The organism is Streptomyces cyaneofuscatus, assembly GCF_042718795.1.
GTDB classification, from domain to species: domain Bacteria; phylum Actinomycetota; class Actinomycetes; order Streptomycetales; family Streptomycetaceae; genus Streptomyces; species Streptomyces cyaneofuscatus_A.
This window is the reverse complement of record NZ_JBHXOX010000004.1, coordinates 1-57,671: the sequence shown is the minus strand read 5'-3', so window position 1 is coordinate 57,671 and position 57,671 is coordinate 1. Positions and strand designations below refer to the sequence as shown.

Genomic DNA, 57,671 nt, shown 5'->3' with positions numbered 1-57,671 from the left:
CACGTTGGCGGGCTTGAGGTCGCGGTGGACGACGCCGTCGGCGTGGCTGGCGGCGAGCGCGTCGGCGATCTGCGCGGTGAGCAGCGCGGCGGCGACCGGGGTGAGCGGGCCGTTCGCCCGCAGGTAGCGATGCAGATCGGGGCCGTCGATCAGGTCCATCACCAGGGCGAGGAGATCGCCCTCGACGACCAGGTCGCGGGTGCGCACGATGTTCGGGTGCGTTAGCCGGAGCAGCACGGAGCGCTCCCGCAGGAAGCGCATCACCACATCGGCGTCGTTGGCCAGCTCCTCCTTGAGGACCTTGATCGCCACGGTCTCGCCGGGCTGACCGGCGACGGCCGCCTCGGCGCCCGCGGTCTCCCGCTGACGGGCTCGCCAGACGGTGCCCGTGGCGCCGCGTCCGAGCGGCTCCTCCAGGAGGTACTTGCTGCCTACAGGCCGCACGTCTTGCACTCCCTGCTGATCGTGGTGCTTGCGGTCCCCCGGGCCCACCCGGATGTTCCGGGCCGACGCTCCGGCCCATGTTCCGGGCCACTCTAATGCCGTCGGCCACGGGGCCGGGGAGTCGCGTTTCGGGGGAAGACGCGCAGACCGGACAGATGGTTGCCGCACACGGTTGACGCTCGGGCGTCGGAGGCTCGAACGACAGTGCCGTACACCTGCGCGGGACGCGGCAGGCAAGCCCCGCCACCAGGTTCCCGGCGGCGGGAACCGGACGCAAGGCGGCACTTTTGCGCCCACAGCCGACCATTCAAGATCATTTAAAGGTGACCGCCGGGCGTGTTGTCAGTGGCAGGTGCGAGGATGCCTCCAAGGACGGATCTGACGGGTCGGGAGCCCGGGGTCCGTGACGACCTGTACGGACGACCTGTCCGTGCCGGGTGGGGGGAATCACAGGGCGTTTCCCCTGCCGGGCACCCCGCGCAGAAGGGACCGCCGACGGCGATGCAGATCCGGCTGACCGTCCTCGCGCCGCGCAGCGGCCAGACCCCGGCGCGCGCCTGCGACGTGCTCGTCACCGCACCCGCCGGGACGGCACTGGCCGCCGTCGCCTCCGGCCTGGCCCAGGCCGTCTCCGGGCCCGAGGGGTCCCAGGGCGGCGGGGCGGTGGTGCTCTTCGCCGGGCGGGAGCGGCTGGACTCCCAGCGCATCGCCCTCGGCGAGCCGCCCCTGGTGGACGGGGCGGTCCTCTCGCTCCAGGTCCCCGGCGAGGACGAGGCGACGGACGACACCGTTCCGGCCCAGCTCCACGTGGTCGCCGGGCCGGACGCGGGCGGGGTCCATCTGCTGCACGGCGGGCAGATCCGGATCGGCCGCTCCGCCGAGGCCGACGTCCCGCTGGACGACCCGGACGTGTCCCGGCTGCACTGCGCGGTGACGGTCGCCGAGGACGGCCGGGTCTCGGTCGCCGACCTGGGCTCGACGAACGGCACCTCCCTGGACGGCGCGGAGGTCCGCGACCGGCCTGTCCGCTTCCCGTCCGGCGCGCTGCTGCGGCTCGGCGAATCGACCCTCCGGCTCACGGCCGGCTCGCGTACGGTGACGCTCCCGACGGCCCCGGACGGCGAGGGCCACCTGCGGGTGAGCCGCGTCGAGCCGGAGCCGCACGCGCCGGACGCCGCGTACGGGAGCCCGTCGCCGTCCCTTGCGTCCTACGGCTCCCGCCCGGAGGCGGCGAGGCCGGAGGGGGCGGTGAGGCCGGTGGGTTACGGGGGCCAGGGTCCCGGCCACGGTCAGGGCTCCCCCGAGGCTGCCGCGCGGCAGCGCACCCACGGCGGCCGGGAGCAGTTCACGGCCGGCGGTGCGTGTGGGCGTGAGCCGTTCGATCCGGCGGGCGCGGGGGCGAGCGACCGGGAGCGATGGGGTGGCGGCGGTCAGGAGGCGTTCGGCGGCAGCGGCCAGGGGTCGTTCGGTGGCGGCGGTCAGGAGGCGTTCGGCGGCGGCGGCCAGGGGTCGTTCGGTGGGGGCGGTCAGGAGGCGTTCGGCGGCAGCGGCCAGGAGTCGATCGGTACGGGTGAAACGCCCCGGCGTGGGGGCATAGGCGCCTGGGCCCGGCGGCTCAAGGGCGGTGGCGGCAGCAGGGGCGAGCAGGCGCAGGGCGCTGAGCGGCCGGGCCGGGGCTCGTGGCCGGAGGCGGGGGCCGCCCCGTCCGGTCAGGCCCCTGCCCCGTCCGGTCGCGCCTCTGCCCCTTCCGGTCGCGCCGCCTTCCCGTCCGGTCACGTCCCGGAGGCCCCGGGCTCCGACCCGTACGCCTCCTCCTCGTCCTCCTCGTCCTCCTTCTCCTCCGCCGGTTCCTTCGGTGACTCGGGGGGCCACCTCGCCTCCCCGGCCTCGCCGCTCTCCCCCTTCTCCGCCGTGCCGTCCGCGCCCGAGGGCACCTGGCCGGACCCGGCGGCCGTGCTGCTGACCGCGCTGGGCCCGGGGCCCCGCCTGTGGGAGCGCCACGACGGGCACCCGGAGGCGCTGGTGGTGCGGCTCGGGACGACCGACCGGGCCGATGTGGAGTCGGTGCCGGTGACGGTGGGGCTGCGGGAGGCCGGTTCGCTGGGCCTCGCCGGGCCGCGCGCCCGGCTGGCGGGGCTCGCCCGCGCCACGGTAGCGCAGCTCGCCGCGCTGCACTCCCCGTTCGACCTGGAGATCGTGCTCATCTCCACGGACCGCACCCGCTCCCTGGAGGAGCGGCGGCGCGAGTGGTCCTGGCTGGGGTGGCTGCCGCATCTGCGCCCGATGCACGGGCAGGACTGCCGGCTCCTCCTCGCGTACGACCGTGAGCAGGCGGCCGCCCGCACGGCCGAGCTGGTCCGCCGCCTCGACGAGGGGCCGCTCGGTCCCGGCTGGCCCAACCTGGACCGGACCGAGGTGGCCGACGCCGCCCGCGCGCACACGGGCCCGCACACGGTGGTCGTCCTGGACGGCGACCCGGGTACGGCGGCGCTGCGCGAGACCACGGCCCGGCTGGCCGGTGCGGGGGCGGCTGCGGGCATCCATCTGATCTGCCTGGCCGAGACCCCGGCCGCCTCGCCGACCTCCCCGGTGGCCGCGACGTACGACGCCGCCTGCCGGGCCTCCATCGCCTTCCGCGAGTGCGGGGCGGTCGCGATGCTCAGCGGCGATGTGGCGACGGCGCTGCGCCTGCTGCGTACGGCGGGCGGTCAGGCGGCGGGCCACGGCACGGTGGCCGCGGTGGACGCGGTGTCGGCGGCCTGGGCCGAGCGGTTCGGGCGGGCGCTGGCGCCCCTGCGCGACGAGGGCTCGGCCGCACTGGCGGGCCGCCCGACGACGGCGGCGCTGCCCCCCTCGGCCCGGCTGCTCGACGAGCTGGGCCTGGCCCGCGCCACCCCGGCGTCGCTGATGGCCCGCTGGGCCTCCACGGCGGAGCACCAGCCGGGCGCATCGGTGCCCCGGCCCGCCGCCGCTCCCCCGTCCCGGGCGGACCGGGAGACCCCCGGCTCGGGCCGCACGCCGTACCCGTCGGTGGGCGACCGGGACTCAAGCCGCACGCTGAGCACGGGCCCGCGCGTCGGCCCCCAGCGCTCGTCGGGCGACGGCCACCGCTCCCAGGAGACCCCGGGCTCGGGTCGCACGCCGTACCCGGGCGCGGACAGCAGGGGCTCAGGCTGTACGCCGTACCCGGGGGCCGAAACCAGGGACTCCGGCCGCACCCCGTACCCGGGCACGGACACCCGCGACTCCGACCGCACCCCGCACCCCTCCCGCACCGCCCCCCGGGTCGGCCCGCCGGGTGGTGAGGCCGAGGCGGGGCGGGCGTCGCAGGCCGTGCACGCCGGGCGGCCCGTGCTCGTGCTCGGGGCCGGGCCTCGGGGCGCCCTCAGCGTCGACCTCGCCGACGAGGGCCCGCACCTCCTCATCGAGGGCCCCGCGGGCAGCGGGCGCACCGAACTGCTGCGGGCCATCGCCGCCTCGCTCGCCTCCTCCGCCCGGCCCGACCGGCTCGGCATCCTGCTGGTCGACGGCGCCGGCGGAAAGCCCGAGGAGCGCGACAGCTCAGCACCCGGGCTGCTCCCCTGTACGGAGCTGCCGCACGTGTCCACCCATCTCGTCGCCTCCGACCCGGTCCGGATGCGGGAGTTCGCCCAAGCCCTGGGCGGCGAGCTGAAGCGCCGCGCCGAGCTGCTCGGCCCGCTGGACTTCGCCGCCTGGCACGCCCGGCACGCGGAGGCCGCCGAGCAGGAGGAGTCCCGGCGCGTCGTGGGCCAGCGGCCCCCGAGCGGCGCCGAGCGCCGGGGCGACCTGGACTCCCCGGCCAGCGGCACCCTGCGGCTGCGCCAGGTCACCCCGCGGGCGTCGGACCCGGGCCCCTCGCCCCTGCCGCGCCTGGTCGTCCTCGCCGACGACTTCGACGCACTGGTCGCTCCGGGGCTCGGCAGCCCCGGCCGCCCCGCCGCCGGTTCCGTGGTGCGGGCCCTGGAGGCCGTGGCCCGGGACGGCGGCCGGCTCGGGGTGCACCTCGTCGCCACCTCGGGGCGCCCGGACCGCACGGAGGACACCGAGCTGGCCCGGGGGGCGAGGCTGCGCATCGTGCTGGACGCGCCGGTCCTGCCGCCGTCCCCGGACGAACCCGCCCCGGGCCGGGGCAGGCTGGGTCACCCGGACGGCCGGGTGACCCCGTTCCAGGGGGGCCGGGTCACGGGCCGCATCCCGCGTACGGCGACGCTGCGGCCCACCGTCGTCCCGCTGGAGTGGGAGCGGATGGGCGATCCGCCGGCCCGCCGCCCGATCCGCGAGCTGGGCAACGGGCCGACGGACCTGGCCCTGCTCGCCAGCGCCCTGGAGCGCGCGGCCCGCTCGGTCAACGCCGAACGCCTGCCCCCGCTGATCCCGTTCCCGACATGAGCCCGCGAGCCGTGGACCTGACACGACCCTGACCCCCGCCGATCCCGTTCGCGACGTGAGGCCGTGAAGCCCGACGAGCCCCCGATCCGACCCCCTCGGCCAGGCGTCCGACCTGTCACTCCTGCCCCTGCCCGCCCGCCCCTCACCTCATTCCGCCACATCCGCGCCGGATCCGCTGACGCGACGTCACGAGGCCATCACGATCACCGTGTTGGGCCGGACGGCGGTATTGCGGGGCCCGTGTGCCGGGCGTAGGACTGTGCGCACGGACGACGCAGCCCGGGCGACGACAGCGAGGTCGGGCGCGTACGGAAGAGACGGGGCAGGAATGCGTACAACCCTTTCCATACGCAGGGCCGCACTCGTCTTCACGGCGGTCGGCGCGCTGGCGCTGACCGGCTGTGGGGACGGCGGCGGGTCCAAGGAGTCGGGGTCGGGCGGCGGGACGGACAAGGGCACGGACAGTGCCTCCACCGTCACCCTGCCGAAGCTGGACGGGGAGAACATCTCCGTCGCCGCGGTCTGGACGGGACCCGAGCAGGCCAACTTCACCAAGGTGCTGGGCGAGTTCGAGAAGCGTACGGGCGCGAAAGTCACCTTCGTCCCGGCCCAGGACCCGATCGTCAACTTCCTCGGTACGAAGATCGCGGGCGGCGAGCCCCCGGACGTCGCGATGATCCCGCAGGTCGGCGCCATCCAGCAGGCGGTGGCCAAGAAGTGGGCCAAGCCGGTCGGCCCGGAGGCCAGGGCCCAGCTCGGTCAGAACTACGCCGAGGTCTGGCAGGACCTCGGCGCGGTCGACGGCACCCAGTACGGCGTGTACTTCAAGGCCGCCAACAAGTCCCTGATCTGGTACAACGCGGCGGCCTTCGACAACGCGGGCGCGGCCGAGCCGAAGACCTGGAAGGACTTCATCACCACCGCGGAGACCATCTCCGCCTCCGGTGTCACCCCGGTCTCCGTGGCGGGCGCCGACGGCTGGACGCTCACCGACTGGTTCGAGAACGTCTACCTCTCCCAGGCGGGCCCGGAGAAGTACGACCAGCTCGCGCAGCACGAGATCCCGTGGACCGACCCGTCCGTCAAGGACGCGCTGACCACCCTCGCCGAACTGTTCGGCAAGCCGGAGCTGATCGCGGGCGGCGCCGACGGGGCGCTCCAGACGGAGTTCCCGACCTCGGTGACCCAGACGTTCACCGGCGGCGACCAGCCCAAGGGCGCCATGGTCTTCGAGGGCGACTTCGTCTCCATCAACATCGCGCAGACCGAGGCGAAGATCGGTACGGACGCGAAGGTCTTCCCGTTCCCGGCGGTCGGCGCGGACTCCCCCGTGGTGACCGGTGGCGACGCGGCCGTGGCGCTGAAGGACAGCAAGGGCGCCCAGGCGCTGCTGACCTGGCTGGCCTCGGCGGACGCGGCGAAGATCTGGGCCGAGGCGGGCGGGTTCATCTCGCCGAACAAGTCCCTGGACACCGCCGCGTACCCCAACGACGTGCAGCGCAGGATGGCCGAGGCGCTCGTCGAGGCCGGTGACGACGTCCGCTTCGACATGTCGGACCAGGCCCCGCAGTCGTTCGGCGGGACGCCGGGGAAGGGTGAGTGGAAGATCCTCCAGGACTTCCTGAAGAACCCGAAGGACGTCGCGGGGGCCCAGCAGAAGCTGGAGTCCGAGGCGGCCAAGGCGTACAAGAGCTGACGCGGTGGCCACCACGAACGCGGAGGGCGCCGACCCGGCGCCCTCCGCCTCCCCTTCCCCCTCCGCCTCCCCAGCCCCGGACCCGCGCCCGGCACCGAAGGCCAAGCCCAAGCCCGGCGGCACGAGCGTGACCGGCACCCGCAAAGCCATCGCGGCGGCGTTCCTGCTGCCCGCGCTGGTGCTGCTCGGCGCCCTGGTGCTCTATCCGATCGGCTACTCGGTCTACCGGTCGTTCTTCGACCAGGCGGGCACGAGCTTCGCCGGCATCGACAACTACAAGGCGCTCTTCACCGACGACACCATCCTCACCGCGGTGAGGAACAACGCGATCTGGGTGGTGTTCGCCCCGACCGTCGCCACCGCGCTCGGCCTGATCTTCGCCGTCCTGACCGAACGCATCCGCTGGGGCACGGCGTTCAAGCTGATCGTCTTCATGCCGATGGCGATCTCGATGCTGGCGGCGGGCATCATCTTCCGCCTCGTCTACGACCAGGCGCCCGAGCGCGGGGTGGCCAACGCCGTCGCGGTGAGCGTGCACGACACGTTCAACGAGTCGGCCGGCTTCCCCAAGGCGCGCCCGCTGCCCGTGCACCCGCTGGAGAAGGGTGAGGGCGGGTCGTACGTCTCCAAGGAGCCGATACGGGCCGGCGAGGCCGTCCAGGTGCCGCTGGTCGGCGTCGCCCCGGCGAAGATGCCCGGTGACGCCCGCCCGGCGAAGGCGGCCCCGGCGGCGGACGGTGACCGGATCACCGGCACGGCCTGGCTGGACTTCACCCGGGGCGGCGGCGGGAAGCCCAATGTCGTCGACCCCAAGGAGCTGGGCCTGAAAGGCCTGAAGGTCGAGGCGGTCAGGGACGGCGAGGTCGTCGCCACCGCGACCGCCGGGGCCGACGGGGTGTTCACCTTGCCCGCGTCGGCGGACGGGGCACAACTCCGCCTGCCGGCAGACAACTTCCGCGAGCCCTACAACGGCGTCGACTGGCTCGGCCCGAGCCTCGTGACACCCGGGATCATCGGGAGTTACGTGTGGATGTGGGCCGGGTTCGCGATGGTGCTGATCGCGGCCGGTCTGGCCGGTCTGCCGCGTGAGCTCCTGGAGGCGGCCCGGGTGGACGGCGCCAACGAGTGGCAGGTGTTCCGCCGGATCACGGTGCCGATGCTGGCCCCGGTCCTGGCGGTGGTGCTGGTGACGCTGATGATCAACGTGCTGAAGGTCTTCGACCTGGTCTTCATCATCGCGCCCGGCTCCAGCCAGGACGACGCCAACGTCCTGGCCCTCCAGCTGTACCGCTCCTCGTTCGGCACGGACGCCGACCTGGGCATCGGCAGCGCGATCGCGGTGCTCCTGCTGCTGCTGGTGCTGCCGGTGATGCTCTTCAATGTCCGCCGGCTGCGGAAGGAGACACGGCGATGACGGACCTGGCCCACACCGTGCCGCCTCCCGGCCGGGGGTCCGGGGGTCGCCCCCCGGGAAGACACAGCAATGTCCGCCGGCTGCGGAAGGAGACACGGCGATGACCACGACACCCGAGGCCCGCACAGCCAAGCAGTCCCTCGGCGCCCGGATCGCCACGCGTCTCGGCGGCGGGGCGATGCGGGTCTTCCTGATCCTGGTCGCCCTGTTCTGGATCATGCCGACCATCGGCCTGTTCCTCTCCTCGCTCCGCGGACCCGAGGACATCGCGGCCACCGGCTGGTGGAAGATCTTCACCGCCCCCTCCGAGCTGACCTTCGACAACTACCAGCGCCTGCTGGACAATTCGACGATCACCGGATCCCTCCTCTCCACCGTCATGATCACCGTGCCGTCCACCGTCCTGGTGGTGGTGATCGGCTCGCTCGCCGGATACGCCTTCGCCTGGATGGACTTCCCCGGCCGGGACTGGTGGTTCCTGCTGGTCGTCGGGTTGCTGGTGGTCCCCGTCCAGGTCGCGCTGATCCCGGTCTCCGAACTCTTCGGCACCATCGGCATCTTCGAGACGACGCTCGGGGTGGTCCTCTTCCACACGGCCTTCGGGCTGCCGTTCGCGATCTTCCTGCTGCGGAACTTCTTCGCGGAGATCCCGCGCGAACTGCTGGAGGCCGCACGGCTCGACGGGGCGGGCGAGATCCGTCTCTTCACCCGGGTCGTGATGCCGCTGGGCGGTCCGGCGATCGCCTCGCTCGGGATCTTCCAGTTCCTGTGGGTGTGGAACGACATGCTGGTGGCGCTGATCTTCGCGGGCTCCGACTCGCCGCCGATCACCGTGGCGCTCCAGCAGCAGGTACGCCAGTTCGGCAACAACATCGACGTCCTGGCACCCGGCGCCTTCGTGTCGATGATCATCCCGCTGGTGGTGTTCTTCGCCTTCCAGCGGCAGTTCGTCTCGGGCGTCATGGCGGGAGCGGTCAAGTAGCACCCGTAGCAACGCCCTCACGTACGAGGACACGTACGACGACACGCACATGCGTACGTCAACCCGAAACGGCCCGGTTCCCCGGAACCGGGCCGTTTCGGCGTGCACATCGCCCGAATGCCACGCCCGGCGTAACCCTGTCATTCCATCCGACGTTTGCGGGCCACCTGGTTCCCGCGAACGACCCATGGATGTGTAGTGCCCCGGTTCACCGTCATCGTGCCCGCATTCCGGGTCCAGGCGTATCTGCACGCGTGTCTGGATTCCGTGCTGAGCCAGTCCTTCAAGGACTTCGAGATCGTCGTCGTCGATGACGGCTCCCCCGACGCCTGCGGCCCGATCGCCGACGAGTACTCCCGCCGCGACCCCCGCGTCACCGCGCTCCACCTCCCCGACAACGCCGGCCTCGGACCGGCCCGCAACGCGGGGATGGAACGCGCGACCGGCGACTACCTGATCTTCCTGGACGGCGACGACACCCTCCTCCCGGAGTCCCTCCAGGCCATCGCCGACCGGATCGGGGCGACCGGCGAGCCGGATGTCCTGATGTACGACTACGCCCGGACGTACTGGTCGGGCCGGAGCGTACGCAACGTGCTCGCGGACCGGCTGGCGGAGCACGGCCCCGCCTCCTTCCGGCTGGCCGACCGCCCCGAGCTGCTCCACCTCCTCATGGTGGTCTGGAACAAGGCGTACCGCCGTTCCTTCGTCGAGGCCGAGGGGTTCACCTTCCCGCCCGGCTACTACGAGGACACCCCCTGGACCTACCCGGTGCTGATGTCCGCCGGGTCGATCGCGGTCCTGGACGCGGTCTGTGTCTCCTACCGGCAGCGGCGGCGCGGCAACATCCTCTCCACCACCAGCGAGAAGCACTTCGACATCTTCGACCAGTACGACCGGGTCTTCGCCTTCCTCGACGCGCGCCCCGAACTCGACGTCTGGCGGCCCGTGTTGTACCGCCGGATGCTCGACCACTTCTGCGCCGTCCACGCCTCCCCCGACCGGCTGCCCCGCCCCAGCCGCGCCGCCTTCTTCCGCCGGGCCACCGCCTCCTGCCGCCGCTACCGCACCCCCGGCGCCCCGGCCCCCCACCGCGCCCGGCTCCGCCACGGCCTGCTGCGCCTCGGCGCGCGCCGCACCTACCGGGCTCTGGCGGCGACCCGGCGGATCGGCGACGGGCTGCGGCGGGGCGTGGCCGCCCTGCGCCGGGCGGTGCGGGGTGCGGCGCTCCAGGCGCACTACCGCGTCCAGCGCCGACTGCCCCTGCGCGCCCGGGACGCGGTCTTCGCCACCGGCGGGCACGGCGGGTACGAGGGCGAGCCGGCCGCCATCGAGGCCACGGCGCGCGACCTGGTCCCGGGGCTGCGGACCGCGTGGATCTGCGCCCCCCGCCACGCCCACACCGTGCCGCCCGCCACCCGCGCCCTCACGCCCGGCACCTTCGCGTACTGGAGCGCCCTCGCCCGCTCCACGTACCTCGTGAACGACGCCGCCTTTGATCGCCGACTGGTGAAGCGGCGCGGCCAGGTCGTCCTCCAGACCCACCGCGGCACCCCGCTCAGGACCGTCGGCACCGATCTCCTGGACCGGCCCGCCGCCGCCCGGTCCACCGACTTCGAGGAGGTGCTGCGCGACGTCGACCGGTGGGACTTCGCCCTCTCCGCCAACCCGCACTCCACCCTCGTACGGGAGCGGGCCTACCCGTCCGGGTACGCGACGCTGGAGTACGGCTCCCCGCGCAACGACGTCTACCACCGCGCCGGGCCCGCCGAGGTGGCCCGGCTGCGCGAGACGCTCTCCATCCCGGCGGACGCCACAGCCCTCCTGTACGCGCCGGCCCCCCGCGACTACCGCCGTGTGCAGCGGCCCGCCCTGGATCTGGAGCAGCTCATCCGGGTGCTGGGCCCGCAGTTCGTGATCCTGGACCGCGCGCCGGGCACTCCGGGCGGCAGCCGTACGCGTACGACGACGCATCCCCGGATCATCGACGTCACCGGCCACCCCTGCCTGGAGGCGGCGGCGCTCGCCTCGGACGCGCTGATCACGGACTACGCGTCGCTGATGTTCGACTACGTCAACCTGGACCGCCCGGTCGTCCTGCATCTGGACGACATCGAGGCGTACGAGGCGGCCCGGGGAACCTACTTCGACATCACGGCGTTCCCGCCCGGCGTCGTCGCGCGCAGCCAGGACGAACTGTTCGACATCTTCGCCACCGACCACTGGCGGGGCTCGCGCTCGGCCCAGTTGCGGGCGGCGTTCCGGGACCGGTTCTGTCCGTACGACGACGGGAACGCGGCCGAGCGGGTGGTGCGGCGGGTCTTCCTCGGCGAGAGCGACGGGCTGCCGCTGCCCGTCCCGCCGTCGGCCCGCCGGGCGGCTCTGCCGCCGCAACAGGACCCGTCGGGGGCACGGGTGCCCCAGGACTGAGCCCGGGACACGCGGGTGTCCCAGGGCTGAGCCCGGGACACCCCCTCACCCTCTGATCGGTCTCACCGCTCCAGGAACGCGAACAGCTCCTCCCAGCGCCGCCCCACCTCCGGCTCCGAGAACCGCTGCGCGCCCGACCGGGCCCGGGCCCCCAGCGCGTCGCGCAGCCGGGGGTTGCCGGTCAGCCGGAGCAGCCGGTCGGCGAGGGCGGCGGTGTCCCCGGCGGGGGCGAGGAGCCCGTCCTCGCCGTCCCGGACGATCTCGCGGACCCCGGGCGCGCAGTCGAACGCGGCACACGGCACCCCGCTGGCCATCGCCTCCAGCAGCGCCAGCGGGAAGCCCTCGCCCCGGGACGACTGGACGAAGACTGAGGCGCCCGCGAGGGCCGCCTCCACGTCGTCCGTGCGGCCCATCCACTCCACGGACCCGTCGAGCCCGAGCCCCGTGCACTGCGCCCTCAGCGCGGCCTCGTCCTCGCCCGTCCCGTACAGGCGCAGCCGCCAGTCGGGGCGCTGCGGGGCGACCAGGGCCCAGGTGTCGAGGAGGAGGTCGATGCCCTTCTGGTCGGTGAGGCGGCCGATGGCGGCCACGGTCCGCGCGGTGCGCGGGGAGGGGACGTGGGGCAGGCGGGCGAGGGCATTGGGCAGGAAGCCGACGTTGTCGAAGCCGTCGCCCGCCCACCGGTCGGCGTCCTCCTCGGTGAGGACGAGCCAGTGGTCGATGTCCTTGTAGTGGTTCCTGATCCAGCGGTAGCGGTGGCTCGCGCGGGAGTAGTCGTAGGACTCGTGGCTCATCCCGATGACCCGCAGCCCGCTGGTGTCGGCCTGGCCGACCCACTCCATCGCCCAGACCTGGGTGACGACGACGACCGCGCCGGGCCGGGCGGCGGCGAAGAGCTCCGAGAGCCGGGCGACCGCCCGCCGCTTCTGCTCGACCCGGGCCGCCTCCCGGCGCCGGGTGGGGATGCGGAAGCGGTCCCGGATGCCGTGGGGCGTCCAGGGGGTCGGCGGGTGGGCGGGGTAGAGGGCGGTGGCGGGGTGGCCGGGCTCGGCGGGCAGGACCATCTTCCGGTCGGAGGCGTGGATGCCGACGACGTGGACGCGGTGGCCCTGCTCGGTGAAGAGGCGGGCGGTCTGGTACGTCCAGGTGGTGACGCCGCCGAGTTCGTCGGTGCTGTTGGAGACGATGAAGATGTCGCGGCTCATCGGCCGGCCCCCTGGCGGTGGTGGTCGGTGGTGCGGGACGCGCCCTGCGGGGTGAACACCGCGGCGACGACCTGCCGGGCGGCGTCGCCCCGGTCGTAGGCGCCGAACTCATGGGCGAAGTCCGCCCGTTGGGGGGCGTGCCGGATGTCGGACTTCTTCACCTCGGCCAGTTCGGCGAAGAGTTCCTCCTGGGTCGCGGTCACCGGGCCCGGCGCCTTCTCCCGCAGGTCGAAGTAGCTGCCGCGCTCGGCGGCGTACGTGTCGAGGTCGGGGGCGTACAGGATGACGGGCCGGTCCAGCAGAGCGAAGTCGAACATGATCGAGGAGTAGTCGGTGACCAGGACGTCGGCCAGGGCGAGGACCTCGCTGACGTCGTGGTGGCGCGAGACGTCGATCACCGTGCCGGGCGGGCAGAGCGGAAGCCGGGCGGCCTCCAGGTAGTGCGCCCGGATGAGCAGGGTGTACGAGTCCCCGAAGCGCTCCGCGAACTCCCTTACGTCCAGCAGCAGTCGGCGCCTGGCCTGCTTCCCGCCCGCCCCCGGGCCGCCCCGGAACGTCGGCGCGTAGAGGACCACCTTCTTGTGGTCGTCGATGCCCAGCGCCCCGGCCAGCGGCGGGCGCGGCAGCCGGCCCTCGGTCTCGGTGCGGGTGCGCTCCGCGATGAGGGTGTCGTTGCGCGGGTAGCCGGTGCGCAACAGCCGGTCCTCGGGGAGCCGGTAGGCGCGGGCGAGGGTGGCCACATCGTGCTCGGAGCGGACGAGGAAGTGGTCGAAGCGGTGGACGGCCTGCTGGAGGCGTTCGCGCTGGGGGGCGTTCTGAAGCCGTACGCGGGTCTCGTCGAAGCCCATCCTCTTGTACGCGGACCCGTGCCAGGTCTGGAGGTAGGTGGTGCGGGCGGGCTTGCGGAGGTGCTGGGGAAAGCCCTGGTTGTCGACCCAGAACTCGGCGCGGGCCAGCGCCCAGAGGTAGCGCCAGGACCAGCGGCGTACGAGGCGGGCGTCGGCCGGGAAGTCGGCCGGGGAGGTGTCGTAGGACCAGGTGGCGTGGAGCTTCAGCCCCTGGCGGCGGATCTCCTCGTGGAGGGCGCGCGGGCTGTCGCCGTAGCAGCGGCCCATGTGGCTCTCGAAGACGACGGAGCCCTTGCGCACGGGGAGGCGGGTGAGCCAGGTGTTGTAGGCGGTCACCTTGAAGGGCCGGGAGCGGTAGCGGTCGGCGCGCTTGCGCAGGGCGCGGGCGAGGAGCTTGGCCTTGCGGGCGGGGCGGAAGTGGGTGGCGTACCGCACCAGGCGGCGGGTGGTCCGGGCGGGGCGGCGGCGGGCGGTGAGGCGGAGGGCCAGGTGGTCCTTGAGGGTGATGTAGGGCTCCCAGGTGTCCCCGGCGAGCTGCCCGAGCCGGGGACGGGCGGCGAATCGGACCGCCCCTTGCACCACGTCCTGCGGGCCGAACAGGTCGCTGACGGACCGGATCCCGTCCGCCTCCACGATCAGCCGCGCGTCCCAGGCGGTGTCGCGGATGCCCACGGGGCGCAGGAGGCGCGTGACGTCGGCGCGCGCCCCCCAGGTGACCCCGTTCCCGTCGCGGCGTACGTCGTCCACCGGGAACGCGACGGCGCGCGCCCCGCCCCGGGCCCGGAACTCCAGGGTGGCGGTGAGGGGCGCGTCGGGCGTCAGGTGCGGGGGCAGCACGAGGCGGCCCTCCAGCAGCAGCCGGCCGTCCTGGGCGGTGCAGCGGGTGAGCCGGTTCATCAGCCGGGCCCTGCCGAACTCCCGGTGCTGGTAGCCGAGTTCGGTGACGTCGACGGGGCAGTGGTCGTCCCACTCCACCCGCCCGCCCTCGCTCGCGCGGACCGGGGCGCAGACGGTGGCGGGCCGGCTCAGCGCGTACGCCGCCGCGAGGACGCCCTCCGCGTCGCCCCGGGCCAGCACGGTGGCCGCGACCCGCTCCAGCGGCGGCAGCTCACGCGGTACGGGGGCGGTCAGGACGCGGGCGGCCGTGGCGGCGGTCCGGGTGCGGCGGGCGGCGGGGAGCCGGGGGAAGGAGCGGGCCAGCGGCACCAGATGGTCCCGTACGAAGGCCCGCTCCCGCTCCTCGCGCAGAGCGGGAAGCCCGAGGGCGTCCAAGGTGGCCGCGACCCGGCGGTGGGCCTCCACCAGGGCGGCGAGGTCGCGGGCCCGGTCGGGTACGGCCCGGCCGGTCACGATGAGCCGCCGCACCAGGACGATCCGGCCGACGGCCACGGCGGCGAGGGGGCCGAAGAGGATCTCGCCGTGCGCCAGGTCCTCCTCGTACCGCAGCCCGTGGCGCCGGGCCGCCTCCCGGCGCAGACAGAAACCGGTCACCAGGGCGTCCCGGACGACGAGGTGGGGTGCGTCGGAGAACCGGGTGACGGTACGGGAGCGGGCGTACAACTCGCCCTGCCACGGCGGCTCCTGCTCCTTGCCGCCTTCCTCCGTGGTCCGGGTCCACCGCCCGGCGACCAGGTCGGCGCGGCTGCGCTCGCCCGCCTGCCAGAGGTTGCGGCAGGCGTGGCGGTGGAGGCGCTCGCCGGGGGTGAGTACCAGGACGTACCGCCCGGTCGCCGCGTCCAGGCCCGCGTTGCGCAGGGCGCCGGTGGTGCGGGCGGCCGGGTCGGGGTGGATCAGGCGGACCCGGTCGGGGGAGCTGTCGGCCAGGGCGCGGGCGGCGGTGCGGGTGGGCCCGTCGGCGCGGGCGGCGAGGACGACGACCGCCTCGGAGCCGCGCAGCGACTGGCCGAGGACGGACGCGACGGAGGCGCGCAGGGCGTCGGGGCCTTCGCCGCCACCGTTCTCCCCGCCGGCGGTGATCACACAGCTGAAGTCGGTCATGCCCGCACCTCCTTGAGCATGCGGTCGACGACCTTCACGGACGCGCTCCCGTCGTCGAGATCGCAGAACGCCTCCCGGAACCGCTCATACGCCTCCCGGTGCCCCGCGACGGCGGCCTCCGGGTCGCGCAGAGCGGCCACGATGCCCGCGGAGTCGGGGATGAGGGGCCCGGGGGCCCGGTGCTCGAAGTCGAAGCAGAAGCCGCGCAGGGTGTCCCGGTAGTGGGCCAGGTCGTAGGTGTGGAAGAGCATCGGGCGGCCGGTCTGCGCGAAGTCGAACATGATCGAGGAGTAGTCGGTGACCAACACGTCGCTGATCAGCAGGAGTTCGGAGGCGTCCGGGTGGCGCGAGACGTCCCGCACGACGTCGGTGTCGGGGACGCTGCCGCCGACGAGGTAGTGGCGGCGCACCAGGAGGACGTGGTCGTCGCCGAGCGCCTCGCGGGCCTGGTCCAGGTCGAGTTGGTGGCCGGGGTCGTACCTCCCCCCCTGCCGGGGCCGGTCCTCGCGCCAGGTGGGGGCGCACAGGACGACCCGCCGTCCCTCGGGGATCGCGAGCCGCTCCCGTACGGCGGCGGCGACCTTCGCCCGGTCGGGCGCGTACAGCAGGTCGTTGCGCGGGTAGCCGGACTCCAGCACCTCGCCCTGGTAGCCGAAGGCGCGGCGCAGGACGGGGGTGGAGAAGCTGTTCGGGGAGACGAGCACGCTCCACTGGGCGGACCGGTGCTCCATGGAGGCCATGTAGGCGGCGTCCGCGTGCGGGGTGCCGGCGAGGTCGCGGCCGATGCGCTTGAGCGGGGTGCCGTGCCAGGTCTGGACGACGCACTGCCCCTCGGCCCGCTCGAACCACTGGGGCAGGTGGGTGTTGGTGACGACCCAGCGGCTCCGGGCGAGCGCCTCGTACCACTCGGCGCTGTGCAGGGCGATGGCGCGGACCCCTTCGGGCACGGCCGCCTGCTGGTCGCGGACGACCCAGAGGTGCTCGATGTCCGGTGCGCGGGATACCAGTTCGCGGTGGATCGCGCGGGGCGAGTCGGAGACCTGCCGGCCGTCGAAGCTGGAGTAGAGGACGGCCGGGCGCAGTTCGGAGCGGTCGGCGGCGCGGAGTGCGGCGTACCGCTCGCGCTGGATCCGCTGCCCGTACGGGCCCTGCTCGGCGGTCGGCAGGGCGCTGCCCGACTCCAGGACGAGCCGGTCGTGGTAGCGCCGCTGGAGGGTGAAGGGGCGTTCCTCCAGCCTCTGCTGGAGGGGGAGCGTGGCGTGGAGCGGGGTGGCCAGGCGCAGCGGCCGGTACGCGTCGGGGTCGCGCTCGCCCGGCTCGCGGAGGAAGAGGTACCAGCGCCCCTCGGCGAGTGGCAGGAACCCGCCCGGCCCGTCGACGGCGGCGGGGCGGACGACGGCCCGGAAGTGGCCGCCCTCCGCCAACTCCACGTCCGCCGTAGCTTCTTCGTGGTGGCCACTGTGCCGTAGCACCAGCTCGCCGATGGTGCCCGACGGCTCCGGGAAGGCGCCTTCGAGGACCACCTCCCCGCCCTCGGCCCACTGCACGGAGGTGACGACGGGCTGGACGGCCCGGTCGGTGAGGACGAGGTCGCCGGACGGGTTGGGGGCCGCGTACAGCTCACGTCCGCCGGGGAGCGGGTAACGGCCGGCGTCGGTGTCGGCGTCGGTCCTGGCGGCGACGGTCAAACGCCCTCTTCCGCCGACGAGTTGTACGCCCCAGATGTCATCGCCGCCCCGGAAGGCGCTGAGCGGGATGTCGGCCGACCGTGACCCCAGCGAGCCGCGCAGGGCGAACTCCTGGGTCTCCTTGGTGCGCCACTCGGTCAGCCGCAGCGCGACGGGCCCGTCGTCGTCGAGGACCTTCACGTCCAGGCGCAGGCACTCCTCCTGGCGCAGGGGGTCCTCGACGGCCGACTGCCCGGTCAGGAGAGCCGCGATCCGTTCGGTACGCAGTTCCAGCTTGTTGCCGGAGAGGACGGGGACGACCCGGGTCCGCTCGTCGGTGTACAGGGCGGCGGGCGGGGCGGGGGTGCCGGTGAGGCGCATCGGGCCCCGGCGGAGGCGTCCGGCGCCGAACAGCGCGGCCTCCAGCTTCCAGACCGTACGCCCGTCCTCGGCCTTGGCGGCGATCGCGCGCGGGTCGACGACAGCCTCGAACCCGGCGCGCGCATACCGGTGCAGGGAGCGCCCGGACCGGGCGGTGGCCTCGTCGCCGCCGGAACCACCGGAACCGCCGGAACCGCCGGTGGGGCGCAGCCGCAGCGGGATCAGCCGTTTCCCGGACCGCAGCCAGCCGAGCCGGGGCCGCCCGCCCGGGGCGTTGCGCACGTAGGCGTACCCGGTGAGCCGCAGCAGCCCGTCCCGCCACACGGCCTCGGTGAGGTGGGCGTGGACGGGGAGGTCGGCGGGGGTGAGCGCGGTGGTGGCGGGCGGCAGCCGGTCGCGGAGGGCGGGGTGGTGGGCGCGGGGGCGGAGGAGTCCGCGGACGTGGAAGGTGTCCCGGTCGTTCTTCTCCTCGCCGAGCAGCGCGAGGAGTTCGGTGATCCGGCGCTCCCGGATGAGCTGCCACTTGACCCGCAGGTCCAGCGGCAGACCGGCGAAGACCTCCGGCTCGACGGTGGCGGCGAAGGCGCCCGCGTGGTCGAGGAAGGCCGTGTGGAACTCCTCGTCGCCATCCGGCAGGGCCTCGATGAACAGCCACAGGTCGCCGGAGAGCGCGTGCGCGTCGTAACGCCGCTTGGCCTCGGCCATCTTGTCCCGGGCGGCGAGGAAGGTGCTGACGGTGGTGACGGCGGTGACCCGGTCGCGGATGCCCTTCGGGACGGCCCGGCGGGTGGTGATCGAGCCGTCGCGGTCGCGCCAGTGGTAGACGGGCTCCTCCACGACGTCGACCGAGCGGGCCAGGAAGTGGGCGGGCAGGACGACGGCGATGTCCTCGTACAGCACGCCCGTCGGGAAGGCGAAGGCGTGCTCGTCCCAGAAGGTGCGGCGGAACACCTTGTTGCAGGCGATGCGGTCGCCCAGCAGGATCCAGTCCCGGGTGACGTGGGTGGCGGGGCGGGCCTTCTCCATCGACTTGCGGAACATCGGGGACTGTTCGAGCGCCCCGTTCGCCCGCAGCCGCAGCACGTTGCCGGTCGCGAAGTCGGAGCCGGAGCTGTCGAGTTCGGTGAGCATGCGTGCGTACGCGCCGGGGGGCACGACGTCGTCACTGTCGACGAACGTGAGGAACTCGCCCTTCGGGTCGGCCTCACGGACCCCGGCGTTACGGGCCGCGCCAAGCCCGGCGTTCTCCTGCCGGATCAGCCGGAAGCGCGGGTCGCGGTCCACGAACTCCTGTGCCAAGGCAGGCCCGTTGTCCGTGGAGCCGTCGTCGACGAGAACGATCTCCAGTTCCGCCATGGTCTGTTGGGCGAGCGAGGTCAAGCAGGCACCGAGGTACTCCTCGACGTTGTAGAGGGGGACGACGACGGTGAGACGGGGTGCCATCGCAGCGCACGATCCTTCCGGGCGGACGACATCGGGGAGATGGACCATCAAGGGGAATGAGGGGGCCACGGTGTACAACCCGCGCCACCGGGACCGGTCACCCGAGGGGAGCCATTCGAGTGACAGGGAGGGCGGGTTCAGGCGCCCGGGGGCGCGCCCGTGACGCGGTCGAGCCCCGTACCGGGGGGAGGGCACGGGGCTCGGGTCGGGTCGGATCGGGTCCGGCGGCTCGGGTCGGATCGGGTCCGGCGGCTCGGGTCCGGCGGATCAGGGCTTGACGGCGATCCGGCCCTCGTCCATGCGGAGCAGCAGCAGCCGCTCACCGGTCTTGTCGAGGAACTCGTCGACGGCCTGCCGCGACCCCTGCCAGTACCCGTAGTCGTCGATCAGCAGCACCCCGCCGCTGACCAGCCGGGAGTACAGGTGCTCCAACTCGTGCTTGGTGGAGGCGTACCAGTCGGTGTCGAGCCGCAGGATCGCGATCTGCTCGGGCGCCCGGCCGGGAACCGTGTCCTCGACCCGCCCCTGCACGTAGTGGACGCGCTCCTTCGGGTACGGCACGTTGTCGAACCCGGCCTGTACGTCCTCCAGCGAGGCGACCGCCCAGATCGGCCGGTCCTTGCCCTGGGCGTCCAGCAGCTCCTGCGCCGGGCGGCCGTCGCGCCGCAGGTCCTCGGCGGTGGGTGGGGTCATGCCCTCGTACGTGTCGAAGAGGTACAGCTCGCGCTCGTCCTCTCCGACGGAGAGCAGGGTCCTGGCGCAGGCCTGCATGGAGCCGCCGCGCCAGACGCCGCACTCGACGATGTCGCCCGGGATGTTGTGCCGGGCGATGTAACGGGTGGCGAGGATGAAGGCGTTGAGCCGCTCCGGCGAGGTCATCGAGTACGGCTTGACCGCCCGGATGATGTCCCTGGCCTCGTCGTCGTAGTCCTCCGGGAAGGCGAGGGCGGACTTCTTCGCGGCGGCCTTCTTCGCGGTGGGCTTCGGGGCCGGCGCCGCCACAGGAGCAGGGGCAGGAGCGGGGGCAGGGGCTGGAGTCGAGGCCGCGAAGGATTCGGCCGGGGCCGTGCGGGCGGCGGGCACCGTCACGCGCCTGAGCTGGTATCCGGTGAGCTGCTGAAGGACGCCGTTGACGGCGTTGCGCCAAGCCATGGACCGGGACAGTACGCGCGCTTTGTGGCGCATGTCACCTTTCGTCAACCTGTCATTGATCGGCCTGATTCCTGTTCGAGTGAGGGTGCCTGTACGGGCACGGTCTTCGGACGCCCGCAGTGCTCGCGCCCGGCGACGGGCTCGGGCAGCGGGACGGAGTCGACCCCGCCGACCCGGTTGGCCCACCAGACCGCCAACTCCCTCACGGCGAACATCGTCAGCCGGGGATAGCCCTGCGGCTTGCGGAACACCCCCACCGAGTCGCCCCAGTAGGCGGCCTTCTTGTCGATGGCCCGGTAGTCGTGCCAGATGCCCTTCCGCGGCGGGAAGTCGGTATAGGCCTCGCGGAGTTCGAGCCGCGCGTGGGCGGCGAGCGCGCGGAACCCGTCCGGGTAGTAGCGCCAGCAGTCCTGGGCATCGTGGACATGGCCGCGCGAGGGCGCGGTGATGAAGGCGTGGCCGCCCGGCTTCAGAACACGCGCGATCTCCAGCATCGAGGCCCAGAAGAACGGGATGTGCTCGAACGCCTGCCCGGAGAGCACGACATCGGCGCTGTTGGAGCGGGCCGGGATGCGGTACGGCTTCTTCATGACGGCGTCCACGTTGGGCCCGTCCTGCACGTCGACCCCGAAGTAGTCGATGGTGTGCCCGGCGAGGAGCGCCCGGTGGGTCCGGGTCTGCTTGCCGGAGATACGGGAGCCGAGGTCGACGACCCGGTAGGTGCCGACGGACCTTCCGGCAGGCCCTTCGACGGGCAGGTACTCCTTGATGCAGAGTTCCATCTGCTCGTAGGCGGACCGGTGCATGGACGTCTCCCAACCTGGCGGTGTGCGTGAGCTGTCGGAATCAACGACTGGGCGGGGCAAAGGGGACGGCGAAGAACCGCCGCACGACCCGTTCCGCCGCGTTCCCGTCGTCGTACGGGCAGAACCGCTCCCGGAACGCGGTGCGCAGCGCGGCCGACGCGGGCGAGCGCCACTCCCCCGTACGGAACACCTCGACCAGCTCGTCGGAGGTGGCGGTGACGGCGCCCGGAGTGTCGCCGGGCCGGCCGGAGAGCGGGTCGAAGTACGTGCCGCGCGTGGTCCGGTAGGTGTCCCAGTCGGAGGCGTGGACGACGATCGGGCGGTCCAGGCAGGCGTAGTCGAACACCAGCGACGAGTAGTCGGTGATCAACGCGTCGGCGGCCAGGCAGAGTTCTTCGACCCGGGGGTGTGCGGTGACGTCCCGGACGCGGCCGGTGGGCGTGCTTCCGCCGCCGACCTCGGCGGACCGGCCGTAGAAGTAGTGGGCGCGCACCAACACCACGTACTCCGGGCCCAGTTCGCGGGCCAGGCGCTCGGGGTCGAGATCGGGGACGAAGCCCTCGCGGTAGTCGCGGTGGGTCGGGGCGTGGAGGAGCGCGATCTGGCCCTCGTGGATGCCGAGTTCGGCGCGGATCTTCGCGATGTCCTCGGCGGTGGCGGTGAAGTAGGCGTCGTTACGGGGGTAGCCGAGGTCGAGCCGCTGGTAGGAGCCCGGGTAGACGCGGTCCCAGACCTCGGTGCTGTGCGGGTTGGCGGAGAGGCTGAAGTCCCACTGGCCCACGTGGGCGAGGATCTTGCCGAAGTCCGCTTTCCGGGCCAGCTCGGGGTAGGCCCGCTGGTCCAGGCCCATCGTCTTGAGCGGGGTGCCGTGGTGGGTCTGGAGGTAGCGCTGACCGGGGCGTTTGGTGAAGCCGCCGGGGAAGCTGGAGTTGTTGACCAGGTACGTGGCGGTGGCCATCGCCCGCCAGTAGGGCCGCGAGCCCTCGATGACGTACGGCACGCCCGGGGGCATCCGGTCGCGGTGCCGGGAGGAGACGGCCCACACGCCCCGGATGTGCGGGGCGAGTTCGCGGGCCTTGGCGTGGATGGCGGCCGGGTTGCAGGCGACGCCCCGGTTCCAGTACGCGCCGTAGACGGCGAGGTCCGGGTCGAGCGGGCGGTGGAGGTCGGTGCGGTAGGCGGCCCGCATGACCTGCCTGCGGACGTACCGCTTCACGGAAGCTCGGGTGGGCAGGGAGGGCACGGCGGGTGCGCGGCGGGGCATGGCAGCCGAGCGTAATCCCGGAGGCGGGGAACGGACGGCCCGCGTTCACCCGTTCGGGTCAGCGGTGGTGACCCCGGGCCCCGGCCTCTGTTGACCAGGACATGAAGCCACCGCTCCTCAGCGTCGTCATCCCCGTCCACAACATCGAGGACTACCTGGAGGACTGCCTGCGCTCGGTGGCGGAGCAGAGTCTCGACGCGATCGAGGTGGTGATGGTCGACGACGGTTCGACGGACGGCAGCGCGGCGATCGCCGAGGACTTCGCCGCCCGGGACCACCGCTTCCGGCTGGTGCGGCAGGAGAACGCCGGACTGAGCGCGGCCCGCAACGCCGGTGTCCGGCACACCACCCCGACCGTGCCCTACCTGGCGTTCGCGGACAGCGACGACTTCGTCGTCCACGACGCGTACGAGCGGATGGTGGCCTCGCTGGAGTCGACCGGCTCCGATCTGGTGACCGGCAACGTGTGGCGGCTGACCGGGCAGGGGCGGCAGCAGGCGTGGCAGTACCGCTGGCTGACCGCCACGCGCCCCCGCACCCACATCACCCGGGATCCGCGCCTGCTCGCCGACCGGGTGGCGTGGAACAAGGTGTTCCGGCGCTCCTTCTGGGACCGGCACGCCTTCGCGTTCCCCGAGGGGAAGCTGTACGAGGACACCCCCGTGATGATCCCCGCGCACTACCTGGCGGACTCGGTCGACGTCCTCGCCGAGCACGTCTACTACTGGCGGGTGCGGGAGGGTTCGATCACCCGGCGGCGTACGGACGTCACCGGCGTACGGGACCGGATCGCCGCGTGCGAGCAGGTCAGCGCGTTCCTGGGCGAGGCTGAGCACGGGGGCGCGGCACGGCGGCGGGCGTACGACGCGTCCTGTCTGCGCGACGACTTCGGGTACTTCCTGGACGGGCTGCCGATGGGCGGTGACGCGTACCGGGCGGCGTTCCTGGAGGGTGCGGGGGCGTTCGTCGAGCGGGCGGGGGACGGGGTGCTGGAGGGGCTCCCGGTGGAGCTGCGCATCAAGTGGCGGCTGGTGCGGGAGCGGCGGCTGGAGGAGCTGCTGGCCGTCCTCGCCTTCGAACGGGCCAACGGGGCGGGGACGTTCGCGGTGGAGGGGCTGCCGGGGCGGCGGCGGGCGGCCTACCCCGGCGTGCGCGGCGCGAGCGCCCGGCTCGCGCGCGCCGACGTACCGGCGGTCGCACGGCTCGTGGAGGCGCGGTGGGGCGCGGACGGGAAGCTGCGGCTGCGCGGGTACGCCTATCTGCGCAACCTTCCGGCCGGGTCGGCGCGACGGCAGCTCACGGTGGGGGTGCTCCGGGTGGAGGCGGGCCGCCGGATGCGGGCGGTTCCGGTGCGGTCCGTGAGCGCGCCCGAGGCGACGGTGAACTCCGGTCAGGAGCTGCACGGTTACGACCACGCCGGCTTCGAGATGGTCCTCGACCCGGACCGGCTGCCCGTGACGGGTGACGGCGGCGGGAGCGGGGGCGGAGCCGGGGACGGGGGCTGGCTGGTCGGGCTGGTCGTCGCGGCGCGCGGGGCGGTCCGGCGGGTGGCGGTGCGCGCCCTGGACGCGGGCGCGGACCAGCCGCTCGTCCACGACCTGGGCGACGGACGGCGGGCGGTGCTCGACCACCGGGGCGGGCGGCTGCGGGTGCGGGTGGAGCGGCTGGGTGCGGTGGTGGAGAGCAGCGGCGGTGGGGAGGGGAGCGGCGACGGTGGGGAGGGGGGGCCGCTGGAGCTGAGGGGGCGGTGCTTCGGGGGGCGGCCGGAGCCGACGGCCCTCCTTCTGACGCGCGACGGGGAGGAGGGGCGGGCCGAGGAGCGTTCGTTCCCTGTGGCGTGCGAGTCCGGCGGGGCGTTCACGGTACGCGTGCCGCTCGACGGCCTCGCCGCCGTGCCGCCCGCCCCGCACCGGGCCCCCCGTGAGGTCGAGGCGGCGACCGGCGCGCGCTGGCGGGCCCGGCTGCTGCTCGCCGACGGGACCCGCGCCCCGCTGCCCGCCGCTCCGGACCTGCCGCCGCCGGCGTGTGCGGACGCGGCGGGGAACCTGGTCGTGGAGCTGGGAGGGCTGCCGGTCGTGGACCGGGCGGAGCGGGCGCCGGACGGGTCGCTGCGGATCTCGGGGACGTACGCTCCGGCGCAGCCCTCGGGAACGTACGCTCTGGCCTCCCCAGCCCTCGGGGCGGCGCCCTGCGCGGGCGCCCGTCTCGTCCTCCGTCACGAGACCCTGCACGAGACGGTCCCGGTCACGGAGACCACCGTCACGGAGGCCACCATCACGGAGACCACCGTCGAGGCCCGCCCCACCGGCCGCTTCTCCGCCCGGATCGCCCCGCCCCTCCCCGAAGGCCGCTGGGGCCTCCACCTGGACGGCCACCCCCTCCGCGTCCTCACCTCCCTCGCCGGGCACCTCCCCTGCGGCGACTCCGCCCTCACCCTGGAGCGGCGCAACGGCGACCGGCTGACCGTCACGGCGGCTCCGGCGCTCCCGGTCGCCGAGCGGAGCGCGTACAGCAGACGGCTCCTGCGCGACGCGCACCACCCCGCGCGGCGCACCACCGCGCGTCCTCCGCTCCTGGACACCGTCCTCTACGCGGGCGGCGACTCCCCGCGCGCCGTACACGCCGAGCTCATGCGCCGGGGCACGGAGACCGAGCACCTGTGGGTCACCGGTACCGCCCCCGGCCGTACGACGCACGTACCGCCCGGCGCGCGGGCCGTCCCCGTGCACAGCGCCGCCTGGTACGAGGCACTGGCCCGCTCCCGCCGGATCGTCACGGACGAACAGCTTCCGGCCTGGTTCGAGCGGCGCCCCGGGCAGGTGGTCGTCCAGACCTGGCACGGCACCCCGCTCGGCCGCTTCGGCACCGGCCTGACCGATACCCTCTACGCCGACCACCAGCATCTCGCCACCCTGGCTCACCGATCGGCCCAATGGTCGGTACTGGTCTCCCCGAGCCGCTTCGCCACCCCCTTGCTGCGCAGGTCACTGGCGTACGGGGGCGAGGTGCTGGAGGCCGGATCGCCGGCCGCCGACGTGCTGTGCGCCCCCGACCGGGACAAGGCCGCCGAAGAGATCCGGCGCACGCTCGGCGTACCGGAGGACCACCGCGTCGTCCTGTACGCGCCCACCTACCGCGACCATCTGGCCCACCCCCCGTCCGCATCCCGCGACTCCGCCGACCGCACGGCCCCCGGCCCGTACCGCTGGGATCCGGCCCTCGACCTGCCCGCCCTCGCCCGCTCGCTGGGCCCCGGCCACACCGTGCTGGTGCGCCGGCACCCCCGGGTCACGGGCGGGATCCAGGGCGGACCCGGCGTCCTCGACGTCTCGGGCCATCCGGGCGCGGCCGGGCTGCTGCTGATCGCGGACGTCCTGGTCACGGACTACGCGGGGCTGATGTTCGACTTCGCGCTGACGGGCCGCCCGATGCTCTTCCACACGTACGACCTGGAGCACTACCGCGACACCGTGCGCGGCTTCTGCCTGGACTTCGAGACCCGGGCGCCCGGTCCGCTGCTGGTCACGACGGACGAGGTGGCGCAGGCGCTGCACGGCCTCGGGACGGTGGCGGCCCGGCACGCCGACGCGTACGAGAGCTTCCGCCGCGACTACTGCGACCTGGACGACGGCGGGGCGGCGGGACGGGTGGCGGACCGGCTGCTCGCGGACGCCCCCTAGAGCTTCCCCCGGACAGAGCTTTCCCCGGACAGAGCTTTCCCCGGGCGGAGCTTCCCCCGGGCGGAGTTTCCCCCGGGCGGAGTTTCCCCCGGAAGAGTGGCGGCCGGGAGGGACGGCCCCGCGCACGGAACCCATGATCTGTGTCCCTCTCCTCTCCCACACCCGCCTCGCCCGAAACCCCTACCTCCGCCGCCCCCGCCTCTCCCCCCAGGGCGGCCGACGACGATGAACGTGTCGTAGCGCCCCGGTGGCTGCCCTCGCCCTACGTCCTGCTGGGCGGTCTGCTGTGGGCGGTGCTGTCGGCGGCGGCCTGGCGGGTGCCGATGTGCTGCGAGGCCGGGCTCAACGCGGCGGTCGTCGAACGGCTGCGGGCCAGTCTGCTGCACCCGGCGTTCCCGATGACGGACCTGCCCGCCGTGGCCAGCGCGCACTACTCCCCGTACGCCGTGCTCCAGGGCCTGACCGCGCGGGCCAGCGGGCTCTCCGGCCAGACCGTGCTCGCGCTCTCGGCCGCCGTGAACCTGGCGCTGCTGCTGACCGGGATCGGCCGGCTGGCCCGGCTGCTGACCCCGAACCGCTGGGTGCCGGTCCTCGCGCTGGTCCCCCTGGGCCTGATCCACTGGGCGGACCCGGGGCGGTGGAGCGCGCCGAGCACGTTCGCCGTCGCGGTCACGCTGAACCTGTGGGCGTGGACCGGTCACGCCGTCACCCGGCTCCCGCGCCCCCGCGCCGGGCGGCCGCCGGGCCGGACACCCCGGTGGGCGGAGGCGGCCGGGATCGGCGTGCTGCTCGGGCTCGTCCTGCTGGTCCATCCCCCGACGGCGCTGGGCGCGGCGCTGGGCGTGGTCGCGCTGGTCGCGGTGAAGCAGCGGACCCGGATCAGGCCGACGCTGCGGCGGTGGGCGCTGGCCGGGCTGTGCGCGGTGGCCGTGGCGGCGGTGTGGCCGTACTACAACGGGCTCACGGCCGCGCAGCCCCCGATGCCGGCCGCGGCCTCGGCCCGCCCGGAGTCCGGCGGGAAGCCGGTGACCGGCGAGCCGTACACCTGGGCCACCGCGCACGTCCCGCCCGGTGAGGTGGTGCTGACGGACAGCGTCCCGGCGATGTACGCGCTGGCCGGGCACGGGGCGTACCTGCTCGCGGACCAGGTGCCGGACGCGGGGCTTCCGGCGGCGGAGCGGCGGGCGCGGAGCAGGGCGGTGGCCACGTACCTGGCCGCGGCGACCGCGCAGGAGGAACGGGACCGGATCACCGGGCGGTACGGGGTGCGGTGGGTGCTGCTGACCCGGTTCCAGAAGCTGCCGGGGGACGCGTCGGTGCTGGCGTACAGCCCGCGTACGGGCGAGGTGCTGGCACGCGTACCGGAGCGGTGAGGCCTGGTACCGGAACGGTGGGGTCTCCCCGCTTCAGCCGTTGCGCAGCGCGGCGACCGCCGAGGCGGCCAGGTCGTCGAGGTACCCCTTCGGCAGCTCGCTGCGGACCACGACGAGCCGCCAGTACAGCGGCCCCACGATCAGGTCGAGGGCCCGGTCCGGATCGCTCCCCTCCGGCAGCTCCCCCCGGGCCACCGCCTCCCGCAGCACCACGGCGGCGACGCCCTGCTGCTGGTCGAGGAGGGCGGCCTTGATCGCCTCGGAGATCTCCGGGTTGCGGGCCGCCTCCACCAGCAGGTCCGGGATGACCTGTGAGGCGACCGGGTGGCGCAGGGCGTAGGCGGCGAGTTCGAGGACGGCGCGCACATCCCCGTACAGCGAACCGGTGGCCGGCGCGGGCATCCCCTGCGAGGCGACGGCCGCGACGAGATCGAGGACGAGGGCGAGCTTGGACTTCCAGCGGCGGTAGACGGCGGTCTTGCCGACCCCGGCGCGCCGCGCGATGCCCTCGATGGACATGCGGGCGAACCCGACCGCGGCCAGCTCCTCGAAGACAGCCGCGCGGATGGCGTCGGTGACGTCCTCGCGCAGGACGGCGGCGCCTGCGGGGGCGCGGCGGCGGGTTCCCCGTTCGGTGGTCATGGCCCGAATGATAGTCGGCGACGACGGAACGGTTGCGTTGCGACGTGGAGCGTCCTACTCTCGGCGTTACGACGGTACGGTCCCGTCCCAACGAGGGCGTCCCCACGGGACCGTACCGTTCTGCTCAAATTTGCCTCCCCCTCTCCTCCCCCTCACCCCTCCCCCTCCCCCTCCCGCCATCCGTCGAAGGTGATCGTTCGCCGTGAGCCAGACAACCGCCACGCCACCGCCGGTGAGCTCCCCCGGCCCGGCCGCCCCCGCCCTGGACGCCCCCGCCTACGCGCCCGGTGAGCTGGCCGCCCTAGCCGCCCGGCACGGCCTGACGGTCAGCGGCGCCCGGCCCTCGCTGCCCGCCTACATCCGGCAGCTCTGGGGGCGGCGGCACTTCATCGCCGCGTTCGCGACGGCCAAGCTGACGGCCCAGTACAGCCAGGCGAAGCTCGGCCAGGTCTGGCAGATCGCGACGCCGCTGCTGAACGCGGCGGTCTACTACTTCATCTTCGGCGTCCTGCTGGACACCAAGCGCGGGGTTGAGGACTTCGTTCCGTTCCTGGTCACCGGGGTCTTCATCTGGACCTTCACCAGCAGTTCGATCACCGCGGGAACCCGCGCCATCAGCGGCAACATCGGGCTGGTGCGGGCCCTGCACTTCCCCCGCGCCTCACTGCCGGTGGCTCTGGCGCTCCAGCAGTTGCAGCAGCTTCTGTTCTCGCTCGGCGCGCTGACTCTGATCCTGCTGGTGTTCGGCCAGTTCCCGCGCCCGTCGTGGCTGCTGGCGATCCCGGCGCTCGCGCTCCAGGCGGTGTTCAACACCGGCGTGTCGATGGCCGTGGCCCGGCTGACGGCCAAGACCCCGGACATCGCACAGCTGATGCCGTTCGTGCTGCGGACCTGGATGTACTCGTCCGGCGTGATGTGGAGCCTGGACCACCTGCTCCAGGGCGAGCGGGTGCCGCACGCGGTGCTGGTGATCCTGGAGTACAACCCGGCGGCGATCTTCATCAACCTCATGCGGTTCGCGCTCATCGACAGCTACAGCGCGGCGCAGTTGCCGCCGCACGTGTGGGCGGCGGCGGCCGGCTGGGCGCTGCTGTGCGGTGCGGCGGGATTCGTGTACTTCTGGAAGGCCGAGGAGACGTACGGACGTGGCTGATCTCAAGGATTCCCCCGACCTCCGGGTGCCGACCGTCGTCGTGGACGACGTCCACGTCACGTACACCGTCAACGGCGCCCGTACGGGCAAGGGCAGCGCGACCTCGGCGCTCAGCCGGATCACCTCGCGCCGCCGTACCCCCGGCGCACGCCAGGTGCACGCCGTGAAGGGCGTCAGCTTCGCCGCGTACAAGGGCGAGGCGATCGGCCTGATCGGCTCCAACGGCTCCGGCAAGTCGACCCTGCTCAAGGCGATCGCGGGTTTGCTCCCGCCGTCCCAGGGCCGGGTCCACACCCAGGGCCAGCCGTCGCTGCTCGGGGTGAACGCGGCTCTGATGAGCGACCTGACCGGCGAGCGCAACGTGGTGCTGGGCGGACTCGCGATGGGCATGACGCGCGAGCAGATCCGCGAACGTTACGACGACATCGTCGACTTCTCCGGCATCAACGAGAAGGGCGACTTCATCACGCTGCCGATGCGCACGTACTCCTCGGGCATGGGCGCCCGGCTCCGCTTCTCCATCGCGGCCGCCAAGAGCCACGACGTCCTCCTGATCGACGAGGCACTGTCCACGGGCGACGCGAAGTTCCAGCGCCGCAGCAAGGACCGCATCCAGGAACTGCGCGCGGAGGCGGGCACGGTCTTCCTGGTCAGCCACAGCAACAAGTCCATCACCGAGACGTGCGACCGGGCGCTGTGGCTGGAGGCGGGCACGCTGAGGATGGACGGCCCGGCGAAGGAAGTGGTGGCGGAATACGAGAAGTTCACCAAATCCAGCCCGCCCGGCGCTTGAGGCCATCCTTTCCAGCCCGCCCAGCCAACTCCAGCCCGCCCGGCGCTTGAGGGCATCTTTTCCAGCCCGTCCGGCGTTTGAGGACGGACCCACGCCGAGGGGGCCGGCGCCACCAACGGCCCCGGCCCCCTCACCCCCGTACGGCCACCGCCTACGCGTGCGTACGCAACAACGTCCGCATCGTCCGCATCGCCACCGACAGATTCGCCAGATCGAACGCGTCCGACCCCTGGATCTCCTCCAGCGTGGAGCGCGACCGAGCCAGGATCGCCGCGTTCTTCTCCTCCCACGCCCGGAACCGCTCCTCCGGCGTGGCCCCGTCGTCGCCCACGCTCAGCACGTCCGACGTGAGCGCCGCATGCGCCGCGTACAGGTCCTCGCGGATGGAGGCGCGGGCCATGGACTGCCAGCGGTCGGCCCGCGGCAGGTCGATGATCCGGTCCATCAGCTGGGTGATCCGCAGCCGGTCCGCGAGGTCGTAGTACACCTCGGCGACCTCCAGCGGGTCCTTGCCCGTCCGGTCCGCGATCGCGACGATGTCCAGCGCCGGGAAGGCGGAGGAGAACCCGGCGACCCGGCCCGCCAGCTCGCTCGGGACACCCGCCGAGGTCAGCTCGTCCAGGATCGAGTGGTACCAGTCCAGGTCGGCACCGCGCACCAGCTTGGGCAGCTCGTTCCAGACCTGCTCCACGCCGTCCCGGAACATCGCGATGGTCTCCGCGATGGCGACGGGCTGCGGCCGGTTGCCCAGCAGCCAGCGCGAACCGCGCTCCACCAGCCGCCGCGAGTGCAGCCGGATGCGGGTCTGGACATCGGCGGCGACCTCGTTGTCGAGCGCCTCGACCGCGTCCCACACCGCCGAAAGACCGAAGATCTCGCGGGCCGTGAACTGGGCCCGTACGATCTCCTCGATCGACGCCCCGGTCTCCTCCCGCAGCCGGTGCAGGAAGGTCGAACCCGCGGTGTTCACCGTGTCGTTGACCAGCACCGTCGTGATGATCTCGCGCCGCAGCGCGTGCCCGTCGACCGCCTCGGGGAACCGCTCGCGCAGCTCGCTCGGGAAGTAGGCGTGGACCAGCTTCTGGAGGTGCGGGTCGTCCGGCAGGACCGTGGAGATCAGCTCGTCCGCCGTCGTGATCTTGGTGTAGGCGATCAGCACCGCCAGCTCGGGCTGGCTGAGCCCCGTCTCGTTGCTGAGCAGCTCACGGATCTGCCGGTCGGCGGGCAGGAACTCCAGCGCCCGGTCCAGCGCCCCGTCCTTCTCCAGCCGGCGCATGAAGCGCTGCTGGGCGTGGAGCAGCGAGGGCGCCTGGGCGGAGGCGTTGGAGAGGGCGACGTTCTGCGCGTAGTTGTTGCGCAGGACGAGCGCGCCGACCTCGTCGGTCATGTCGGCGAGCAGCTTGTTGCGCTGCTTGACCGTCATGTCGCCGTCCCGGACGAGCCCGTTGAGCAGGATCTTGATGTTCACCTCGTGGTCGGAGGTGTCCACACCGGCGCTGTTGTCGATCGCGTCGGTGTTGATCCGGCCGCCGTTGCGGGCGAACTCGATGCGGCCGAGCTGGGTGGCGCCGAGGTTGCCGCCCTCGCCGACGACCTTGGCCCGCAGGTCCTCGCCGTTGACGCGGATGGCGTCGTTGGCCTTGTCGCCGACGTCGGCGTTCGACTCGGACACGGCCTTGATGTACGTGCCGATGCCGCCGTTCCACACCAGGTCGACCGGGGCCTTGAGGATGGTCTGCATCAGGTCGGCGGGCGTCATCTTGCTCACCGAAGCGTCGATGCCGAGCGCCTCACGGATGTGGTTGTTCAGCGGGATCGACTTGGCGCTGCGCGCGTGGATCCCGCCGCCCGCCGAGAGCAGCCCCGTGTCGTAGTCGGCCCAGGAGCTGCGCGGCAGGTCGAAGAGGCGGCGGCGCTCGGCGTACGAGGTCGCCGCGTCCGGGGTGGGGTCGATGAAGATGTGCCGGTGGTCGAAGGCGGCGACCAGGCGGATGTGCTCGGAGAGCAGCATCCCGTTGCCGAACACGTCACCGGACATGTCACCGACGCCGACGACGGTGAAGTCCTCGGTCTGGGTGTCGTGGCCCAGCTCCCGGAAGTGCCGCTTGACGGACTCCCAGGCGCCGCGGGCGGTGATGCCCATGCCCTTGTGGTCGTAGCCGGCCGAACCGCCGGAGGCGAACGCGTCGCCGAGCCAGAAGCCGTACGCGACGGCCACCTCGTTGGCGATGTCGGAGAAGCTCGCGGTGCCCTTGTCGGCGGCGACGACGAGGTACGTGTCGTCCTCGTCGTGGCGGACGACGTCGGCGGGCGGCACGACCTCGCCGGCCACCATGTTGTCGGTGATGTCCAGGAGCGCCGAGATGAACGTGCGGTAGGCGGCGATGCCTTCGGCGAACCAGGCGTCCCGGTCCACGGACGGGTCCGGGAGCTGCTTGGCGACGAATCCGCCCTTGGCGCCGACGGGCACGATGACGGTGTTCTTCACCATCTGCGCCTTGACCAGGCCGAGCACCTCCGTACGGAAGTCCTCGCGCCGGTCCGACCAGCGCAGCCCGCCGCGGGCGACCTTGCCGAAGCGCAGGTGGACGCCCTCCACACGCGGCGAGTAGACCCAGATCTCGAACGCCGGGCGGGGCGCCGGCAGATCCGGGATGGCCTGCGGGTCGAACTTCATCGAGACGTAGGAGTGCGGGGTGCCGTCCTCCGCGTGCTGGAAGAAGTTGGTGCGCAGGGTCGCCTTGATGACCGTGAGGAAGGACCGCAGGATCCGGTCCTCGTCCAGCGAGGCGACCTGGTCCAGGGCCCCGTCCAGCTCCTCCAGGAGCCCGTCGGTGAGTTCCGTGCCCGCGCTCTGGCGGCCGGGCGACATCCGGGCCTCGAAGAGCGAGACGAGCAGCCGGGTGGTGTGGACGTTGTTGCGGAGGGTGGACTCCATGTAGTCCTGGCTGAACGTGGATCCGGCCTGCCGCAGGTACTTCGCGTAGGCGCGCAGCACCACGGCCTGGCGCCAGTTCAGCCCGGCGCCGAGGATCAGCGCGTTGAAGCCGTCGTTCTCCGCCTCGCCCTTCCAGACGGCGGCGAACGCCTCCTGGAAGCGGGCGCGGGCGTCGTCGGCGAGGTGGCCGGTGTGCCCGTTGGCCTGCGGCATCCGCAGCCCGAAGTCGTAGATCCAGGCGTGCGTACGGTCCGCGCAGCGCAGCTCGTACGGACGCTCGTCGACGACCTCGACACCGAGCTGCTGGAGGGCGGGGAGGACGGCGGAGAGGGAGACCTGCTCGCCGGTCCGGTAGATCTTGAAGCGGCGCTCGCCGGGGCCCGCGCCGACCGGCTCGTACAGGCTGAGGGCGAAGTCCTTCTCGCCCTCCTTGAGGGTCTCCAGGTGGACCAGGTCGGCGACTGCGGCGCGCGGTGAGTGGTCGGCCTTGTATCCCTCGGGGAAGGAGTGGCCGTACTGGCGGCTGAGTTCGGCGGCGCGCTCCTCGCCCAGCTCGGCGTTGAGCGCCTCGCCGAAGCCGTCGGCCCAGGAGCGGGCGGCCTCCACGAGGCGGGCCTCGATGCGGTCGGCGTCGGCGTCGGTGAGGTGCGGCAGCTCGGTGCCCGGGGGGACCCGGACGACGAAGTGCAGCCGGGAGAGGATCGACTCGGTGTTCCAGGCGGTGAAGTCGACGTTGGTGCCGCCGAGTTCCTCCTTGAGGATGTCGATCAGCCGCAGGCGTACGCCGGTGGTGTAGCGGTCGCGCGGGAGGTAGACGATCGCCGAGTAGTAGCGCCCGTACTCGTCCTGGCGCAGGTAGAGCCGCAGCCGACGGCGCTCCTGGAGGTAGAGGACGGAGGTGACGACGTCGCGGAGCTGGTCGGCGGGGGTCTGGAACAGCTCGTCGCGCGGGTAGGTCTCCAGGATCTGGAGCAGGTCGCGGCCGTCGTGGCTGTTGTACGAGAAGCCCGCGCCCTCGATCACTTCGGCGACCTTGCGGCGGATGACGGGCACCCGGCGCACGGACTCGGTGTAGGCGGCGGAGGAGAAGAGTCCGAGGAAGCGGCGCTCGCCGACGACGTTGCCCTTGGCGTCGAACTTCTTCACGCCGACGTAGTCGAGGTAGCTGGGCCGGTGCACGGTGGCCCGGCTGTTGGCCTTCGTCAGGACGAGGAGCTTGTGCTCGCGGGCCTTGGCGCGGGCGTCGGCGGGCAGCCGGTCGAAGGACGGGCTGACCGGGTGGTCCTCGCTCTCGCTGTGCTGCGGGTCGGAGCGCAGGATGCCGAGCCCGGTGCCGGGTACGGCGGCGAGCGCGTCGCTGTCCTTGAGCTCGTACTCGCGGTAGCCGAGGAAGGTGAAGTGGTCGGCGGCCAGCCAGCGCAGCAGCTCGCGGGCCTCCTCGACCTCCTCGTCGGCGAGGTCGTCCAGCGGCTCGCCCGGCAGGTCGTCGGCGATCCGGAGGGCGGCGTCGCGCATCTTCCCCCAGTCCTCGACGGTCTCCCGTACGTCGGACAGGACGCGGCGCAGGTCGGCGGTGATCTGCTGGAGGTCGGCGCGGTCGGTCTCGCGGTCGATCTCGACGTGGATCCAGGACTCGACGAGCGCGTCGTGCGGCAGCTCGGCCTTCGCACCGCGCTTCGGGGTGCCGGGGCCGCCGGAGAGGACCTCGATGAGCTTGCCGGTGACATCACGGCGGACGGTGACCTGCGGGTGGATCACGACATGGATGCCGCGGCCCTGCCGGGACAGCTCGTTGGTGACGGAGTCCACCAGGAACGGCATGTCGTCGGTGACGACCTCGACGACGGAGTGGCTGCACGTCCAGCCGTTCTCCTCGACGGTCGGAGTGTGCACGCGGACGTTGGCGGTGCCCTGCGGGCGGTTCTCCGCCAGCCGGTAGTGCGAGGCGGCGGCGCCGTAGACATCGACCGGGTCCCGGCCGCCGAGGTCCTCGGGAGCCGTATGCAGGTAGTAGCGCTGAAGGTAGGCGAGCACCGTGTCCTGACCCGGACGGGCGTCCTCGTGGGCCCCGGAGGCGGCGACCCGCACCCGGGGGGTACCGCCCGGGCCGCCGACACCACCGCCCGGGCTGTGGTCAGCTACCTGGGCCGCCCGTGCGAGCTGCTCGGCCTTGGCTTCGTCCAGCTTGGTCTGCATGTCCTCTGGCTCCTGTCGCGCGCCGTTGCGTGACGTAGGTGAGAAAAACGACGTACCGCCACGACGCGGGGTTTCCGGTCTGGGACGACGCTATGCCGCTTCGAGAGTCACCCGGGACCACATGGGCCGTTTGTGACGGCCGGTCCGGGGTCGGGAGATCGCGGATCGCCCGGGTGCGGTGGCACTCCGGGCGGCGGCCGGGGGCTTCGCTGCCCCCGAGGCGTATCGCGCTGATCACGGCACCAGGCTATCGCCCCCGCACCCCACCCCGTCATGAGCCGCATGTGTACAAAAGAAGACATCGAACTTTGACACTTCGGACAGTGCGGCGCATCGCCTTGGCGAATGTACGCAACGGGGGCAACCTGATATCGGGGGACGAGAGCAGGCCCTGAGCGCAGGTCCCGAGAATCCCAAGGAGCGTGCCATGCCCGAGCCCGAGAAGATCCTCATCGTCACCGGCGACGCCGCCGAGTCCCTCGAAGTGCTCTACCCCTACCAGCGGCTGCTGGAGGAGGGGTACGAGGTCCACATCGCGGCCCCCGAACGCAAGACGCTGCGCTTCGTGGTCCACGACTTCGAGCCCGGCTACGACACGTACACGGAGAAGCCCGGCTACACCTTCCCCGCCGACCTGGCCTTCTCCGAGGTGGACCCCGGGGCCTACATCGCCCTGGTGATCCCCGGCGGCCGCGCCCCCGAGTACCTCCGCAACAACGCGGAGCTGCGCAAGATCATCGGCGCCTTCTTCTCCGCCGACCGTCCGGTCGCCCAAATCTGCCACGGTCCCCTCATCACCGCCGCCACCGGCAACCTGAGCGGCCGCCGCGTCACCGCGTACCCCGCGCTGGAACCGGACATGCAGAGCGCGGGCGCGACGTTCCAGGACACGGAGGCGGTGGTGGACGGCCCGCTGATCTCGTCGCGGGCATGGCCGGACCACCCGGCATGGATGAGGGAGTTCCTGAGGGTGCTGCGCACCCATTCAAGCCCGTCCGGCGCTTGAGGACATCCTTTTCAGCCCGCCGCCAACTCTGAGCCCGCGCATCCGTTCCGAGCCGCCCACATCCAGCCCGTCCGGCGTTTGAGGACGTCCTTTCAGCCCGTCCGGCGTTTGAGGACCGGGGCCCGGGGCGGAGCCCCGAATCCCACAGCACGACCCCCCGTCACGCGGAGAACGTCTCCGCCAAAGCCACCGCCTCCCCCAGGCTGTCCACCACCGGCACCCCCGCCGCCAGCAGACTGCTCCGGCTGTGCGAACCCCCCGTGTACAGCACGGCCCGCGCCCCCACATGCGCCGCCGCCACCGCGTCGTCCACCGCGTCCCCGATGACCACCGAGTTCGCCGGGGAGATCCCGGATATCCCGCCCACCCCGGCCAGCGCCTCGAAGTGCCGCTCCATGTGGAGTGCCTTGCTTCCGCCCGACGGCCCCGTCCGCCCGTCCACGCGGACGAAGTGCGACTCGATCCCGTACCCGCGCACGACCGGCACGAGGTGCTCGTGCCCGTACATGCTCAGGATCGACTGGCTGTGCCCGGCCAGCGTCCACTGCGCGAGCAGGTCCTCCGCCCCGGCGGTGAGCCCGCAGGCGACCCGGCGCTCCGCGTAGTACCGGTGGAAGATGTCGTCCATCCGCTCCCACTCGGCCTCCGTGGGCAGCCGGCCCAGCAGCCGCTCGTAGAAGCGGGGTATGGGCACGCAGTACATCTCCCGGTACTGCTCCAGCGTGAGCGGCGCCAGCTCCACCTCCGCGAACGCGGCGTTCGTCGCGTGGATGACGGCGTGGATGTCGTCGAGCAGCGTGCCGTTCCAGTCCCAGACCAGATGCGTGCGTGTCTTCCCGGGTGTCATACAGAAAACGTACCCGCCGGGTCCGACAACGCAGAGGCTCCGGCCGACGCCGAACGCCTCAGCCGATGAGCTGCGGAATCTCCTGGACCCCGAACCAGAGCAGCTCGTGGTCCTCAGCCCCGTCCACCGTGAACTGCGCGTCGTCGTCGCCGAGGTCCGCCGCGCCCAAGGCCGCCGCGGCCGCGGCCACGTCCTTCCCGGCCTCGTCGGCGTCCACGTGCACCGCCGCCGCCTTGGCCAGCGGCAGGGCGGCGGCGAGACGCACCTCACCGATCGAGGCGGCGCTCAGTCCGTGGTCGGGATCGGCGGTGGCGGCCCCGTCGGGCACGTCGACGGCGACGACGATACGGCGCCGGGCCTCGTCCGGGTCCCCGGCGATCAGGCGGAGCGAGGCGGCGGCGGCCCGGTTGAGCGCCGCGTACTCCAGCTCCTCGATGTCGTCGGAGACGTACCACTCGCGCAGCCCGGGCGTGACCGCGTAGGCCGTCAGCGGCCCCGGGCCGACCTCGCCGGACGCGTGTGCCGCTGCGAGACCGGAGAGGGTCAGGGGGACGTACACGCGCATGGCAGGCCGCTTTCGTAGTCGGAGAGGCCTTCAGGATACGTGGGGACCGTCCCCTTTCGGGTTTCGGCAACCGGGGGCCCACGTCCACCCACGACGCCCCGTCACCCCCGCGATGGCCCTTGCGCCCCAAGGCCGGCAACCCGGATAGGTGAATCGCCCCAGGCCCCTGACCGGGCACGGGAGCCCCTTGCGGTGTTGTCGGCCGTCCCCGTAGAAGATCCCCAGCACAAGTTACCGCTCGGTATTCCCGGGCCCGGTTCACGGGGGCGACGACCATGAGCATGAACAGCACGAGGCCCACCGACCGCCGCGACCAGCGCCGGCCCAGGGCCGTACCTCCGCAGCGGTCCCGGCGCCTCCAGCCGCACCGCCCGCCGCGACCCCACCAGTGGTTCGCCGAACGGCTGCTCGCGGTCCTCAGCGGCCAGCGCCCGGTGCACTGGATGCTCGGCCACACCATCGGCGACGCCTACGACCAGCTCGCCGAACTGGCCCCCAGCACCCCGCTCGGGGCCACCCGGGGCCACCGCCCGGTCCTGCGCCACTGCCACGGCGCCCAGCCCGCCACCGGGGTGGTCGAGGCGTTCGCCAGCATCGCGGCGGGCGACCGGGTGCAGGCCATGGCCTTCCGCCTGGAGCAGGGCCCCGACCAGCGCTGGCGCTGCGCGGCCGTGGAGCTGGGCGGCGAACGCCTCGTCCCGGCCGGAAACGCCGGCCCGGGTCCACGGTGACGCTCACAACGCGGCCGATCACGCCCACAAAGCAGCAGGTGACGCTCACAACGCGGCCGGGGCCGGACACCCTGCGGTGTCCGGCCCCGGCCGATGCGGCGCTGCTGGTGCTACTTCTTGCGACGGCGACCGCCGCCGCCACCGCTCTTCTGCGCCTTGCGGCGCTCGGCACGCGTCATCCCGTCCGAGGAACCGGACTGCGCACCGTCGGTGGCGAAGTCGCCCTCGACGACGCCGCCCTCGCCGTCCACCGTGGGGGCGGAGAAGTGCAGCCGGTCCGGACGCTGCGGGGCCTCCAGGCCCTTGGCGCGGATCTCCGGACGCGCGGCGGGAGCACCCTCCTTGGAGAGCGAGGTGCGCTCGGCCGCGTCCTGCACGGGAACCTCTTCGACCTGCTGCTCGACCTGGACCTCCAGGTTGAACAGGTAGCCGACGGACTCCTCCTTGATGCCCTCCATCATGGCGTTGAACATGTCGAAGCCCTCGCGCTGGTACTCGACCAGCGGGTCCTTCTGCGCCATGGCCCGCAGGCCGATGCCCTCCTGGAGATAGTCCATCTCGTAGAGGTGCTCGCGCCACTTGCGGTCCAGCACGGAGAGGACCACGCGCCGCTCCAGCTCACGCATGATGTCGGAGCCGAGGGTCTTCTCGCGCTCCTCGTACTGCTCGTGGATGTCGTTCTTGACCGACTCGGCGATGAACTCGGCGGTGACGCCCGCCAGATCCCCGGCCGCCTCCTCCAGCTCCTCGACGGTGACCTTCACCGGGTAGAGCTGCTTGAAGGCACCCCACAGCCGGTCCAGGTCCCACTCCTCGGCGAAGCCCTCGGAGGTCTCCTGCGCGATGTAGTCGTCGATCGTGTCGTCCATGAAGTGCCGGATCTGGTCCTGGAGGTCCTCGCCCTCCAGAACGCGGCGGCGCTCGCCGTAGATGACCTCGCGCTGCCGGTTGAGCACCTCGTCGTACTTCAGGACGTTCTTACGCGTCTCGAAGTTCTGCTGCTCGACCTGCGACTGGGCGGAGGCGATGGCACGGGTGACCATCTTGTTCTCGATCGGCACGTCGTCCGGGACGTTCGCCATCGACATGACGCGCTCGACCATCTGCGCCTTGAACAGGCGCATCAGGTCGTCGCCCAGCGACAGGTAGAAGCGGGACTCGCCCGGGTCGCCCTGACGGCCGGAACGACCGCGCAACTGGTTGTCGATCCGGCGCGACTCGTGCCGCTCCGTGCCGAGCACGTACAGCCCGCCGAGGTCCTTGACCTCCTCGAACTCCGCCTTCACGGCCAGCTCGGCCGACTCCAGCGCGGCGGGCAGCGCGGCCGCCCACTCCTCGACGTTCTCCACCGGGTCGAGGCCGCGCTGGCGCAGCTCCGCCTCGGCGAGGTCGTCCGGGTTGCCGCCGAGCTTGATGTCGGTGCCTCGGCCGGCCATGTTCGTGGCGACCGTGACGGCGCCCTTGCGGCCGGCCTGGGCGACGATCGTCGCCTCCCGGTCGTGCTGCTTGGCGTTGAGGACCTCGTGCTGGACGCCTCGCTTGGAGAGCTGCTGCGAGAGGTACTCGGACTTCTCGACCGAGGTGGTGCCGACCAGGATCGGCTGGCCCTTCTCGTGCTTCTCGGCGATGTCGTCGACGACCGCGGCGAACTTGGCGACCTCGGTGCGGTAGATCAGGTCCGACTGGTCGGCCCGGACCATCGGCCGGTTCGTCGGGATCGGCACCACGCCGAGCTTGTAGATCTGCTGGAACTCGGCGGCCTCGGTCATCGCCGTACCGGTCATGCCGGAGAGCTTGTCGTACAGGCGGAAGAAGTTCTGCAGGGTGATCGTGGCGAGGGTCTGGTTCTCGTCCTTGATGTCCACCCCTTCCTTCGCCTCGATCGCCTGGTGCATGCCCTCGTTGTAGCGGCGGCCGGCGAGGATACGGCCGGTGTGCTCGTCGACGATCATGACTTCGCCGTCGATGACGACGTAGTCCTTGTCCTTCTTGAACAGTTCCTTCGCCTTGATGGCGTTGTTCAGATAGCCGACGAGCGGGGTGTTGACCGACTCGTAGAGGTTGTCGATGCCGAGCCAGTCCTCGACCTTGGCGACACCGGTCTCGTGAATGGCCACGGTCCGCTTCTTCTCGTCGACCTCGTAGTCGCCGGTCTCCTCGATGCCCTTGAGCTGGTTGCCCGCCTCACCCTTGGTGAGACGCGTGACCAGCTTGGCGAAGTCGCCGTACCACTTGGTGGCCTGGTCGGCCGGGCCGGAGATGATCAGCGGCGTACGGGCCTCGTCGACGAGGATCGAGTCGACCTCGTCGACCACGGCGAAGTTGTGGCCGCGCTGGACGAGCTCGTCCTTGGACCACGCCATGTTGTCGCGGAGGTAGTCGAACCCGAACTCGTTGTTCGTGCCGTACGTGATGTCGCAGGCGTACTGCTCGCGGCGCTGCGCCGGCGTCATGTTGGAGACGATGCAGCCGATGGACAGGCCCAGGAACTGGTGGACCCGGCCCATCATCTCGGAGTCGCGCTGGGCGAGGTAGTCGTTGACCGTGATCAGGTGCACGCCCTTGCCGGAGAGCGCGTTGAGATACGAGGGCAGGGTGCCGACGAGGGTCTTGCCCTCACCGGTCTTCATCTCGGCCACATAGCCGAGGTGCAGGGCGGCTCCGCCCATGATCTGTACGTCGTAGTGGCGCTGTCCGAGGACGCGCTTCGCGGCCTCACGGACCGTGGCGAACGCCTCGGGAAGCAGGTCGTCCAGGCTCTCGCCGTCCGCGTACCGTTCCTTGTACTCGTCGGTGAGCGCCCGCAGCTCGGCGTCGGAGAGGTTGACGAAGTCCTCTTCGATGGAGCTGACCTGGTCCGCGATGCGGTGCAGTTTGCGCAGGATCTTGCCTTCGCCTGCACGCATGAGCTTGTTGAAGACGGACACTGAGGCTGGTCTCCTTGCCGGTCGGGCCTGGCACTGGGTCGTGTAATGGACTCTGGCGCGGGCACGGCAGGTGGGCCCCACCGCAACGGCCATCGTAAGCGAGGACACCGCCGCCCCGGGAGGGCTGCCGCCGCGTGGACCTCACCGCACCCTCCAAGGACAACGCCCCAGAGGCGCGGAAGGTGCCGGGAAGCCCCGAAAGTGCTCGCATCGCGGCCGCCCGCTCACCAGAATCACCCTATGGAGCCGATCACTCTCACCACGCGACGACTTCTTCTGCGGCCGTTCGGTCCGCAGGACACCTACCGGGTGCACGCGGCCTGCCAGGACCCGGACATCCGGCGCTGGACGGTGATCCCCTCCCCGTACCGCCTCACCGACGCCGAGCTCTTCACCGCGAAGCTCGCCCCGGCGGGGTGGCGGGACGACTCCGCGTACAGCTTCGCCCTGGTGCTGCCGGAGGCCGGGACGCTCGTCGGGGCGCTCTCCATCGACCGCCGCAGCCGGCCGGGGACCTACGAGGTGGGCTACTGGTCCACCAAGGAGCACCGCGGTCGCGGGTACGCCACCGAGGCGGTGCTCGGTTCCGCCCGCTGGGCCTTCACCGCGCTCCGGGCGGACCGGCTGGAGTGGCGGGCCGAGATCGGCAACCTGGCCTCCCGTGCCGTGGCCCTGCGGGCGGGGTTCCGGCTGGAGGGCGAGCAGCGGTCCGGGCTGCTCAACAAGGGGGTGCGGCGCGACGCCTGGACGGCGGCGCTCCTCCCGTCCGACCTGGGGCTTCCCGGCGCCCACCCGTATCTGCCCGAGCGGCACGCCGAACGGCCCGGTGGAGCCCCGGACCCCACGTGGTGAGGCGATGCGGGGGTTGGGCGGCGAGGCGGCGAGGCGGCGTCGCCGTGGCCGGATTCCCTCCCTCGCTGTCAGTGGTGCCGTCTAGGGTTCGACGTATGACGCCTGTGCCTCCTCCCGCAGTCGAACTCTCCGCCGACCAGGCCCGCCGCATAGCGCTGCGCGCCCAGGGCTTCCTGGGGGCGCCGGACCGCAGGGCAGGGGTGCCGGGGGTGCTGCGCCACCTCGGCGCCGTCCAGCTCGACACCATCTCGGTGCTGGCCCGCTCGCACGAGCTGATCCCCTACGCCCGGCTCGGCGCGGTCGGCCGGCGCACGGTGGAGGAGGCGTACTGGTCGGGCGGCCGCTCCTTCGAGTACTGGTCGCACGCCGCGTGCATCCTGCCCGTCGAGGAGTGGCCGCACTTCGCGTTCCGCCGCCGCGCCTACCGCGCCCGTCCGCAGTGGCACCACGATCTGCCCGACGGTGTGTACGACACGGTGATCAAGCAGCTGAGCGCCGAGGGCCCGTTGACGGCCACCGAGCTCGGCGGCGCGAAGAACGGCGGGGAGTGGTGGGACTGGTCGGCCTCCAAGGTCGCCGTCGAACGGGCCCTGATGTACGGCGAGGTGGTCTGCACCGAGCGGCGCGGCTGGAAGCGGGTCTACGACCTGGCCGAGCGGGCGATCCCGGACGCCGTGCTCCACGACGACCTCAGCGACACCGAGTGCCGGCGGCGGCTGGTCGCGCTGGCGGGCAAGTCCCTGGGGGTCGGCACCCGGAGCGACATCGCGGACTACCACCGGCTGCGGGGCGAGGAGTTCGACGCGGTGGTGGCGGACTCGGGCCTGGTGCCGGTGACGGTGGAGGGCTGGGCCAAGCCGGCCTGGGCGGACCCCGAGGCGCTGGCCACGGAGCCGCGCGGCCGCCACCGTACGACGCTGCTGTCGCCGTTCGACTCGCTGGTCTGGGAGCGGGCGCGCACCGAGCGGATCTTCGGCTTCACGCACCGGCTGGAGGCGTACGTCCCCAGGCCGAAGCGGATCCACGGCTACTTCGCGATGCCGTTGCTGGCGGGCGGGAAGCTCCAGGGCCGCGTCGACCCCGCCCGGGAGGGCACCACGCTGATCGCCCGGCAGGCTTCCCTGGCCGGGCCGAAGGCGGTGGTCCCGATGGCCGAGGCCCTGGTGGAGGCGGCGGCCTGGGTGGGCTGTACGGACATCCGGCTGGAGCGGATCGACGCCCCGGAGCTGCGCGACCCGCTCAAGGACGAGATCGGCCGGGCGCTGCGGCGGGCCTACCGCTGAGAGCCACCGTGGCTACCTGATCTCCAGGATCTTCTCCCGCATGGCATAGACCACGGCTTCCATGCGGGAGTGCAGCTGAAGCTTTTCCAGAATATTGCGGACGTGGTTCTTCACCGTGTTCTCGGAAATGAACAACTCCTTGGCGATATCCCGGTTGTTCATGCCGGTCGCCACGAGTTTGAGGACTTCCAGTTCCCGTTCGGTGAGCCGGGGGGCGGGGACGAGCCGGCGCTCGTCGGTGCGCTGGATCATCGATTTGAACTCGGTGAGCAGCTTGGAGGCCATGGACGGGCTGATCTGGGACTGCCCGTCCGCGACGGCGCGAATGGCCGTCGCCACCTCGTCGGTGGAGATCTCCTTGAGGAGGTATCCGGTGGCGCCCGCCTTGATCGCGTCGTAGAGGTCGGCCTCCTCGTCGCTGATCGTCAGCATGATGATCTTCGCGCTGGGCGCCACCTCCTTGATGGAGGTGCAGGCCTCGATGCCTCCGCGTCTGGGCATCCGCACATCCATCAGAATGATGTCGGGCAGCAGGTCGGCGGCCTTGTCGACCGCCTCGGAGCCGTCCCCGGCCTCACCGACGACCTGGATGTCCTCCTCCTGCGCGAGGACGATCTCCAGACCCCTGCGGAAGAGCGCGTGGTCGTCGACCACGAGGACCCGGATGGGCTCCTTGCGCGAGGTGCCGTCCGGGTCGTCGTCGGTGCGGGCACCGGCGTCGTCGGAACCACTCGCACCGCGCACGGGCCCGAAGGTGTCCACCATCGTTCCTCCCCCTGAAGGCCACGGCCTGATAGTCATCAGTCGTCCGCCAACGGCGTTCCACCGAACCCCGATTGGCTCGTAACGCCATGATTCCATGCCGGGGCGCCCGAGCGGTGATCCTCTGATCGCGCACCGGTGCCCCTGGTGGCGTGAAAACGCTCCAGGGGCACCGGTGACGGTGTGGCGTCAGCCGCCGAGCGCACCACCCGCGCCGCCTGCCTCATCAGCGGCGAGCGGGTCGGTCCTCAGGTGGATGACGCCGTAGTCGTAGGCGTGCCGCCGGTAGACGACACTGGGCTCCTTCGTCTCGGAGTCGACGAACAAGTAGAAGTCGTGCCCGACCAGTTCCATCTCGTAGAGCGCCTGGTCGAGCGCCATGGGTGCGGCGGTGTGGGTCTTCTCGCGCATCACGAGAGGCCCTTCGCCCTGCACCTCGATCGATCCGACCTTCGTGGTCGTCACAGCTTCCGACGGCTGCTCGCCGACCAGTTCGCCGTCCTCGTCGAACGAGGCGACACCCGGCACAACGTCCGCGACCTCGGCCGCCGACAGACGGCCGTTGCCCCGGCGGCTGTAGCGCTTGTCGTGCTGCTTGCGCAGCCGGGCCTCCAGCTTTCCGGTGGCCAGATCAAGCGCTGCGTAGGGGTCGCCCGCCGCCGCTTCCGCCCGGATGACCGGCCCGCGCGAGTGGAGCGTGATCTCCACCCGGTCGGAACGGTCGGCCTGACGGGGATTCGGCTCCTTGGACACCTCGACGTCGACGCTGATCACCTTGCCGTCGAACTTCTGGATCTTGTCCAGCTTCAGCTTCTCGGCCACGTGCTTGCGGAACCGCTCGGGCACCTCGGTCTTGCGGCCCTTGACGACGATGTCCACGCAGAACTCCGTTCCCGGATCGCCCCGCTTCGGCGGCGGGGCATCTCCCTTTTGCACCAGCCCCCGGTGGTCCCCAGGGGCCTCGGACTCGGTGACTTTCGCCTCCTCCTCCCCCGTCGGAGAGGTCACTACCCCGACCGGCTCGGCTGCTTCCGGTCCGTCGGTGAGTTACCTGCCCGAAACCTCACGGTGCATTCATCGAGGTTCGGCCTTCACCGCTCCTCACAACCGAACATAGCCTGCACACCGGGGTATCGGCACCCGCTACCGGCACATACCTCCGTTCAGGGGGTTTTGCCCTGCCATTACCTGCAACGATGCAAGTTCTGGGTCAGTTCCGGTTTATTTCGAAGGCGGACGGAGAAGCGGCGACGACCGCCGCCGCGCACACCTCGCGGCCCGAGCGTCTCCCGTCGCTCCCGAGCGCCTCGGTGACGGCCCGCGCCGCCTCGGCCAGCGTCGATCCCGTCGTCAACAGGTCGTCCACCAGGACCACTCTCCCGGGGGCGAGCAGCCGCTCTCCCCCTCCGGAGACTCCCAGCGCCCCGGCGAGATTCGCCCGTCGCCGGTGCGCCCCGAGACCCGACTGGTCGGCGACCGCGCGTTGCTGCCGCAGCACCGGGAGCACCCGGGCCGGCCGCCCCGTCCGGCGCAGCTCGCCTGCGGCCGCCCGGGCGATCCGAAGCACCGGATCATGCCCGCGCGCCGCGGTCGCGGAGCGCGCTGAGGGCACGGGCACCAGCAGCAGGGGCCCCACGGCCCCCGTCTGCCCCGTCCCGGCCCGTACGGACGCCGCCAAGGCCCGTCCGAGGGGTCCGGCGAGCCCGAGTGAACCGCGCTCCTTGTGGGCCAGCAGCACCGCGCGTACGGCGTTCTCGTAGGGCGCCGCCGCGTGCACCGCCGGAAGCCCCGCGGGCCGGGGCGAGGGCCGCACCCTGCGGGCCTCCACCCCGTTCAGCGCGGCCCCGCACGCCGGGCACAGCTCCGTACGCGGCCTGCCGCAGCCCGCGCAGGCCACCGGCAGGACCAGCCCGGAGAACTCCCGCCACCAATCCCGCATGGGTCCACCGTGCCCGGCCGCCGGGCGACGGACCACCCCTGTGGAAAACCCGCCGGACCCGCCTCCAGGTGCGCAAGGACGCGTCCGGAGACGTCGGGTCAGCCCGGGTAGACCAGCGAGGTGCCTTCCTCCAGCACCGTCTGCCAGTTGTCCCCCGGCGAGAGCTTCACTATGCCGTCGCCCTCGGTCTCCGCCATCAGCGGCAGCAGCTCGTCGTCCGCCGCGGCGACCGCCTGGACCTGGTTCACCCCGGGCAGCACCCCGGAGGCCCCGGAGGACGGCGTGGAACCGTCCGCCTGTACGTACCGCACCTGCTGGACACCACCCGCCTCCTTGCCGACCACCACGAGACGGCTGCGGCCCGACCAGGAGATCGCCGTCACGTCCGTGAGCTGCGGCGCGGCCTGACGCAGGTCCTCGACCGAGAGCTCGGGCGCCTCGTCGGTCCCGCGCCGCTCGACCCGGCCGATCTTGAGCGTCGTACGCCCGTCCTCCGTCACCAGCAGGGCGATCCGCACGCCGTCCGCCGACAGCCGCAGCTCCTCGATCCGCCCGCCGTCCAGACCCGGGACCCGGACCTCCTGCGGCTCTCCCTCACCCTCGACCAGCCGCAGCAGCCTCGGGCGCTCCTTGTCCCGGTCGGCGACCCACAGGTCACCCCGCCCGTCCCAGCTCGGCGACGACAGCCGGTCGGCGGTCTTCCTGCCGGCGCTGGTCACCGCGGGAGCGGCCAGCTCACCTTCCTCGTCCAGGGACGCGACGTACAGGTTCTGCCCGGTGGCTGAGACCGCGGCCGCCCGCCGCTCGTCCCGGGCCACGCCGACGGCGCCCATCGCGACCGTGCCGACGCCCAGAGGACCGCGCACCACCTCGGGCGTGCCGATGCCCTCGGTGGCGCTGGGGATCCGCTGGACCCTGCCCTTGGCGTCGATGAAGTACTGGCTGTCGGGCCCGTCGGAGCCGCTGTCGGAGGAGAACTTCTCCGCCTCGTCCGCGTCCAGCGCACAGAGCCGGCCCCGCCCGCCCTCCAGCTCCACCTGCTCGACCCGCGCGGAGGTCAGGTCCCGCAGGGTGAAGAGCACCTGGGCGGCCATCATCCGGCAGGCCGCCCGGCCCGCCTTGTCGGCCTTGCCGTTGAGCGGCACCTTCAGCACGTTCTGGTCGTCGGGGGCCAGCGCGACGACGTCCTTGCGCAGGGCGGTCCCGGTGGGGAAACGGGAGTCGACCACGGGCCGCAGCCAGTTCGTCGGCCCCTCCAGCAGCGTCCTGACCGTCTGCGTCGCCGTGCTCATCCGCGTGACCGGATCGGTGCCGGTACGTACGTAGACGGGGTCGGCGACGAGCGTCGGCTGTCCGCTCGTCCGCCCGGTGGCGTAGTAGTACTTGTTCACCGAGCGGTAGAGCCGCTTGAAGTCGGACTGCCCGAGGACCAGCCCGTCCGGCACGATGTCGATGCGCCACTCGGCCTTCCCGTCCGCCACCTTCTCCCGCACCAGGTGCAGCACCTGGGAGTAGTCGGTGGGGGCGAGCGGGTGGTACGAGCTCTGGGCGTCGACCGCCGCCACCTTCTCACCGGTCAGCGTGTAGGAGGTCTCGGAGTCCCGGCGCTCCTCGTCCTGGAGCGAGGGACCGCTGCGGTTGGGTGCCTGGGTGAGCACCGTGGTGCCCTCGCCCGGCTGCCAGGTCTCGGCCGCGTCCTTGCTCAGGTACTTGCGCGTGGTCCGGAAACCGGGGTCGTCGCTGGTCATCGACTCCAGGAACCCGTCGACGATCTCGCTGGGCACCGCGCCCTCACGGGGCTCCACCGCGTACACCTGTACCTGGGAGTCCCCCGGCTGCGAGGCGTCGACCGCCTTGACGTCCCCGGTCACCGGCATCGACCCGCAGCCGGCGAGCACGATGACGGAGCAGCCGAGCAGCGCGGACATCCGCACGCCGCGTCCGGGGCCACCACGACGGCGGTCAGTACCCACGTGTGGAGTCCTCCTGGTCGGAATTCTGCGCTGGGGAACCCGCGCCGCCGGACCGCTCCGGTGCCCGGCGTGCCACCACACGGGCCCCGTTGCCGGGCAGCGCCGCCGGGTGCACCGAGGCGGGCGCCGGGTGCGCAGCGGTGGAGGAGCGGGCCGGCACGGGCAGCGGCGAGCGCTTCGCCGCACCGGACTGGTTCGGCACGGACAGCAGCCGGTTGTCGCCCGCCTGCGCCTCGTCGCGCTCCCGGCTCTCCCGGTTGCGCCGGGAGTCCTCGGGCTCCAGCGGTATCGGCGAACCGCGCAGCGGCTCGTCCGCCGTACGCGGCAGGGTCAGCCGGAACTGGGACCCGCCGCCCGGCTCGCCCCACGCCTGGAGCCAGCCGCCGTGCAGCCGGGCGTCCTCGACGGCGATGGAGAGCCCGAGACCGGTCCCGCCGGTTGTCCGGGCCCGCGCCGGGTCGGCGCGCCAGAACCGGTTGAAGACGCGGGTCGCCTCGCCGGGCTTGAGCCCGACCCCGTAGTCCCGTACGGCCACGGCGACCGCGCCCTGGGCCACGCCCATCCGCACGATGACGTCCCGGCCCTCACCGTGCTCGACGGCGTTGACCACGAGGTTGCGCAGCACCCGCTCGACCCGCCGGGCGTCGGCCTCGGCGATCACCGGCTGGTCGTCGCCGATGACCAGGATCCGGCTGCCCTTGCGCTCGGCGAGCGGTTCGGCGCCGCCGATCACCCGGTGCACCACGGCCCGCAGGTCTATCGGCTCGGCCTCCAGCGCGGCCGCTCCCGCGTCGAACCGGCTGATCTCCAGCAGGTCCGAGAGCAGCGACTCGAAGCGGTCGAGCTGGTCACCGAGCAGCTCGGCGGAGCGCGCGGTGATCGGATCGAAGTCGGCACGCGCCTCATGGATGACGTCGGCGGCCATCCGTACGGTCGTCAGCGGGGTCCGCAGCTCGTGCGAGACGTCGGAGACGAAGCGCCGCTGCATCCGGGAGAGCTCCTCCAACTGCTGGATCTTCAGCTGAAGGTTCTGCGCCATCTTGTTGAAGGCCTCACCGAGCCGCGCGATGTCGTCCTCGCCGGTGACCTTCATCCGTTCCTGGAGCTTCCCGGCGGAGAGCCGCTCGGCGATACCGGCCGCCATCCGCACCGGCGTGACGACCTGCCGCACCACGAACCACGCGATGGCGCCGAGCAGCACGACGACGAAGAGTCCGGCGGTCGCCAGGGTCGTCTTGACCAGCGCCAGGGACTTCTCCTCCTGCGTGAGCGGGAAGAGGTAGTACAGCTCGTAGGGCTGCTGGTCGATGTCGTAGAGCCGCTTGCCCACGACGAGGCCCGGCTGGGCCTCGTTGCCGTTGGAATAGCGGATCAAGGAGTACGTCTGGAAGGCTCCCTGCCCCTTGCCCACGTCCTGGCGCAGTCGCTCGGGCACGCTGGCGGCCTCGACGCTGCCCGAACCACGCGGGGCACGGCTGCCCGCGCCCTCGCTGACCGAGTCCGCGCTGAGCGCGACCACGTTGAAGGCGTTCTTGCCGCCACTGGCGAGCTGGTCGACGAGCTCGGTGCGCCACGAGGTGTTGGCGGTCATGCCGTCGGGCCCCTCGGTGCCCGGCGCCAGGGAGGCGTTCGCCTTCTCCTGGGCCGCGGCGAAACCACCGGCGGCCTGGGTCTGGGCGGCCTTGCCCTTCGCGTCGAGCAGACCGTTGCGGACCTGCCCGATCACGACGAAGCCGAGCAGCAGCACCACGCCGATCGACATCAGCAGGGTGCCCGCGACGACGCGGAGCTGCAGATTGCGCCGCCACAACCGCACGGCGGGCAGCAGCGGACCGCGGACCCACCGCATCAGCAGACGCGGTACGGGCCCGCCGGGCGTCCGGTCCTGGAACAACCGGCCGCCCTGCAGGAAACGGCTCATACGAGAAGCCTTCCGTCCCGGACCGGCAGCCCGCTCCGCACGGACTCCCGGCTCCCCGGGGTTCGGAGCGGCGCTGCCCTCGGCCATGTCAGCTCGGTCCGGCCTTGTAACCGACCCCTCGGACGGTCACGACGATCTCCGGCCGCTCCGGGTCCTTCTCGACCTTGGAGCGCAGCCGCTGGACGTGCACGTTCACCAGCCGGGTGTCGGCCGCGTGCCGGTAACCCCAGACCTGCTCCAGCAGGACCTCACGGGTGAAGACCTGCCACGGCTTGCGGGCGAGGGCGACCAGCAGGTCGAACTCCAGCGGCGTCAGGGCGATGGACTGCCCCTCCCGCTTCACGGAGTGGCCGGCCACGTCGATGACCAGGTCACCGATGGTCAACTGCTCCGGCGCGGGCTCTTCGGACCGCCGCAGGCGGGCCCTGATCCGGGCGACCAACTCCTTAGGTTTGAACGGCTTGACGATGTAGTCGTCGGCCCCTGATTCCAGGCCGACCACGACATCGACGGTGTCACTCTTGGCAGTGAGCATGACGATCGGCACACCGGACTCGGCCCTGATCAGCCTGCACACCTCGATGCCGTCCCTTCCGGGCAGCATGAGGTCGAGCAGCACCAGGTCCGGCTTGGCCTCACGAAATGCGGCCAGTGCCTTGTCGCCGTCCGCTACGAACGACGGCTCGAAACCTTCTCCACGCAGCACAATCCCGAGCATCTCGGCCAGTGCGGTGTCGTCGTCGACGACAAGGACGCGTCCCTTCATAATCGACATCATCCCATTAGCTAATCGTTACCTGCGATGACCTGGCACACAGCTCTGCCAGTCCGACCCCCGTGACGGGGGAAATGACGCCCTCCTCGGTAACGATCGCCGTGATCAACTCCGGCGGCGTGATGTCGAAAGCCGGGTTGTACACCGGGGCCCCGAGGGGTGCGACGACCTTCCCACCCCCGCCGCCCTCCGATACGCCTCCCGGCGATGTGACCTCCGTCACTTCTTGCCCGGAACGCTGCTCAACGATGATCGATGTGCCTTCAGCCGTCTCCATGTCGACGGTCGTCGTCGGCGCCACCACGATGAACGGCACATGGTGGTACTTCGCGAGCACGGCCAGCGGATAGCTCCCCACCTTGTTGGCCACCGACCCGTCCGCCGCGATGCGGTCCGCCCCGATGAGCACGGCATCCACCTCACCCGCCGCGAACAGCGAACCCGCCGCACTGTCCGTGAGCAGGCTGTACGCCATCCCGTTGCGCGCCGCCTCGTACGCCGTCAGCCTCGCCCCCTGGAGCAGCGGCCGGGTCTCGTCCACCCACAGCCGGCGCAGCCGCCCCTGCCGGTGCACCCTCAGGGCCACCGCGAACGCCGTCCCCTCGCCCCCGGAGACCAGCGCCCCGGTGTTGCAGTGGGTCAGCAGCCGGTAGCCCTGCCCCGGCAGCAGCTCCTCCAGCAGCGCCGTCCCGTGCTCCGCCATCCGCTCGCTGGCCCGGGCGTCCTCCCGGTGCAACGCCCGGGCCTCGGCCAGGGCCACAGCCGCGGCCTCGGTGACCCCCGCCCCCTTCTCGGCGGCCGCCCAGTAGGCGCCAGCCACCCGTCGCACCCCGTAACCGAGATTCACCGCGGTGGGCCGCGCCCCCTCCAGCAGCCCGGCCGCCTCCGCCACGTCGTAACCTCGCGCCGCCGCGAGCGCCACTCCGTACCCCCCGGCGATCCCGAGCAGCGGAGCCCCTCGGACCGCCAGCGTCCGGATCGCCCGCACCAGCGCGGGCACATCCGTACACACCAGCTCGACCTCCTCCGCGGGCAGCCGCGTCTGGTCGAGGAGCACCAGTACGGGACCTTCCGGAAGCTCGTCCCAACGAAGTACGGAAAGCGCGGAAGGGTCGCTGCCCACCGGCGTTTGCGCGTCCTGATCAGCCATCCACCCAGTCTGCCCGGTGAGCCGCCCACAAATGAAGGCACGAAGGAGAGAAGGCTCCCGGCCCGCACGGCACCGGCCCGTGGCACGATGGCTGCCAACCTGCCGCCCCGATGAGCGGACAGGACGGTGAAGGAGCGAGAATGAACGACTCTCCGGGCTGGGCGACGCCCGGATCTGCCCCCTCGGACGGCCAGGAGGCGGCCATTCCCCGCCCCTCCGCACCCCAGGACGGAGGCGCACCGACGGGACAGTGGTCCCCCGAGCAGCCGCCTCCCGGGCAGTGGTCCCCGCCGAGCAACCCCGGCAGCGGCCCGGGCAACCGCCCGCCCGCCCCCGGCTGGGGCGGCGGTCCGCAGCGACCGGACTGGGGCATGAAGCCACCGGCGGCGAAGCCCGGCGTCATCCCGCTGCGCCCCCTGGGCCTCGGCGAAATCCTCGACGGCTCGGTCTCGGCCCTGCGCGCCCACTGGCGCACCGCACTCGGCTTCAGCCTCGCGGTGTCCGTGGTCGTCCAGATCGCCGTCACCCTCATGCAGCGCTACCTCCTGCCCAAGCCGACCACCGTCGACCCGAACGCCAGCGGCACCGAAGCCCTTCGCCAGGCCTCCGAATCCGCCCGGACGACGCTGCTCTCCCTCGCCCCGGCGTCCCTCCTCACGATGATCGCCACGCTCTTCACCGCGTCCATCGTCACCGTGGTGATCAGCCGCTCCGTGCTGGGCCGCCCCGTCACGCTCTCCGACGCCTGGGCCGAAGCTCGTCCGCGGATCCTCCCCCTGATCGGGCTGACCCTGCTGGTGGCCCTGATCACCGCCACGGTCATGACCGTCGGCGTCGGTCCCGGGCTGCTGGTGGGCGCCGAGGCCGGCGCGGCGCTGGCGCTCCTCGGCTTCACCGCCGCCTGCGTCGTGATCCTCTCGCTCCAGGTCAGCTTCGCCCTCGCCGCCCCCGCCCTGATGCTCGAACGGCAGAGCATCCTCGCCGCGCTGCGCAGGTCGGCGAAGCTGGTCCGCGGTGCCTGGTGGCGCACCTTCGGCATCCTCGCGCTGACCTACCTGATCGTCTTCCTGGTGAGCTTCATCGTCTCCATCCCCTTCGGCGTCGTCGCGGTCATCGCCGACGGAACCGACATCAGCGAGTTCTTCGAAAGCGGCGGCCCCTCCCTCGGCTGGCCCTTCCTGATCATCACGGGCATCGGCGAAGTCATCGTCTCCACGCTGCTCTACCCCTTCGTCGCCGGCGTGATGGCACTGCTCTACGTGGACCAGCGCATCCGCCGCGAGGCGCTCGACCTCGACCTCGCCCGGGCCGCAGGCCTCCCCGGCCACGACGCCGACACCCCCAGGAGCTGATGCGGTGTCGGGGGCGGGGGGCACCACAGCGGCACGGCGGGCCAGCGGCGCCGGGAACATACCCGTGGACACTCCACGTGTCCCCGCCCGGGAGGCGGCTGAGAGCGAGCTGTCCAAGCCGATGTACCACGAGAACGATCCGAACGTTCTCCAACGCGCCCTGAACCACTTCTGGGACTGGGTCGCCGGCGTGTTCGACGCCGCTGCGGGCGCCGCCCCCGGCGGCCCCGCCGGCCTCGCCGTCCTGGCACTCATCGTCATCGGCCTCACCGCCGCCCTCTGGTGGCGGCTCGGCACCCCCCAACGCTCCCCCCTGGCCCCGGACGCCCTCTTCGAGAACGACGGCCCCCGCAGTGCCGCCCAGCACCGTGCAGCCGCCGACGTCCACGCCGCCGCTCTCCGCTGGACCGAAGCCGTCCAGGAACGCATGCGGGCGATCGTCCGGTCGCTGGAGGAACGCGCCCTGCTCGACCCTCGCCCCGGCCGCACCGCGGACGAAGCCGCGACGGAAGCAGGCCGCGCCCTGCCCGGCCACGCCACCCGGCTACGCTCCGCCGCCCGGGACTTCGACGACGTCACATACGGCGGCCGCACGGCGGGCCGACCCACATATCTGGCCGTGCGCGCCCTGGACACCGAACTCGACGAGGCCAAGCCCGTGCTGCCCGGAGCCTCCCGAGGAGCCGCCGGATGACCACGGCCACCGCCCCTTCCCCCACCTCGACGGCGCCCACCCCGTACCAGGTCTGGAAGCGCGCACGAGGGCTCCTGATCGCCCTGCTCATCCTCGTGATCGCAGGCGTCACGTTCGCCGCCGTCCGCTCCGGCACCAACCACGGGCACCTCGACCCCCGCTCCGCCGACCCGAAGGGCAGCCGCGCCGCAGCCGAACTCCTCAAGGCGCGCGGGATATCCGTCACCGTCGCGACGACCCTCGACGAAGCGACCACCGCGGCGGGGCCCGACACCACACTCCTGGTCACCGGCCCGAATCTCCTCACCCCCGCACAGCAGCGCCGGCTCCACGAGGCAACCACCGCCTCCACCGGCCGCACCGTCCTGATCGCCCCGGGCCCGGCAGCCGCATCCCGCCTCTCCCCCGGCGTACGCACCGAGCCCCACCGCCCGGTGAGCGCGCTCCCCCCGTCGTGCGCCTTCCCCGCCGCCCGCAGCGCCGGAACAGCCGACATGGGCGGCGTCCGCTACACGGCGCCGGACTCCACCGCCACCGCCTGCTACCCCAGCGACGGCGCCCCCAGCCTGCTGATCCTCAAGGACCGAGGAGACGGTGACACCATCCTTCTCGGCTCCCCCGACTTCCTCCACAACGAGCGTCTCGACCAACAGGGCAACGCCTCCCTCGCCCTGCAACTCCTCGGTTCGCGACCCCATCTCGTCTGGTACCTCCCCTCTCTCGCCGATCCGTCCGCCACCAGCGATGACGGCTCCCCCGACAGCAACGACACCGACAGCGGCGACAACAGCGACAACGGCAAGGAGGCTTCGGGCGAGGAGAGCGGCTTCCTCGACCTGATCCCCTCCGGCTGGCTCTGGGGAACGCTCCAACTCACCCTCGCCGCAGTCCTCGCCGCGATCTGGCGAGGCCGCCGCCTCGGCCCCATCGTCATGGAACGGCTGCCGGTCTCCATCCGCGCATCGGAGTCCGCCGAAGGCCGCGCCGGCCTCTACCGCAAGGCCAACGCCCGTGACCGGGCAGCCGAATCGCTCCGGGCCGCCGCCCGGACCCGCATCGCCCGCCTCGCCGGCGTAACCGCCCGCGAAGCGCACACCTCCTACGTCCTCCTCCCTGCCGTATCCGCCCGCACCACCACAACTGGCGACGACCTGAGCACCCTGCTCTTCGGCCCGGCCCCCGCCGACGACGCGGCCCTTGTCCTGCTGGCCGAGCACCTCGACACCCTCGAAAGAGAGGTACGCACCTCATGAGCGCCCCGACCCCCGAGCCGGCCGAACCCACAGCGGTCCCCACGACCCCTGCGGTTCCGCAGCCCGCCGACGGCGCCCGCGCGTCCTTGGAAGCCCTCCGCTCCGAGATCGCCAAGGCCGTGGTCGGCCAGGACCCGGCTGTCACCGGACTCGTCGTCGCGCTGCTCTGCCGCGGACACGTACTCCTCGAGGGCGTCCCCGGCGTCGCCAAGACCCTGCTCGTCCGAGCCCTCGCAGCCTCCCTCGAACTCGACACCAAGCGAGTCCAGTTCACCCCCGACCTCATGCCGAGCGACGTAACGGGCTCGCTCGTCTACGACGCCCGCACCGCCGAGTTCTCCTTCCAGCCCGGCCCGGTCTTCACCAACCTGCTGCTCGCCGACGAGATCAACCGCACCCCTCCCAAGACACAGGCCTCCCTCCTGGAAGCGATGGAAGAGCGTCAGGTCACCGTCGACGGCACCCCCCGCCCGCTGCCGGACCCCTTCCTCGTCGCCGCCACCCAGAACCCCGTCGAATACGAGGGCACCTACCCGCTTCCGGAAGCCCAACTGGACCGCTTCCTCCTCAAGCTGACCGTGCCCCTCCCCTCCCGGCAGGACGAGATCAACGTCCTCACCCGTCACGCCGACGGCTTCAACCCCCGCGACCTCAAGGCAGCGGGCATACGGCCCGCCGCAGGCCCCGCCGACCTGGAGGCGGCCCGCTCAGCCGTCGCGAAGACCACGGTCTCCCCCGAGATCGCCGGCTATGTCGTGGATATCTGTCGTGCCACGCGCGAATCCCCCTCGCTCGCTCTGGGCGTCTCCCCCCGAGGCGCCACCGCACTGCTCTCGACCGCACGAGCCTGGGCCTGGCTCACCGGCCGGGACTACGTCACCCCGGACGATGTGAAGGCCTTGGCGCTTCCCACACTCCGTCATCGCATCCACCTGCGGCCCGAGGCAGAAATGGAGGGAGTCACCCCCGACTCCGTCATCACCTCGGTGCTCGCTCACGTCCCCGTACCCCGATGAGGCGGTGACCATGGCCCTCACCGGACGTACCGCACTGCTGGCCGCGCTGGGATCACTCCCCGTAGGCATCCTCGCTCCGAGCTGGACCGGGATGCTCGCGGTCAACGCACCGCTCTCACTAGCGATTCTGTGCGACTACGCCCTGGCAGCGCCAGTGCGAACGCTCCGATTCACCCGATCCGGTGATACATCCGTTCGACTTGGTGACGCGGCCGAAGTGCAACTCAGCGTGACCAACAGCTCGCGACGGCGGCTCCGGGCCCAGCTCCGCGACGCCTGGCCGCCGAGCAGCTGTCCCACCGGCACCGAACAGGCCGCGTCCCGCCACACGTTGACGGTTCCTCCCGGCGAACAGCGGCGCCTGACCACTGTTCTGCGCCCCACCCGCCGCGGCGACCGCCAGGCCGAGCGCATCACGGTCCGCTCGTACGGCCCGCTCGGCCTCGCCGCACGCCAGGGCCACCACCACGTCCCCTGGACCGTACGGGTGCTGCCCCCGTTCACCAGCCGGAAGCACCTGCCGTCCAGGCTCGCCCGCCTCCGCGAACTCGACGGCCGCACCAGCGTCCTGACGCGAGGTGAAGGCACGGAGTTCGACAGCCTGCGGGCGTACGTGCCGGGGGACGACACCCGTTCCATCGACTGGCGGGCGACGGCACGCCAGTCGGCCGTCGCGGTCCGGACATGGCGCCCCGAGCGCGACCGCCACATCCTCATCGTTCTGGACACCGGGCGCACCTCCGCGGGCCGGGTGGGCGACGTGCCGCGACTCGATGCGGCGATGGACGCCACGTTGCTCCTCACCGCGCTCGCGACGCGCGCCGGCGACCGCGTGGACCTCCTCGCCTACGACCGCCGCGTCCGAGCCCGTGTGCAGGGCCGGACCTCCGCAGGCGACGTCCTGGCGACAGTCGTCGATGCCCTCGCCTCACTGGAGCCCGAGCTCGTCGAGACGGACGCCAGGGGCCTCAGCGCCACGGCACTCTCCGCTGCCCCTCGCGGCTCGCTGATCGTTCTCCTGACATCTCTGGAGGCTGCCCCCATCGAGGAGGGCCTCCTCCCGCTGCTCCCTCAGCTCACCCAGCGCCACGCGGTTCTGCTGGCCGCCGTGTCCGATCCACGGATCGAGGAGATGGCGAAGGCCCGAGGAACGGTGGACGCGGTGTACGACGCCGCCGCCGGCACCCAGGCCCAGACCGAACGACGCAGCACGGCGGAGAAACTCCAGCGCCATGGCGTCGTCGTCGTGGACGCCAGCCCGGACACCATCGCCCCCGCCCTCGCCGACGCCTATCTGGCCCTCAAGGCCGCAGACCACCTCTGAGGCTCTCCGAGCCTGGCCCCTCCGGTGATGCACCGCTCACCGGAGGCCCAAGGTTTCGGACATCTTCAGAACGCAGAAAAGCCCCGCACCATACGGTGCGGGGCTTTCCCGGAAAAATTGTTCGGCGGCGTCCTACTCTCCCACAGGGTCCCCCCTGCAGTACCATCGGCGCTGAAAGGCTTAGCTTCCGGGTTCGGAATGTAACCGGGCGTTTCCCTAACGCAATGACCACCGAAACACTATGAAATTTGAACACCGGATGAAAACACGGCCGTTCGTTATTTCAGAACTAACACAGTGGACGCGAGCAACTGAGGACAAGCCCTCGGCCTATTAGTACCAGTCAGCTCCACCCCTTACAGGGCTTCCACATCTGGCCTATCAAC

At 72.3% G+C, this 57,671-nt stretch carries 37 protein-coding genes and 1 rRNA gene (1 of these 38 running past the window's edge); 18 read left to right on the top strand and 20 right to left on the bottom strand.

Going from position 1 to position 57,671, the window contains the following annotated elements:
* Positions 1-444, bottom strand: the start of a protein-coding gene (locus tag ACFWRT_RS04910) for a serine/threonine-protein kinase (protein WP_380950822.1). 1,275 nt of this gene lie to the left of the window's left edge; 444 of the gene's 1,719 nt are visible here — the first part of the coding sequence; its start codon is at positions 442-444; its stop codon lies beyond the left edge, outside the window.
* A gap of 501 nt (positions 445-945) precedes the next feature.
* Here ACFWRT_RS04910 and ACFWRT_RS04905 point away from each other — a divergent pair.
* The 5 genes from ACFWRT_RS04905 to ACFWRT_RS04885 all read left to right on the top strand — a co-directional run bounded on the left by ACFWRT_RS04905 (position 946) and on the right by ACFWRT_RS04885 (position 11,376).
* Positions 946-4,854, top strand: a complete 3,909-nt coding sequence (locus tag ACFWRT_RS04905) for an FHA domain-containing protein (RefSeq protein WP_380950823.1) — start codon at positions 946-948, stop codon at positions 4,852-4,854.
* A gap of 328 nt (positions 4,855-5,182) precedes the next feature.
* A complete protein-coding gene (locus tag ACFWRT_RS04900; RefSeq protein ID WP_380950824.1) occupies positions 5,183-6,550 on the top strand; it encodes an ABC transporter substrate-binding protein in 1,368 nt (455 codons plus the stop codon).
* Positions 6,551-6,677: 127 nt separating this feature from the next.
* The gene (locus tag ACFWRT_RS04895) at positions 6,678-7,964 is read left to right on the top strand and encodes a carbohydrate ABC transporter permease (protein ID WP_380950863.1); all 1,287 of its coding nucleotides are present in this window, start codon (positions 6,678-6,680) and stop codon (positions 7,962-7,964) included.
* A 100-nt stretch (positions 7,965-8,064) separates the two neighbouring features.
* Positions 8,065-8,946, top strand: coding sequence for a carbohydrate ABC transporter permease (locus ACFWRT_RS04890; protein ID WP_380950825.1), 882 nt, complete (start codon positions 8,065-8,067; stop codon positions 8,944-8,946).
* Between the two features lie 198 nt (positions 8,947-9,144).
* Positions 9,145-11,376, top strand: a complete 2,232-nt coding sequence (locus ACFWRT_RS04885; protein ID WP_380950826.1) for a bifunctional glycosyltransferase/CDP-glycerol:glycerophosphate glycerophosphotransferase — start codon at positions 9,145-9,147, stop codon at positions 11,374-11,376.
* Between the two features lie 62 nt (positions 11,377-11,438).
* On the opposite strand, the gene ACFWRT_RS04880 is transcribed toward ACFWRT_RS04885, so the two are convergent.
* The 6 genes from ACFWRT_RS04880 to ACFWRT_RS04855 all read right to left on the bottom strand — a co-directional run bounded on the left by ACFWRT_RS04880 (position 11,439) and on the right by ACFWRT_RS04855 (position 22,065).
* Positions 11,439-12,581 carry a glycosyltransferase gene (locus ACFWRT_RS04880; protein WP_380950827.1) on the bottom strand — a complete coding sequence of 381 codons (1,143 nt, stop codon included), beginning with the start codon at positions 12,579-12,581 and terminating at the stop codon, positions 11,439-11,441.
* Entirely contained in the window at positions 12,578-15,427 is a 2,850-nt protein-coding gene (locus tag ACFWRT_RS04875; RefSeq protein ID WP_380950828.1) for a bifunctional glycosyltransferase/CDP-glycerol:glycerophosphate glycerophosphotransferase, read from the bottom strand. The genes ACFWRT_RS04880 and ACFWRT_RS04875 overlap by 4 nt, the downstream gene beginning before the upstream one ends.
* On the bottom strand, positions 15,424-18,918 hold the full coding sequence (locus ACFWRT_RS04870; RefSeq protein WP_380950829.1) for a bifunctional glycosyltransferase/CDP-glycerol:glycerophosphate glycerophosphotransferase: 3,495 nt from the start codon (positions 18,916-18,918) through the stop codon (positions 15,424-15,426). The genes ACFWRT_RS04875 and ACFWRT_RS04870 overlap by 4 nt, the downstream gene beginning before the upstream one ends.
* 267 nt (positions 18,919-19,185) lie before the next feature.
* Positions 19,186-20,103 carry a TylF/MycF/NovP-related O-methyltransferase gene (locus tag ACFWRT_RS04865; RefSeq protein WP_380950830.1) on the bottom strand — a complete coding sequence of 306 codons (918 nt, stop codon included), beginning with the start codon at positions 20,101-20,103 and terminating at the stop codon, positions 19,186-19,188.
* Positions 20,104-20,114: 11 nt separating this feature from the next.
* Positions 20,115-20,876: a methyltransferase domain-containing protein gene (locus tag ACFWRT_RS04860; protein WP_380950832.1), complete on the bottom strand. Its 762-nt coding sequence runs from the start codon at positions 20,874-20,876 to the stop codon at positions 20,115-20,117.
* 40 nt (positions 20,877-20,916) lie between these two features.
* Positions 20,917-22,065, bottom strand: a complete 1,149-nt coding sequence (locus ACFWRT_RS04855; protein ID WP_380950864.1) for a CDP-glycerol glycerophosphotransferase family protein — start codon at positions 22,063-22,065, stop codon at positions 20,917-20,919.
* A gap of 176 nt (positions 22,066-22,241) precedes the next feature.
* On the opposite strand from ACFWRT_RS04855, the gene ACFWRT_RS04850 reads away from it, so the two are divergent.
* Both ACFWRT_RS04850 and ACFWRT_RS04845 read left to right on the top strand, forming a co-directional pair.
* On the top strand, positions 22,242-25,820 hold the full coding sequence (locus ACFWRT_RS04850) for a bifunctional glycosyltransferase/CDP-glycerol:glycerophosphate glycerophosphotransferase (protein ID WP_380950833.1): 3,579 nt from the start codon (positions 22,242-22,244) through the stop codon (positions 25,818-25,820).
* Positions 25,821-25,960: 140 nt separating this feature from the next.
* Complete coding sequence (locus ACFWRT_RS04845) at positions 25,961-27,193, top strand: hypothetical protein (RefSeq protein ID WP_380950834.1); 1,233 nt, start codon at positions 25,961-25,963, stop codon at positions 27,191-27,193.
* 33 nt (positions 27,194-27,226) lie between these two features.
* Here the strand turns inward: ACFWRT_RS04845 and ACFWRT_RS04840 are convergent, their stop codons facing one another.
* Positions 27,227-27,835, bottom strand: a complete 609-nt coding sequence (locus ACFWRT_RS04840; protein ID WP_380950835.1) for a TetR/AcrR family transcriptional regulator — start codon at positions 27,833-27,835, stop codon at positions 27,227-27,229.
* A gap of 202 nt (positions 27,836-28,037) precedes the next feature.
* On the opposite strand from ACFWRT_RS04840, the gene ACFWRT_RS04835 reads away from it, so the two are divergent.
* Complete coding sequence (locus ACFWRT_RS04835; RefSeq protein WP_380950836.1) at positions 28,038-28,988, top strand: ABC transporter permease; 951 nt, start codon at positions 28,038-28,040, stop codon at positions 28,986-28,988.
* Positions 28,981-29,781, top strand: a complete 801-nt coding sequence (locus ACFWRT_RS04830) for an ABC transporter ATP-binding protein (protein ID WP_380950837.1) — start codon at positions 28,981-28,983, stop codon at positions 29,779-29,781. Before ACFWRT_RS04835 ends, ACFWRT_RS04830 begins: the two co-directional genes overlap by 8 nt.
* Before the next feature lie 151 nt (positions 29,782-29,932).
* Here ACFWRT_RS04830 and ACFWRT_RS04825 read toward each other — a convergent pair whose 3' ends face one another.
* Positions 29,933-34,915 (bottom strand): NAD-glutamate dehydrogenase, encoded by a 4,983-nt coding sequence (locus tag ACFWRT_RS04825; protein ID WP_380950838.1) that lies wholly within the window; start codon positions 34,913-34,915, stop codon positions 29,933-29,935.
* Positions 34,916-35,342: 427 nt separating this feature from the next.
* Here ACFWRT_RS04825 and ACFWRT_RS04820 point away from each other — a divergent pair, with 427 nt between their 5' ends.
* Complete coding sequence (locus ACFWRT_RS04820) at positions 35,343-35,921, top strand: DJ-1/PfpI family protein (RefSeq protein ID WP_380950839.1); 579 nt, start codon at positions 35,343-35,345, stop codon at positions 35,919-35,921.
* 160 nt (positions 35,922-36,081) lie between these two features.
* Here the strand turns inward: ACFWRT_RS04820 and ACFWRT_RS04815 are convergent, their stop codons facing one another.
* Both ACFWRT_RS04815 and ACFWRT_RS04810 read right to left on the bottom strand, forming a co-directional pair.
* Complete coding sequence (locus ACFWRT_RS04815; protein WP_380950840.1) at positions 36,082-36,768, bottom strand: HAD family hydrolase; 687 nt, start codon at positions 36,766-36,768, stop codon at positions 36,082-36,084.
* A gap of 58 nt (positions 36,769-36,826) precedes the next feature.
* Entirely contained in the window at positions 36,827-37,333 is a 507-nt protein-coding gene (locus ACFWRT_RS04810; RefSeq protein ID WP_380950841.1) for a DUF6912 family protein, read from the bottom strand.
* 275 nt (positions 37,334-37,608) lie between these two features.
* On the opposite strand from ACFWRT_RS04810, the gene ACFWRT_RS04805 reads away from it, so the two are divergent.
* Complete coding sequence (locus ACFWRT_RS04805) at positions 37,609-38,064, top strand: Rv3235 family protein (RefSeq protein ID WP_380950842.1); 456 nt, start codon at positions 37,609-37,611, stop codon at positions 38,062-38,064.
* Positions 38,065-38,174: 110 nt separating this feature from the next.
* Here the strand turns inward: ACFWRT_RS04805 and secA are convergent, their stop codons facing one another.
* Positions 38,175-40,991, bottom strand: coding sequence for a preprotein translocase subunit SecA (secA, locus tag ACFWRT_RS04800; protein ID WP_380950843.1), 2,817 nt, complete (start codon positions 40,989-40,991; stop codon positions 38,175-38,177).
* 240 nt (positions 40,992-41,231) lie between these two features.
* On the opposite strand from secA, the gene ACFWRT_RS04795 reads away from it, so the two are divergent.
* Complete coding sequence (locus ACFWRT_RS04795) at positions 41,232-41,843, top strand: GNAT family N-acetyltransferase (protein WP_380950844.1); 612 nt, start codon at positions 41,232-41,234, stop codon at positions 41,841-41,843.
* A gap of 95 nt (positions 41,844-41,938) precedes the next feature.
* Positions 41,939-43,126 (top strand): winged helix-turn-helix domain-containing protein, encoded by a 1,188-nt coding sequence (locus ACFWRT_RS04790; RefSeq protein WP_380950845.1) that lies wholly within the window; start codon positions 41,939-41,941, stop codon positions 43,124-43,126.
* Between the two features lie 12 nt (positions 43,127-43,138).
* Here ACFWRT_RS04790 and ACFWRT_RS04785 read toward each other — a convergent pair whose 3' ends face one another.
* The 7 genes from ACFWRT_RS04785 to mtnA form a co-directional block, all read right to left on the bottom strand.
* Positions 43,139-43,891 (bottom strand): response regulator, encoded by a 753-nt coding sequence (locus tag ACFWRT_RS04785; RefSeq protein ID WP_380950846.1) that lies wholly within the window; start codon positions 43,889-43,891, stop codon positions 43,139-43,141.
* Between the two features lie 186 nt (positions 43,892-44,077).
* Entirely contained in the window at positions 44,078-44,767 is a 690-nt protein-coding gene (gene hpf, locus ACFWRT_RS04780) for a ribosome hibernation-promoting factor, HPF/YfiA family (RefSeq protein WP_380950847.1), read from the bottom strand.
* A gap of 331 nt (positions 44,768-45,098) precedes the next feature.
* Positions 45,099-45,827, bottom strand: coding sequence for a ComF family protein (locus tag ACFWRT_RS04775; RefSeq protein WP_380950848.1), 729 nt, complete (start codon positions 45,825-45,827; stop codon positions 45,099-45,101).
* Positions 45,828-45,925: 98 nt separating this feature from the next.
* Positions 45,926-47,755, bottom strand: coding sequence for an LpqB family beta-propeller domain-containing protein (locus tag ACFWRT_RS04770; RefSeq protein WP_380950865.1), 1,830 nt, complete (start codon positions 47,753-47,755; stop codon positions 45,926-45,928).
* 34 nt (positions 47,756-47,789) lie between these two features.
* Entirely contained in the window at positions 47,790-49,808 is a 2,019-nt protein-coding gene (gene mtrB / locus ACFWRT_RS04765; RefSeq protein WP_380950849.1) for an MtrAB system histidine kinase MtrB, read from the bottom strand.
* Position 49,809: 1 nt separating this feature from the next.
* On the bottom strand, positions 49,810-50,499 hold the full coding sequence (mtrA, locus tag ACFWRT_RS04760) for a two-component system response regulator MtrA (protein ID WP_007448372.1): 690 nt from the start codon (positions 50,497-50,499) through the stop codon (positions 49,810-49,812).
* Positions 50,500-50,503: 4 nt separating this feature from the next.
* Positions 50,504-51,646, bottom strand: a complete 1,143-nt coding sequence (gene mtnA / locus ACFWRT_RS04755) for an S-methyl-5-thioribose-1-phosphate isomerase (RefSeq protein WP_380950850.1) — start codon at positions 51,644-51,646, stop codon at positions 50,504-50,506.
* A 140-nt stretch (positions 51,647-51,786) separates the two neighbouring features.
* Between mtnA and ACFWRT_RS04750 the strand changes: the two genes are divergently transcribed.
* From ACFWRT_RS04750 to ACFWRT_RS04730, 5 genes are read left to right on the top strand one after another with little or no spacing between them, the layout of a single operon-like run.
* Entirely contained in the window at positions 51,787-52,998 is a 1,212-nt protein-coding gene (locus tag ACFWRT_RS04750; protein WP_380950851.1) for a hypothetical protein, read from the top strand.
* Positions 52,999-53,002: 4 nt separating this feature from the next.
* Positions 53,003-53,692: a DUF4129 domain-containing protein gene (locus tag ACFWRT_RS04745; protein WP_380950852.1), complete on the top strand. Its 690-nt coding sequence runs from the start codon at positions 53,003-53,005 to the stop codon at positions 53,690-53,692.
* Positions 53,689-54,945, top strand: coding sequence for a DUF4350 domain-containing protein (locus ACFWRT_RS04740; protein ID WP_380950854.1), 1,257 nt, complete (start codon positions 53,689-53,691; stop codon positions 54,943-54,945). Before ACFWRT_RS04745 ends, ACFWRT_RS04740 begins: the two co-directional genes overlap by 4 nt.
* Positions 54,942-55,961, top strand: a complete 1,020-nt coding sequence (locus tag ACFWRT_RS04735; RefSeq protein ID WP_380950855.1) for an AAA family ATPase — start codon at positions 54,942-54,944, stop codon at positions 55,959-55,961. Before ACFWRT_RS04740 ends, ACFWRT_RS04735 begins: the two co-directional genes overlap by 4 nt.
* Before the next feature lie 10 nt (positions 55,962-55,971).
* Positions 55,972-57,285: a DUF58 domain-containing protein gene (locus ACFWRT_RS04730; RefSeq protein WP_380950856.1), complete on the top strand. Its 1,314-nt coding sequence runs from the start codon at positions 55,972-55,974 to the stop codon at positions 57,283-57,285.
* A gap of 119 nt (positions 57,286-57,404) precedes the next feature.
* On the opposite strand, the gene rrf is transcribed toward ACFWRT_RS04730, so the two are convergent.
* A 5S ribosomal RNA gene (rrf, locus tag ACFWRT_RS04725) occupies positions 57,405-57,521 on the bottom strand.
* Positions 57,522-57,671: the final 150 nt, after the last annotated feature.

Coding starts and splice junctions, on each gene's coding strand:
- ACFWRT_RS04905 (WP_380950823.1), top strand. CDS start 946: ATGCAGATCCGGCTGACCGTCCTCGCGCCGCGCAGCGGCCAGACCCCG.
- ACFWRT_RS04900 (WP_380950824.1), top strand. CDS start 5,183: ATGCGTACAACCCTTTCCATACGCAGGGCCGCACTCGTCTTCACGGCG.
- ACFWRT_RS04890 (WP_380950825.1), top strand. CDS start 8,065: ATGACCACGACACCCGAGGCCCGCACAGCCAAGCAGTCCCTCGGCGCC.
- ACFWRT_RS04880 (WP_380950827.1), bottom strand. CDS start 12,581: ATGAGCCGCGACATCTTCATCGTCTCCAACAGCACCGACGAACTCGGC.
- ACFWRT_RS04875 (WP_380950828.1), bottom strand. CDS start 15,427: ATGACCGACTTCAGCTGTGTGATCACCGCCGGCGGGGAGAACGGTGGC.
- ACFWRT_RS04870 (WP_380950829.1), bottom strand. CDS start 18,918: ATGGCACCCCGTCTCACCGTCGTCGTCCCCCTCTACAACGTCGAGGAG.
- ACFWRT_RS04865 (WP_380950830.1), bottom strand. CDS start 20,103: ATGCGCCACAAAGCGCGCGTACTGTCCCGGTCCATGGCTTGGCGCAAC.
- ACFWRT_RS04860 (WP_380950832.1), bottom strand. CDS start 20,876: ATGCACCGGTCCGCCTACGAGCAGATGGAACTCTGCATCAAGGAGTAC.
- ACFWRT_RS04855 (WP_380950864.1), bottom strand. CDS start 22,065: ATGCGGGCCGCCTACCGCACCGACCTCCACCGCCCGCTCGACCCGGAC.
- ACFWRT_RS04850 (WP_380950833.1), top strand. CDS start 22,242: ATGAAGCCACCGCTCCTCAGCGTCGTCATCCCCGTCCACAACATCGAG.
- ACFWRT_RS04840 (WP_380950835.1), bottom strand. CDS start 27,835: ATGACCACCGAACGGGGAACCCGCCGCCGCGCCCCCGCAGGCGCCGCC.
- ACFWRT_RS04825 (WP_380950838.1), bottom strand. CDS start 34,915: ATGCAGACCAAGCTGGACGAAGCCAAGGCCGAGCAGCTCGCACGGGCG.
- ACFWRT_RS04820 (WP_380950839.1), top strand. CDS start 35,343: ATGCCCGAGCCCGAGAAGATCCTCATCGTCACCGGCGACGCCGCCGAG.
- ACFWRT_RS04815 (WP_380950840.1), bottom strand. CDS start 36,768: ATGACACCCGGGAAGACACGCACGCATCTGGTCTGGGACTGGAACGGC.
- ACFWRT_RS04810 (WP_380950841.1), bottom strand. CDS start 37,333: ATGCGCGTGTACGTCCCCCTGACCCTCTCCGGTCTCGCAGCGGCACAC.
- ACFWRT_RS04805 (WP_380950842.1), top strand. CDS start 37,609: ATGAGCATGAACAGCACGAGGCCCACCGACCGCCGCGACCAGCGCCGG.
- ACFWRT_RS04795 (WP_380950844.1), top strand. CDS start 41,232: ATGGAGCCGATCACTCTCACCACGCGACGACTTCTTCTGCGGCCGTTC.
- ACFWRT_RS04790 (WP_380950845.1), top strand. CDS start 41,939: ATGACGCCTGTGCCTCCTCCCGCAGTCGAACTCTCCGCCGACCAGGCC.
- ACFWRT_RS04785 (WP_380950846.1), bottom strand. CDS start 43,891: ATGGTGGACACCTTCGGGCCCGTGCGCGGTGCGAGTGGTTCCGACGAC.
- ACFWRT_RS04775 (WP_380950848.1), bottom strand. CDS start 45,827: ATGCGGGATTGGTGGCGGGAGTTCTCCGGGCTGGTCCTGCCGGTGGCC.
- ACFWRT_RS04770 (WP_380950865.1), bottom strand. CDS start 47,755: ATGTCCGCGCTGCTCGGCTGCTCCGTCATCGTGCTCGCCGGCTGCGGG.
- mtrB (WP_380950849.1), bottom strand. CDS start 49,808: ATGGCCGAGGGCAGCGCCGCTCCGAACCCCGGGGAGCCGGGAGTCCGT.
- mtrA (WP_007448372.1), bottom strand. CDS start 50,499: ATGATGTCGATTATGAAGGGACGCGTCCTTGTCGTCGACGACGACACC.
- mtnA (WP_380950850.1), bottom strand. CDS start 51,646: ATGGCTGATCAGGACGCGCAAACGCCGGTGGGCAGCGACCCTTCCGCG.
- ACFWRT_RS04750 (WP_380950851.1), top strand. CDS start 51,787: ATGAACGACTCTCCGGGCTGGGCGACGCCCGGATCTGCCCCCTCGGAC.
- ACFWRT_RS04740 (WP_380950854.1), top strand. CDS start 53,689: ATGACCACGGCCACCGCCCCTTCCCCCACCTCGACGGCGCCCACCCCG.
- ACFWRT_RS04735 (WP_380950855.1), top strand. CDS start 54,942: ATGAGCGCCCCGACCCCCGAGCCGGCCGAACCCACAGCGGTCCCCACG.
- ACFWRT_RS04730 (WP_380950856.1), top strand. CDS start 55,972: ATGGCCCTCACCGGACGTACCGCACTGCTGGCCGCGCTGGGATCACTC.